The sequence below is a fragment of the Pseudomonas sp. ATCC PTA-122608 genome (genome assembly GCF_001952855.1).
Taxonomy (GTDB): Bacteria; Pseudomonadota; Gammaproteobacteria; order Pseudomonadales; family Pseudomonadaceae; genus Aquipseudomonas.
In genome coordinates this window covers 1-57,025 of the sequence record NZ_LPNO01000019.1, presented here as the reverse complement: position 1 = coordinate 57,025, position 57,025 = coordinate 1, and the positions used below count along the sequence as shown (strand labels likewise).

Genomic DNA, 57,025 nt, shown 5'->3' with positions numbered 1-57,025 from the left:
CATGGCGCACAAATCCCAGGGCCCAAGCCCAATCTGCGTCGCTCAGATCACGATAGGCCCAAGCGCTACGAACTTCCTCCAGCAACTCACCGGGCACAAAGCCGCCGCCCAGCGCCATGCTCACCAGATGCTGCACCAGCACATCCAATGGCTTGTGGGGCGACTGCCGGGCCTCGATACGCCGTTCAGCGATGGCGTCTTGTGCCGCAGCGGCTTCCACCAACTCCAGGCTGTGGGTCGGCACCAGCGTGACCCGCGACGGCCGGCCCGGCGCATGGCCGGAACGCCCGGCGCGCTGCATCAGGCGCGCCACGCCCTTGGCCGAGCCAATCTGCAGCACCCGTTCCACCGGCAGGAAGTCCACCCCCAGGTCCAGGCTCGACGTACACACCACGGCCTTCAGTTGCCCCTCCTTCAGGGCGCGTTCCACCCAATCCCGGGTTTCCCGGGACAGCGAGCCGTGGTGCAAGGCAATCAACCCGGCCCAGTCGGGACGAGCATCGAGCAAGGCCTGGTACCAGATTTCCGATTGTGCCCGTGTATTGGTAAACACCAGGCAACTGCTGCTGGCATCCACCTCGGCCACCACCTGCGGGAGCATTTTCAGGCCGATATGGCCGGCCCATGGGAAACGCTCGATAACCGGGGGCAACAGGGTGTCCACCAGTAACTTCTTGGTCGTCTGACCCTGCACGTTGATCCCGCCGCCTTGTGGGATCAACACCTCCAGCGCGTGGGCCTGATTACCCAGGGTTGCGGAGATGCCCCACACAATCAGCTCTGGATGCCATTGTCGCAGGCGGGCGAGGGCCAGTTGCAGCTGTACGCCGCGTTTGTTGCCGATCAGTTCGTGCCATTCATCCACGACCACCATGCGCAGCTTTGACAGGCTGGTTTGGCTGTCGGCACGGGCCAGCATCAGCGTGAGGCTTTCCGGGGTGGTGATCAGGGTGGTGGGCAGGCGGCGGCTCTGGCGGGCGCGCTCGCTGCTGCTGGTGTCGCCGGTGCGCAGGCCGACGGTCCAGTGGATGTTCAGGGGTTCCAGCGGGGCTTCAAGGGCGCGGGCGGTGTCTGCGGCCAGGGCACGCATTGGGGTGATCCACAGGACTGTCAGCGGTTCGGCTGGGGCTTTGCGTTTGCGGGGAGTGTCTTCGGTGATGGCGAAGCGGTTGAGGGCGGCGAACCACAGTGCGTAGGTTTTCCCGGCGCCGGTGCTGGCGTGGAGCAGTCCTGATTGGCCTTCCTTGACGGCCTTCCATACCTGTTTCTGGAAGGCGAATGGGTTCCAGTTTCTGGCGGTGAACCAGTCTTTGGCGAAATTGCGGGATTTGGCCATGCTAGGGGCTCTGGGGGTGTATTTCAGAGACCTGTGGGGTGGCGGAAAGGTTTAACTGCGATTGCTGCGCCGCGGGATAAAAACACGGATATGTGTACCCGGTTCAACCCGCCTTATAAAAGCGCATCAAGCCCGATAAGCCCGCATGAACAATCCCACAACCTCCTGCACATGCTCCTCGGCCGCCTCAGCGCTCAATTGCCCCCCGCACCCATACAGCAAACAAAAATTCGCCGTGCCCTTGAGCAAGCAAAAAAAGTGCTCCGCAGCGGTGAAAGGTTTGGCAATACGCAGTGCGCCACTCTGGTCGATCTTACCGAGGAGCCGCTCCATCCCCTGCAACATACGCATCGGCCCAGCCTCGAAAAAGATCTGCGACAACTTCGGATCCTGACTCCCGGAAGTCATCATCAACCGATGCAAGTTCACCGACTCCTCGCTATTGATCAACACATGAAACCCGCGAGCGATAGTGAGCAGCACCTTCTCCACCGGCATACCTTCGGGCAACTCGAAATACATCACCGGTAGCTGCTCTTCGCACTTGGCGACCACCGCCGCCGAGAACAGGGTCTCCTTGTCGGTGAAATGGCTGTACACCGTCAGCTTCGACACCCCGGCCTCCACTGCCACGGCATCCATGCTGGTACTGGCATACCCATTACTCAAAAACAGAATCTTCGCCGCATCAAGGATCGCCTGGCGTTTTGCCATGTCCTTGGGGCGCCCGGGGCTATTGGTGTTTACAGGATTGTCAGACATTTTCACTTTATTACTGGACTGGTGAGTTTGGTATTAATAACATACTGGCCAGTATAATTATTCCTAGCTCCATTAGCGAAAGGTCCTTCAGCATGCGCAGCTATTTCCTGCCACTCGCGTTGCCTGCCAGCTTGTTATTCCTGTTGGCTGCCTGTGGCCATGAAGAAGCCGCGCAAACCACCATCCGCCCGGCCATGGTGGTTCAGCCAGAGCCTTCGGCGCAGGCTTCTGACAGCTACCCGGGCGAAGTGCGCGCCCGTTATGAACCCGACCTGGCCTTTCGCATCGGCGGTAAAGTCAGCCGACGACTGGTGGAGGAGGGCGAGCGCGTCAAGGCCAATCAGCCCCTGGCAGAACTCGATCCCCAGGACGTACGCCTGCAACTCGAAGCCACCCGCGCCCAGGTCGCCGCCGCCGAGGCCAACCTGAGCCTGGTGCGCGCCGAGCGTGATCGTTACAAGACCCTGATGGACCGTCAGATGGTCAGCCGTTCCCAGTACGACAATTCCGAAAATCTCTACCGCTCAGGTGAAGCCCGCCTCAAGCAGATCAAGGCCGAATTCGACGTGGCCAATAACCAGGCCGGTTACGCCGTACTGCGCGCGCCCCAGGATGGCGTGGTCGCCAAGCGTGCGGTGGAAGTCGGCCAGGTGGTGTCTGCCGGCCAGACCGTGTTTACCCTGGCCACCGATGGCGAGCGAGAGGTGCTGATCAGCCTGCCGGAGCAAAGCTTCGGGCGCTTCAAGATTGGCCAGCCGGTGTCCGTGGAGTTATGGAGCCAGCCCGACCAGCGCTTCAACGGTCGCATCCGCGAACTGTCGCCCGCCGCCGACCCAAAGTCGCGAACCTTCGCTGCCCGTGTCGCGTTTACCGGCGGCAAGGTGCCTGCTGAACTGGGGCAGAGCGCTCGCGTATTCATACAGGCCGACGGCGTGATTCCTTTGGCGGTGCCACTGTCTGCCCTCAGCGCGGAGAACGGGGCGTCCTACGTCTGGGTGGTACAGCCCGACAACACCCTCAAGCGCACACCGGTGCGCATCGGTGCCTTTGGCGAGAAGACCGTGCCGGTGCTGGAAGGCTTGAGCGCAACAGACTGGGTGATCGCAGCCGGTGTGCATGTACTCCATGAGGGCCAGCAAGTGCGCCCGGTGGATCGCTCCAACCGAGTGGTAAGTCTGGCGGCCAAGGAGTAGTCCCCGATGGGTTTCAATCTTTCCGAATGGGCGTTGCGTAATCGCCAGATCGTACTGTTTCTGATGATCCTGCTGGCGGTGGTTGGCACTCTTTCCTACACCAAGCTGGGACAAAGCGAAGACCCGCCGTTTACCTTCAAGGCCATGGTGATCAAGACCAATTGGCCCGGGGCGACCGCCCAGGAAGTGTCACGCCAGGTCACCGAGCGTATTGAAAAGAAACTGATGGAGACCGGCGACTACGAGCGCATCGTTTCCTTCTCGCGCCCCGGTGAATCCCAAGTCACTTTCATGGCCCGGGACTCGATGCATTCCGCGCAGATCCCGGACCTCTGGTACCAGGTGCGCAAGAAGATCAGCGATATTCGCCAGACCTTGCCGCCGGATATCCAGGGCCCGTTTTTCAACGATGAATTCGGCACGACCTTCGGCAATATCTACGCCCTGACCGGCGACGGCTTCGACTATGCCGTGCTCAAGGACTACGCCGACCGGATTCAGATTCAACTGCAGCGGGTGCCGGATGTCGGTAAGGTCGAACTGTTGGGTTTGCAGGACGAGAAGATCTGGATCGAGCTGTCCAACCTCAAGCTCGCCACCCTCGGCTTGCCGCTGGCCGCCGTTCAGCAGGCGCTGCAAGAGCAGAACGCAGTGTCGACCGCCGGCTTCTTTGAAACCCCGAGCGAGCGTGTGCAGCTAAGGGTTTCCGGCAACTTCAAGACCGTTAAAGAGATTCGCGACTTCCCGATCCGCGTCGGTGATCGCACGTTCCGTATCGGCGACGTGGCCGAGATTCATCGCGGCTTCAACGACCCACCGGCACCGCGCATGCGTTATATGGGCGCCGATGCCATCGGCCTGGCCGTGGCCATGCGCGACGGTGGCGACATCCTGGTACTGGGCAAGGCCCTGGAAAGCGAATTCGCACGCTTGCAGAAGAACCTTCCTGCGGGCATGGAACTGCGCAAGGTGTCGGACCAGCCGGCAGCGGTAAAAACCAGTGTCGGCGAATTCGTCCAAGTGCTGGCGGAAGCCCTGGCGATTGTGTTGTTGGTGAGCTTCTTCTCCTTGGGGGTGCGCACCGGCATGGTGGTCGCCCTGGCGATTCCGCTGGTGTTGGCCATGACCTTTGCCACCATGTATTACCTCGGCATCGGCCTGCACAAAATCTCCCTCGGCGCGTTGGTGCTCGCACTGGGTTTGCTGGTGGACGACGCGATCATCGCCGTGGAAATGATGGCGATCAAAATGGAGCAAGGGTACGACCGCCTTAAGGCCGCGAGTTTCGCCTGGACCAGTACCGCCTTCCCGATGCTCACCGGCACGCTGATCACCGCGGCGGGTTTCCTGCCGATTGCCACCGCACAGTCGAGCACCGGTGAATACACCCGTTCGATCTTCCAGGTAGTGACCATCGCACTGCTGGCTTCGTGGGTCGCCGCCGTGGTGTTCGTGCCATACCTGGGGGAAAAACTCCTGCCGGACCTGGCGAAGATTCATGCGGCCAAGCATGGCACCGACGGGCCGGATCCCTACGGCACGCCGTTCTATCAGCGCGTAAGGCGCCTGGTGGAATGGTGCGTGCGTCGCCGCAAGACGGTGATCGTCCTGACCTTGCTGTTGTTTATCGGTTCGGTGGCGCTGTTTCGCTTTGTGCCCCAGCAGTTCTTCCCGGCTTCCGGGCGACTTGAGTTGATGGTCGACCTGAAACTGGCTGAAGGCGCTTCGCTGAGCAATACGGCTGACCAGGTCAAACGCCTTGAAGCGTTGCTCAAGGAACATGCAGGTATAGAAAATTACGTGGCCTATGTCGGTACAGGTTCGCCACGTTTCTACCTGCCGCTGGACCAGCAACTGCCGGCCGCCAGCTTCGCCCAATTTGTGGTATTGGCCAAAACCATCGAGGAGCGCGAAAGCCTGCGCACTTGGCTGATCGAGACCCTCAACGAACAGTTCCCGGACCTGCGCTCGCGGGTCACGCGTCTTGAAAACGGCCCACCCGTTGGTTACCCCGTACAGTTTCGGGTGACGGGCGAGCACATCGAAGAAGTCCGGGCCCTGGCGCGGAAAGTGGCGGCCAAGGTTCGCGAAAATACCCACGTGGTCAACGTCCACCTGGACTGGGAAGAACCGAGCAAGATCGTCTACCTCAACGTCGACCAGGACCGCGCCCGCGCCCTCGGCGTGAGCACCGCCAACCTGTCGAAATTCCTCCAGAGTTCCCTTACAGGTTCCAGCGTCAGCCAGTACCGCGAAGACAACGAGTTGATCGAAATCCTGCTGCGCGGCACCGTTCATGAGCGTACTGAACTGTCGCTGCTGCCAAGCCTGGCGGTGCCGACCGACAACGGCAAGAGCGTTGCGCTGTCGCAGATCGCGACCCTGGAATACGGCTTTGAAGAAGGCATCATCTGGCACCGCAACCGCCTGCCGACGGTGACCATCCGCGCCGATATCTACGGCAAGGAGCAACCGGCAACCCTGGTGCAGCAGATCCTGCCAACCCTGGAAGGCGTACGCGCCGAACTGCCGGACGGTTACCTGCTGGAAGTTGGCGGCACGGTGGAGGATTCCGCCCGTGGGCAGAACTCGGTCAAGGCTGGCGTGCCGCTGTTTATCGTGGTGGTGTTGACCTTGCTGATGCTGCAACTGCGCAGCTTCTCACGCACTGCGATGGTGTTTCTCACAGCGCCGTTGGGGTTGATCGGGGTGACGCTGTTCCTGCTGGTGTTCCGCCAACCCTTTGGGTTCGTGGCGATGCTGGGGACCATCGCGCTGTCGGGGATGATCATGCGCAACTCGGTGATCCTGGTGGACCAGATTGAACAGGACATCAAGGCCGGCCTCGCTCCCTGGCAGGCAATTATCGAGGCGACGGTGCGACGCTTCCGGCCGATCGTATTGACCGCCCTGGCCGCCGTATTGGCGATGATCCCGCTGTCTCGCAGCGTGTTCTTCGGGCCAATGGCCGTGGCGATCATGGGCGGCTTGATCGTGGCGACGGCGTTGACGCTGTTGTTCCTGCCGGCCCTGTACGCGGCCTGGTTCAGGGTCAGGAAGGATGTGGCGTAAGGCGGGCAGCCTTCATATTCCAACGCGGAGCAGGGAACGTTTTCGGACGTTCCTTCCACTTAGGGACTACCTGATCGCAGGTATTGATTTACCGGTTACGGCGATTGCTGCAGCCGGTAAGTGAAGACGTCTAAATGGATTGAAGGATTGCCCTATGTGTATTAGTTCCATCATGCGTATGTTTGCCCGCCCTCCTAAACCGGAGCCAGAGCCCGAGTGCTCGAAGCCAAAGCCGTGCGAGACAAAGCCGGCAGAGCCCGAATGCCCGCCACCATGGGCTTGCCCTCCGAAAACCTGTTCAACAAGTTCTGAAAACCAGACAGGAACAATTACGTTTGGGATGGTTTCGATGCAGTCGTTTTCCCCCGCAGGCAACGCATAACCACAGAAAAAGGGATCGCCCCGGGCAGAGGGGCGATCCTGTTGGCTTACAAGCTGCCAAACACTTTTTTCGCCAAACTGGTCGCCGCGGCCGCCGGGTTCTTGCGAATGGTCTCTTCCTGCTGCGCAATCATCTTGAACAGCCCGTCCAGCGCCTGCTCGGTCACGTAGCTTTCGACGTTGGCACTCTTGGCATCAATCGCGCCAAAGGTCGCCGCCTTGCCCGCTAGGGCGTTGTACTGCTGGGCCACGCCGACCTTGTCGGTGGCCGCTTTAACGATCGGCAGGAACTTGGCCCGGATCTCGTCACGGCTGCTTTTGTTCAGGTACTGGGTGGCGGAGTCCTGGCCACCGCTGAGGATGCCCTTGGCATCGGTCACGCTCATGTTCTTCACTGCGTTTACCAGGATCGGCTGAGCCTGGGTCACGGCAGATTCGGCCGCCTTGTTCATGCTGGCTTCCAGTTGGTTGACCTGGTCACCCATGCCAAACATCTTCAACTTGTCGGCGACTTTGCCCAGCTTGCCCGGCAGGCCGATTTTCACTTCGGGGTTGTTGCTGAAACCGCCGGGCACGCCCAGTTGTTTCACGGCAATCTGCGCGCCTTGGGTCAGTGCATCCTTGAGGCCGCCGGCAGCGTCCCCTTGGGACAGGCTGCCGAGGGACAAGGCCATGGCGTTGGCGCCGAGCAGCAGGCCGGCGCACAGGGCAGTGAGGCGAAGGGAGTTACGGAGCATGGGCGCTTCCTTATGTTCGATTTTTTAATCAGTGTGCAACCGCATCCACGCGTACGCGCAGCGGTTGTGGATCCTGGCCGTTCAACTGCACGGAGTGCCGTTCGGTGGTAATGAACAGTAGCTTGCCATCCAGTTCGATGCGAGCGCTGACCGAGTAGCTGTGGCCAGGCTTGACTTGGGCGGGGTCGTAGCTCAGGTGGAAGGGCAGTGGCACCTGGCCTTTCACCGGGCCTTTCTGCTCGGCCAGGGTCACGGCCGGGGCGTCCATCAAGGACACGTCTTGCAGGGTCACACTCAAGGTGGCGGCGGGCGGCAGGGCGCTGCGTTGCAGGTAGAACACTTCGCCATCGAGGCTGGCTTTGGTGGGCATGGGGCTCATGGTCTGGCAGGCTCCCAGCAGTGCGGTCAGGCCCAGGAGGATGATTTTTTTCATGGTACAGCTCCTTGTCAGCGGCGCCAGAAACACCCTGGCGCCTCGGTCACTCTAGTGTGTTTCTTCGGGTACGACGGGCTTGTCCGCTGCGTCTTCACTGCGATGCAGGGCCACCTGGCGAATTGACAGGCGAATATCCGCCGGCAACACGCGCTTGGCCGCGCCTTCGGCCAGTTCACCCAGCAGCGGGTGATAGCTCAGCTTGCCGGCCTCGTCGCGGCGCAGTACATCTTGCTCCAGCAACGTCTGGATGAAATGTCGGAAAAGACTCTTGTCGAAGAACTCCGGGGCATTCAGCCCGTGGAGGATCGACAGGCGCTGTGCCATGACGGTGCACAGGTCTTCCAGCTCTTCGGCGCTGATGCTGTTCTGGCCGCTGTTGAGCAGCAGCGAGATAGCCATGTAGAAGCGTTGCAAGGTCTGGGCGATGCTTTTGGACAGCAGCGTCAGCAGTACAAAGTGCCGCGAACTCGGGGCCGGGCGCAGGTACACCTCGTTCTCGAAGCGCAGCAGGCCTTGTTCGACGAAGGCTTCCAGCCACTGGTCGACCACCGCGTCCAGCTCGTCCAGGGTCCAACGGATAAACAACTCCGATTGCAGATACGGGTAGAGCGCGCGGGTGTAGCGCAGGATCTGTTCGCGGCTCATGCGCGAGCTGCTCTGGAAGAAACTCGCCAGCAGCGCCGGCAGGGCAAAGATGTGCAGCACGTTGTTGCGGTAGTACGTCATCAGGACGGCATTTTGCTCGTCCAGATAAAGGATTTTGCCCAGGGCATCGCTCTGTTCCGACAGCAGTTTCATGTCCTTTACATGCTTGATCAGCGCCAGGCCATCCCCCTCGGGCAAGGTGGTGTGGGGCGAGTAGGGCACCTTGCGCAGTAGCGCCAGATACAGATCAAGCTGGCGCGCCATGGCTTGTTCGTCCAGGGCCAGGCGGGTAGTGGACAGCAGCGCCAGCGCCACCAGGTTCACCGGGTTGATCGCCGCCGCTTCGTTCAGGTGTTGCGCCACCCGCTCGCCGAGGCGGTTGGTGGTTTCGTTGAGCCATGCCGGCTTGTAGTTCGGGCCCAGTTCCTGGGAACGCCAGTCGGGCTGCTCGCTGTCGAGGAATTCAGCCAGCTTGATCGGTTCGCCGAAGTTCACCGCGACCTGGCCAAAGCGCTGCTTGAGGGCGCCGACCACTTTGAAAATATCGAAAATCGACTCTTTCTTCTTGCTCGCACCGCGCAGTTCGCCGAGGTAAGTCCGGCCTTCCAATACGCGCTCATAGCCGATGTACACCGGCACAAACACGATGGGCATGCGCGAGGAGCGCAAGAAGCTGCGCAGGGTGATCGCCAGCATCCCGGTCTTCGGTTGCAGCATGCGCCCGGTGCGCGAGCGTCCGCCTTCGACGAAGTACTCCACCGGGAAACCCTTGGTGAACAAGGTGTGCAGGTATTCGTTGAACACCGAGGTGTACAGCGGGTTGCCCTTGAAGGTGCGGCGCATGAAAAACGCCCCGCCACGGCGCAACAGGCTGCCGATCACCGGCATGTTCAGGTTGATCCCGGCGGCGATGTGCGGCGGAGTCAGGCCATTCTTGAACAGCAGGTACGACAGCAGGAGGTAATCGATATGGCTGCGATGGCACGGCACATAGATCACCTCGTAGCCCTGGGCGACTTTTTGCACGCCCTCGACGTTGTTGACCTTGATGCCGTCGTAGATCTTGTTCCAGAACCAGCTCAGCACCACTTCCAGGAAGCGGATGGCGGTGTAGGTGTAGTCCGAGGCAATTTCGTTGCCGTAGCGCAGGGCCTGGGCCTTGGCTTTCTCGGGGGTGATGTTCTCGCGTTCGGCTTCGTCGAGGATCGCCTGGCGCACCAGCGGCATGTTGACCAGGCCTTTCACCAGGTTGCGCCGGTGGGACAGGTCGGGGCCGATCACCGCGGTTTTCAGGTTGCGAAAGTGCACCCGCAGGATGCGTTGGGCCATGCGCACGGTGCGTTCGTGGCCTTTATTGTGCTCGATCAATTCACGCAGGTTGATGGGCGCGGAGAATTGCACTCGGGTCTTGCGGCCCAGGATCAGGATGCTCAGCAGGCGGCGCAGGCGGCCGGTCACGGCCCAGCTGTCGGCGAACAGCAGCTTCCAGGGGCTGGACTCGCTGTCGGGCGACTGGCCCCAGAACACGCTGACTGGAATGATCTGTGCATTCTCTTCGGCGTGTTCGGTGAGCACATCCACCAGGCGGGTCAGGGTCGGCGGTGCGCCACGCTTGTCCTGGCGGCCGAGCCAGTCAGGGTCGGGCGTCAGGTAGAAGAAGGCTGCCGGTTCCATCAACGGGCCGACCGATACCGGCAGTACCGGGCGCGGCAGGCCGGCCTTGGTACATTCGGTATCAACCACCGCCAACTCGGTGAGGGATGGGGATTGCAGGACGTAAAACACCGGACGACTGCGGTCGAGGTTCAGGGTAAGGGACGACTGGTTGATCGTCTCTGAGCGAACCCAGAGGTACAACAGCCGACGCAAGGTGCCAAATACCAGACGGCGAAAGGGAGAGCGGGTCATACGGCTTCTGCTTTGAGTGGGAAAAACCGAGCGGTTGCTCGGTGCGCTAGTGTGCAGTATTAGCCGAAAATCGGCAAAAAAGCGGCGAAGTAATCTTGAGTTGAAGCTTTTTGAGCCTGTCTTATACTCGGCAGTTCAACTGCGACGACTCAACAATAAACGTACTTATAAAAAGCATGTGGGAGCAAAACAGATGGCAACGCGCGAGACCGGCAATGTGAAGTGGTTCAATGACGCCAAGGGTTACGGCTTTATACAGCGGGAAGATGGCAAGGATGTGTTTGTGCACTACCGCGCCATTCGCGGTGACGGGCACCGTTCGTTGTCTGAAGGCCAGCAGGTGGAATACGCCGTCGTGACGGGCGAGAAGGGCTTGCAGGCTGAGGATGTGGTGGGCTTGTAACCCTTCCATGATCGTTCCCACGCTCTGCGTGGGAATGCTTCTTTGGACGCTCCGCGTCTGCTTTTAATCGTGACGCGGAGCGTCACAGGCTGCATTCCCACGCAGAGCGTGGGAACGATCCCTCAGGCTGTTTTCCAGGTGATCTGCTCTTCACCGTCTTCGCTGATACGAATCCAGGTATCCGCGCTTTCTTCACCTTCTTCCTCAACCCAGCTGCCCGGCGCGCAACGCACTTCGACGTTTAGCGCGGCAAAGGCCGCACGGGCGCAGGCGATGTCGTCTTCCCACGGGGTCTGGTCGCTTTCCAGGTACAGGCTGTTCCATTTTCCTACGGCTTTCGGCAGCCAGGTGACCGGCACGCTGCCGGCTGTGCACTTGTAGGTCTGGCCGCGCTGGACCCAATCGGTGCACGGGCCCAGGGCGACGCCCAGCCAGGCGGCGATGGCCTTGTAGTCGACGTCGGCGTCCTTGAGGTAAATCTCGATATCAGGTTGGCGCATGGATGTTCCTCATTGCGGGATTCTGAAAATCCATTCGCGGATTCAGCGCAGGCCTCGAGAGGCCCGCAAAATAATGGGTTATTGAAGCACGAAATAGTCGTAGCGCATCGACACAGTGACCAGCAGCGGTTCGGCGGCCTCGATCACCTGCGCTCGGCGCTCGGCACTGGCGCGCCAGCCGTGGGGTGTCATCGCCAGCAGGTTGGCGCGGTCCTTGGGGTCGGCCAGGCTGAGTTTGAACTCCAGGGTTTCACTGTGTTGCAGGCTCATGCCGTCCGGTACCAGCGCCAGGTGCTTGTCGTCGGTGTACTCGCGCACTTCGTCGTACAAGCGCTCGCGCAGCTCCATCAGGTGGCCGCTGGTGGGGCCGACTTTCATCAAGCCGCCGCCCGGGCTGAGCAGGCGCTTGGCCTCCAGCCAGTCCAGCGGGCTGAAGACACTGGCAAGGAACTGGCAGCTGGCATCCGCCAACGGCACTCGGGCCATACTGGCGATCAACCAGGTCACCGTGGGGTTGCGCTTGCAGGCGCGCTTGACCGCTTCCTTGGAAATATCCAAGGCGTAGCCGTCAGCGCGCAGCAGGGCGTCTGCGATTTGCGCGGTGTAGTAACCCTCGCCACAGCCGATATCCAGCCAGCGCTGGGGTTTGCGTTCCGCGGCCAGTTCGGCAAGGCGCTTGGCCACCGGGGCGTAGTGCCCGGCATTGAGGAAGTCGCGGCGCGCCTCCACCATTGCCAGGTTATCCCCCGGGTCGCGGCTGTTCTTGTGCTGCACCGGCAACAAGTTCAGGTAACCCTGGCGCGCGCGGTCGAAACGGTGCCCGACCGGGCAGGCCACGCCATTGTCCACCTCGTGTAACGGTGCGCTGCAAATGGGGCAAGCGAGCATCAGGCGAGCAACTTGATCAGGGTCTGGTAGTAGATTTCGGTCAGCACATCGAGGTCGCTGGCGAGGATGCGCTCGTTGACCTGATGGATGGTCGCGTTGACCGGGCCCAGTTCCACCACCTGAGTGCCGAGTGTCGCAATGAAGCGACCGTCGGAAGTGCCGCCACTGGTGGACGCCTTGGTCTCGCGGCCGGTGACGGCCTTGATGCTGGCGGAGACGGCATCGAGCAATGCGCCCGGCTCGGTGAGGAACGGCAGGCCCGACAGCACCCACTCCACATGCCAGTCCAGGCCATGCTTGTCGAGAATCGCCGCGACCCGCTGTTGCAGGCCTTCGACGGTGGACTCGGTGGAGAAACGGAAGTTGAACACCGCCGTCAGGTCGCCCGGGATCACGTTGGTGGCGCCGGTGCCCGAATTAAGGTTGGAAATCTGGAAGCTGGTGGGCGGGAAGAAGCTGTTGCCATCGTCCCAATGCTCGGCGGCCAGTTCGGCCAGGGCCGGAGCGGCCAGGTGGATCGGGTTCTTCGCCAGGTGCGGGTAGGCCACGTGGCCTTGCACGCCGCGCACGGTCAGGGTGGCGCCGAGGGAGCCGCGACGACCATTTTTGACCACGTCACCCACCAGGGTGGTGCTCGATGGTTCGCCGACAATGCACCAGTCCAGGCGCTCCTTGCGGGCCGCGAGGCGTTCGATCACAGCCTTGGTGCCGTGGTGCGCCGGGCCCTCTTCATCGCTGGTGATCAGGAAGGCGACGGAACCCTTGTGGTCCGGGTAGTCGGTGACGAAGCGCTCCGAGGCGACCAGCATCGCGGCCAGGCTGCCTTTCATGTCGGCCGCGCCACGGCCGCAGAGCATGCCGTTTTCGTCGATCAACGCGTCGAACGGATCGTTCTGCCAGGCCTTGACCGGACCGGTCGGCACCACGTCGGTGTGGCCGGCGAAGCACAATACCGGGCCCTCGTGTTTGCCGTGGGTGGCCCAGAAGTTATCCACATCCTCGATGCGCATCGGCTCAAGCGCAAAACCGGCGTCGCCCAGGCGCTGCATCATCAGCTTCTGGCAATCGGCATCGATCGGCGTCACCGACGGGCGACGGATCAGGTCGATAGCGAGTTGGAGGGTCGGCGAAAGGTCGGCATGGGCCGTCATGTAAAAACTCCGGAAATCGAGGCGGCGACGTTCTAATTGTAGGAGCGAGCTTGCTCGCGAAGGTCGTTAACGATAACGCGGCCTGTCTGGATGGACGCGTCGATCTCAAGTGCTTCGCGAGCAAGCTCGCTCCTACAGTCATGTGCAAGGCAAAAGGGCCGTTATCTTATAGCAAAACGGCGGCCAGAGGCCGCCGTTTAGTGCATTGCGCAGGATTTTAAGCGGCCGTCACAGGCTCTTCCTTCGGCGCCGGTTTCGGCAGCGACGACAGGAACGCCATGATCAGCGCCGCCACATACGGCAGCGACTGCACCAGCAACATCACCACCCAGAAGCGTATGTCATTGCTCGGCAGGCCCTGCACCAGGTAAATGCCCAGTGCCGCGCCCCACAACAGCAGCATGATGAACATCTCTTCCCGGGCTTCGGAAATCGCGACCCAGAAACCGTGGTTATCGGCGTTCTTCGGTGTACGAAAGAACGGAATGCTGGTGGTGAAGAAGCCGTACAGCACCGCCTTGGCGATGGTGTGGGACAACGCCAACCCGGCCAGTGCCGCGCAGAACGCATCTTTCAGGTTCACACCCACCGCACGACGGTAGAGGAAGATAATCTTGCCGACCTTGAACACGAACAACGCCAACGGCGGGATCGCGAAAATCAGCAGCGGCGGGTCAACCCGCGTCGGCACGATAATCATCGCCGCCGACCACAGCAGGGCGCCCACGGTGAAGAAGATGTTCATGCCGTCTGCCACCCACGGCAACCAGCCCGCGAGAAAGTGGTAGCGCTGGCCACGGGTCAGCTCGGTGTCCTTGCCGCGCAGGAGGCTCGCGGTGTGACGCTTGATGATCTGAATCGCTCCGTAGGCCCAGCGGAAACGCTGCTTCTTGAAGTCGATAAAGGTATCGGGCATCAGGCCCTTGCCGTAGCTGTCGTGGTAGTACGCCGCCGACAGGCCTTTCTCGAATACCCGCAGGCCCAGCTCGGCATCTTCGCAGATGCACCAGTCGGCCCAGCCCAGTTCTTCAAGCACCGAACGCCGGGTCATGGTCATGGTGCCGTGCTGGATGATCGCGTCACGGTCGTTGCGGGTGACCATGCCGATATGGAAGAAGCCTTTGTATTCGGCGTAGCAGAGCTTCTTGAAGGTGCTTTCGTTCTGGTCGCGATAATCCTGTGGCGACTGCACCACCGCGATTTTCGGGTCGGCGAAGTGCGGCACCATGTGCTTGAGCCAGTTTGGCGACACGCAGTAATCGGAGTCGATCACCGCGATCACTTCGGCATCCTTGGCGGTATGCGGGATCAGGTAGTTCAGCGCGCCGCCCTTGAAACCGGCCAGGGGCGAGACGTGGAAGAACTTGAAGCGCGGGCCCAGGGTTTCGCAGTAGTCGCGCACTGGCTCCCACACGGCCGGGTCCTTAGTGTTGTTGTCGATGATCAGGACTTCGTAGTCCGGATAGTCGAGGGCGGCCAGGGCGTCGAGGGTCTGTTTGACCATCTCCGGCGGCTCGTTGTAGCACGGCACGTGGATCGAGACTTTCGGGCGGTAGTCCGAATCCCCTTCAACCGGCAGGAATTCACGCCGGCGTTTGTGGGTCCAGACCGCTTCCGCCAGTTCATGGGCCTCGGTCAGCAGCACGATGAATACGCCCAGGGCGCCGAGGGCCAGGAGGATGCCCACGGTAACGCTGAACCAGGTGCTGTATTGCTGGCTGTAGTCGTAACCGATCCACACCAGCACCGAACCGCACAGGAACGCGATGAAGGTCAGGAAGGTCCGGCCTCGCTGGCGCAGGGCCGAGCCGTCGATCATCAGCAGCGTCAGGGACAGCAGCGCAAGCACCACCGAACCGATGGCCAGCACCCGCCATTGCGGGATCGCTACCACCGGCCCTTCAAAGTTGAATTTCTGCTGGCGTGCGGCGTTGAACACGCCCCAGTAGGCGCCCGCCGAGCCTTCATCGCTGACTTTCCACGGCTGGTCGAAAGCCTCGATCACGAAGTAGTTGTAGCCCTGGCGATTGAGCTTGTTCACCAGTGTGCGCAGGTAAATTGCCTGGTCGGCCGGGGACGTTTCATTGCCACCACGCATGCGGCCGTTACTCGGCCAGCCAACCTCCGACAGCAGCAGCGGCTTTTTCGGGAACAATTTCTTCAGGTCCCGGGCGCGGTCGAGTACGTACTGGCCGGCCTTGTCCATCGGAATGAATTCCCAGAACGGCAGGATGTGCGCGGCGATCAGGTCGACGTGCTTGGCCAGTTGCGGGTTCTTTTCCCAGATGTGCCATTGCTCGGAAGTCGTCACCGGTACTTTCACGGCGGCGCGCACCCGGTCCAGCAGCACGATCAGCGCCTCCGGGGTGATTTCTTCACGGAACAGCGCTTCGTTACCCACCACCACCCGCACGACGCTGCGGGAGTTGTTGGCGATTTCGATGGCACGCTGGATCTCGCGCTCGTTGCGCTCGAGGTCCGGGCTGATCCAGATACCCAGGGTCACCCGCAGGCCGAACTCTTCCGCCAGCTTGGGGATATCCCCCAGGGTGCCGTCGACCGAGTAGGTACGGATGTTGTCCGTCAGCTTGCTCATGATCGCAAGGTCCTGACGCATTTGATCGTCAGTCGGATACTGGTCTTTCTGTGGGAACTGGCCTTGCTGGAACGGCGAGTAGGAAAAACCGGAGATCTGTTCAGGCCAGTTAGGGGCAGTGACCGGGCGGTTGATCAGCGCCCAGAAGCCGGTGAACAGCGCGGCAATTGCCAGCACTACCACCAGGTTGAGTCCAAATTTACGCGATGACATGGCTATTTCGGGTTCCAAAGGGTGTGGAACGAAAAGAGGTGTCGGCCTGCGCCGAACGGCGCGCATCCTACACCGGCCTTTCACTGACCGTACAGCAAGCCGAGAAAAACCGGACATTGGGCAGCGAAAGTTCACCTAAGTTCTTTACTTGTAGCTGGATGCGTCGAACTTGTCGCGGCAACGCCCTATAATGCGCGCCGGTTTTTGGGGTAATGGTCATGAGTACAGAAGATCCGCGGTTTGCCGGCGTCGCCCGCTTGTATGGCATTGAAGGCCTGGAACGCTTGAAGGCGGCCCACGTGGCCATCGTCGGCGTGGGCGGTGTGGGCTCGTGGGCGGCGGAAGCCATCGCCCGTTGCGGGGTGAGCGAAATTTCGCTGTTTGACCTGGATGATGTGTGCGTCAGCAACAGCAACCGTCAGTTGCATGCGCTGGACAGCACGGTGGGCAAGGCCAAGGTCGAGGTCATGGCTGAGCGCCTGAAGGGCATCAACCCGGACTGCACCGTGCATGCGGTGGCGGATTTCGTCACCCGCGAGACCATGGCCGAGTACATCACGCCGAACATTGATTGCGTGATCGACTGCATCGACAGCGTCAACGCCAAGGCCGCGCTGATCGCCTGGTGCAAGCGGCGCAAGATCCAGATCATCACCACTGGCGGCGCGGGTGGGCAGATTGATCCGACGCTGATTCAGGTGTGTGATTTGAACCGTACGTTCAATGACCCGCTGGCGTCGAAAGTGCGCTCCACCCTGCGCCGCGACTATGGCTTCTCTCGCACCGTGACCCGCCATTACAGTGTGCCCTGCGTGTTTTCCACCGAACAACTGCGTTATCCAAAGCCGGACGGCAGCATCTGTTTGCAGAAGAGTTTTGTCGGAGATGGCGTGAAACTGGACTGCGCCGGCGGGTTTGGCGCGGTGATGATGGTCACCGCGACTTTTGGCATGGTGGCGGCGACCAAGGCGGTGGACAAGATTGTGGCCGGGGTGCGCCGGCCTGCTGACAGAGTTCAGGCAACACCGATCTCTGCACCCTGAAAAGATCAAAATGTGGGAGCGGGCTTGCTCGCGAAAGCGGTGTATCAGTCGACCTATCTGGTGACTGACACTCCGCCTTCGCGAGCAAGCCCGCTCCCACATTTAGTTTTGTGTGAGGCTTAACTTCCGCATGCGCTGAAGCACTGCATTCAGACCATTGCTGCGTGACGGTGATAGCTGCCGCGACAGACCCAGTTGATTGAACCAGTCGGGCAAGTCGACCGCCTGCAACTCAGCGGCAGACAAACCGTTAACCCGTGCCAGCAACAACGCCACCAGCCCGCGTATCAGGCGCGCATCGCTGCTGGCGGCAAACTGCCAGTGGCCATCCTGCAAGCGCCCCACCAGCCACACCAGGCTCTCACAGCCCTGCACCAGGTTGGCGTCGACCTTGTCTTCATCCGGCAAGGCGGGAAGACGCTCGCCCCATTGCATCAGCAGGCGGGCCCGTTGTTCCCAACTGCCGACGGCCTGGAATGCTTCCAGCGCGATAACGGCCTCCGGCGGCAAACTCATCGCAGCATATCCAGGGCTTGATCCAGCGCTTCAAAAAAGCGTTCCAGGTCATCGGAATCGTTGTACAGCGCCAGCGACACCCGAATCGCCCCCGACAATCCCATCTGCTTGAGCAGCGGCATCGCACAATGATGGCCGGCGCGTACGGCAATCCCTTGTTCAGTCAGCAAGTGGGCGAGGTCGGCGTTGTGTACGCCTTCCACCACAAAACTGGCCAGGGCCACTTGCGGCGAACCCAGCAGGCGCACGCCGTTGCGGGCTTGCAGGCCGCGCAACAGGTAGTCGTGCAAAGCGGCTTCGTGGGCCGTCACGGCTTGTTGATCCAGGGAACTCAGGTAATCCAGGGTTGCGCCCAGGCCGATCACGCTGGCGATCGGCGGTGTTCCGGCTTCGAAACCAAGGGGCGCGGGGCGGAAGCTGGCGCTTTGATAGTCGGCCAGTTGCACCATCTCGCCTCCAAACTGCCAATGGCGCAGGTGATGCAGGGCTTCGGTGCGACCGTAAAGCACGCCGACGCCATCCGGACCGTAGAGCTTGTGGCTGGAAAACACGTAGAAGTCACAGCCCAGGGCCTGCATGTCATGGCGACCATGAACGACGCCCTGGGCGCCATCGACCACCGTCAGTGCGTCGTGGGCCTTGGCCAGGGCCAGCAATTGCGGCAACGGCTGCCAGGCGCCAAGCACGTTGGACAGTTGGCTCACCGCCAGCAGGCGGGTGCGCGGGCCGATCATTCGGGCGGCGGCTTGCAGGTCGATCAAGCCGTCATCGTTAAGCGGCAGTACCACCAACTCCAGCCCGCGACGTTTGGCCAATTGTTGCCACGGCAGCAGGTTGGCGTGGTGCTCCAGGGCGCTGATGACAATTTCGTCGCCCGGGTTGAATAGGTGCTCAAGGCCATAGGCCAGGAGGTTCAGCGCCGACGTCGCGCCGTGGGTGAAGATGATTTGCCCGTTGTCACCGACGTTCAGCCACTGCGCCACTTTACTGCGACTGTCCTCGAACGCCTGGGTCGCATGGGCGCCCGGCAAATGCTGGGCACGGTGCACATTGGCTGCGCCATTGGCGTAGTAATGGCTGATGGCGTCCAACAAGGCTTGAGGTTTTTGCGTGGTGGCGGCGTTGTCCAGATAGGTCTGGTCTTGCCGTAGCAGGGTGGCGATGGCCGGGAAATCGGCGCGCCAGGGAGAGGGCACAAGCATGGTGATCAAGGCTCGTATAAACGGCCCACACCGGCAAGGTGTGGGCCGTCAGTGGCATCGAGTCGCTGCTTAGTTGTGAGCGTGCAGCGCTGCGTTCAGTTCGATGGCCGATTTGTGGGTTTTGCACTCCACGGCACCGGTCTCGGAGTTGCGGCGGAACAACAGGTCCGGCTGGCCGGCCAGCTCACGGGCCTTGACCACTTTGACCAGCTGGTTTGCTTCATCCAGCAGTGCAACCTTGGTACCGGCGGTGACGTACAGGCCCGATTCCACGGTGTTGCGGTCGCCCAACGGGATACCGATACCGGCGTTGGCGCCGATCAGGCAGCCTTCGCCGACCTTGATCACAATGTTGCCGCCGCCCGACAGGGTGCCCATGGTGGAGCAACCGCCGCCCAGGTCCGAACCCTTGCCGACGAATACGCCAGCCGACACACGGCCTTCGATCATGCCCGGGCCTTCGGTACCGGCGTTGAAGTTGACGAAACCTTCGTGCATCACGGTAGTGCCTTCGCCCACGTAGGCGCCCAGGCGGATGCGCGCGGCATCAGCAATGCGCACGCCGCTCGGCACTACGTAGTCGGTCATTTTCGGGAACTTGTCCACCGAGAACACTTCCAGCAGGTCGCCACGCAGGCGCGCTTCCAGTTGACGCTCGGCCAGCTCGGCGATGTCGATCGCGCCCTGGCTGGTCCAGGCCACGTTCGGCAGTTGCGGGAACACACCGGCCAGGCTCAGGCCGTGTGGCTTGACCAAGCGATGGGACAGCAGGTGCAGCTTGAGGTAAGCCTCAGGGGTGGACGTCAGTGCGGCGTCTTCGGCCAGCAGGGTGGCGACCAGTGGCGTGTGGCTTTCAGCCAGGCGGCTCAACAGAGCGGCTTGGGCAGCGTCGACGCCTTTGAGCGCGTCAGCCAGTTGCAGGGCCTGGGTGACGGTGAAAGTGATCGCCTGGTTGCCTTCGGTGTAACCGAGGATCGGCGCGATGGCAGCGATGACTTCAGCCGATGGATTGAGCAGCGGTTGTGCGTAAAACACTTCCAGCCAAGCACCTTGGCGGTTCTGAGTGCCGACGCCGAAGCCCAGGCTGAACAGGGAGTTGGACATGCTGTTACCTCTACAAAAATGGTGTGGGCAGGCCTACTTGAGGGCCGCCGAATAGCTATCTGGCTTGAAGCCAATCAGGGTTTTGTCACCGAGATCAAGCACAGGTCGCTTGATCATCGAGGGTAGCGCGAGCATCAATTCAATGGCTTTCGCTTGGTCGAGATCGGCTTTGCGTTCGTCTTCGAGTTTGCGAAAGGTGGTGCCCGCACGGTTCAAAACCACCTGCCAACCGTGCTCATTGCACCATTGGGCCAAGTGTTCGCGGTCGATACCGGCCGTTTTGTAGTCATGAAACTCATACTTGATAGCGTGTTCATCGAGCCAGGTGCGCGCCTTTTTCATGGTGTCGCAGGCTTTGATGCCGAAAAGGTGCAGCGTTTTGCTTGAATCGGTCAAGGAATTGCCCCCCTTTGGGCTGACGCAAATGAAAGGTCACGGATTATGCCATGGCCAGCGGCTTTCGGCGCCGCTCGTCAACATTACGTTTTGCTCGCGTGCGACTTTTGTGCAAAGGCCATCGCGCAGCATAGGCGGCTAATATGGCACTTCAACGGCGAGTTGTTGCCTGATGTGTGTTGTTGCAAGTTGATTGTCTGGGAATCCCGCGTTATGCAAACCGCCTACACCGTACTTATCCTGCTGATGCTGGTCAGCGTTTCGCGCCTTGTCGGGCGCATCATCCCACTGCCGTTGCCACTGGTGCAGATCGCCGCCGGTGCCTTGCTGGCCTGGCCGACCCTGGGGCTGCATGTGGCCCTGGACCCTGAGTTGTTTCTGTTCCTGTTTCTGCCGCCGCTGCTGTTCTCGGACGGCTGGCGCATGCCCAAGAGAGAATTGTGGCGCCTGCGCGGGCCGATCCTGACGCTGGCGGTGGGCCTGGTGCTGTTCACCGTGGTCGGTGCCGGGTACTTCATTCATTGGTTGTTGCCGAGTATTCCACTGCCGGTGGCTTTCGCCCTGGCGGCCGTGTTGTCGCCAACGGATGCCGTGGCGGTGTCGGCCATTTCCCAGAATCGCTTGCCGACGCCTTTGATGCATATGCTTCAGGGCGAGGCGCTGATGAATGATGCTTCGGGCCTGGTGACCTTCAAGTTTGCCCTGGTGGCGGCGGTAACCGGGGTGTTCTCCCTGGCCAATGCCAGCCTGACATTTGTGCTGGTAGCCGTCGGTGGCCTGGCCATCGGCGTAGCGTTGAGCTGGCTGGTGGGCCGCCTGCGGTCCTGGATGATTGCCCGGGGCTGGGACGACCCGGCGACGCACGTGGTGTTCATGTTGCTGCTGCCGTTCGCTGCCTACGTGCTGGCTGAACGCCTTGGCGCATCGGGGATCTTGTCGGCGGTGGCCGCAGGGATGATGCAAAGCTGGCTCGACCTGCTGCCGCGCCAGACCAGCACCCGCTTGCTTAATCGCAGTGTCTGGTCGCTGCTGGAGTTTGCCTTCAACGGTCTGATCTTCCTGCTGTTGGGCCTGCAATTGCCGGACATTATCAAGGCGGTGGTCAGCCATGAGCCGACGCTGTGGCCGACGTTGCTGTATCGCTGCCTGGACGTTATCGCGATTTTCCTGGTGCTGGTGGTGTTGCGGTTTATCTGGGTGCAAAGCATCTGGCGCCTGTCGGGATTGCTGCGCCGCCTGCGTGGGAAAAGTGAGCTGACGCTGGTACCAACGGCCCGTTCCTGCTGGCTGTTGACCGTGGGTGGGGTGCGTGGTGCGGTGACCCTGGCGGGTGTGATGTCGGTGCCGTTGCTGCTGGCTCCCGGTGAAGCGTTTCCGGAGCGCGACCTGCTGATCTTCATCGCCGCCGGTGTGATCCTGCTGTCGCTCGTCGCGGCCTGCATCGCTTTGCCGCTGCTGTTGCGCGGCATCGAGAAGAGCCCGGATGAGAAACGCCACAATGAAGTGCGCGAGGCCTGGAAGAAGACCGCCGTGGCGGCTATCCATGCACTCGAAACCGAAGAACCCGCTGAAGCTGCACCTCTGGATGCCGCTCAGGCAGCCTTGGCCACCGAGCTCAAGGCGCGGTTGATGTCGGAGTATCGTCATCAATTGGAGGTGTTCAATGATTCGGCCGAAGCCCAGGCGCTGGCGTTTCAGATGGACCAACTGGAGCGCAAGTTGCGGCTCAAGGCCCTGCGGGCGCAGCGCCTGGAGCTGTATAGCCTGAGTCGTCACCACCAGATTGGTGATGACGTGCTACGGGAGGTGTTGGCGGATCTGGATATGAGCGAGGCGAACCTGGGTCACGTCAAATAACACCGCGGTGCTTACTTGTGGCGAGGGAGCTTGCGCCCGCTGGGTGACGAAGTCGCCCCAACGCTGGCGACTTCATTCATGCAGGGAAACAGCGTCAGCCGGTTTACGACTGCTGCGCAGCCGAGCGGGAGCAAGCTCCCTCGCCACATTCAGAGCAATTATTTATTGCGAGTGATGAAGTCGCGAATCCGCTCGGCTGCTTCCACACACTCGGCCAGCGGCGCAACCAGTGCCAGGCGCACACGCCCGGCGCCTGGGTTGACCCCGTCCACTTCCCGCGACAGGTACGAACCCGGTACCACGGTCACGTGTTCTTCCACGAACAAGTCCCGGCAGAACGCCGCATCGTCGCCACTCACGTTCGGCCACAGGTAGAACCCGCCGTCCGGGTTTTGCACGTCCAGCACCGGCTTCAGGATCGCCAGCACGGCATCAAACTTCTGCCGGTACAGATCACGGTTGGCCTGCACGTGGGCTTCGTCCTGCCAGGCGGCGATGCTCGCCAGTTGGGTTTGCACCGGCATCGCGCAGCCGTGGTAGGTGCGGTACAGCAGGAAACCCTTGAGGATTTCGGCATCCCCGGCCACAAAGCCCGAACGCAGGCCCGGCAGGTTGGAGCGCTTGGACAGGCTGTGGAACACCACGCAACGCTTGAAGTCCTGGCGACCCAGTTCGACGCAGGCACTGAGCAGGCCCGGCGGCGGGGTTTGTTCGTCGAAGTACAACTCGCTGTAGCACTCGTCGGCGGCGATCACGAAGTCGTATTCGTCGGCCAGGGCGATCAGTTTTTTCAGGGTGTCGACGGGAATCAGTGCGCCGGTCGGGTTGCCTGGCGAGCACAGGAACAGGATCTGGCAGCGTTTCCAGATGTCTGGCGACACGGCGTCGAAATCCGGGTTGAAGCCGCTTTCATCCAGGCACGGCAGGTAATGCGGCTTGGCCCCGGCGAGGAACGCAGCGCCTTCGTAGATCTGATAGAACGGGTTTGGGCTGACCACCAGCGCGTCGTCGCCACGGTTGACCACGGTCTGGGTGAAGGCGAACAGCGCTTCACGGGTGCCGTTCACCGGCAGGATATTGCGCGCCGGGTCGAGCCAGCCCTTGGGCACGCTGAAACGACGTTCGCACCAGGCGCCAATGGCTTCGCGCAGGGCGGGAATGCCCAGGGTGGTCGGGTACACCGCCATCTGGTCGAGGTTGTTGGCCAGCGCGTCGGCGACGAACTGCGGAGATTTATGCTTCGGCTCACCGATGGAGAGGGCGATCGGGCGTTTGTCCGGGTTCGGCGTGACGCTGCCCAGCAGGACGCGCAATTTCTCGAACGGGTAGGGCTGCAACTGGTTCAGGGCATTGTTCATCGATAAATCTCGTTCAATTCATTGGAAGCTGAAAATGGCGGTCGGTCAGATGCTCAAGCGTGACATCTCGACGCCGGTCTCCTGGTTGACGCTCAACTGCTGGACGATGGCTTCCTGCAAGCGTCGGCACAGTTCAGGGTCGGAAAGCGGCTGGTTGTCGGCATCGGTAATAAAGAACACGTCTTCCACCCGTTCGCCCAGGGTCGCAATCTTGGCGTTCTGCAACGACAGGTCGAACTCCAGGAAGATCGTGCCGATCCGCGCCAACAGGCCCGGGCGGTCCGGTGCGCTGAGTTCCAGCACCGTTACCGGGCGCTGGGCGTCGTTGTGGATAGTGACTTCGGGGGCGAACGCAAAGTGCTTGAGCTGGCGCGGTACCCGGCGTTGGATGATGGTCGGGTAGTCGTCAGGGTTGCGCAGCGCGTCGGTGAGGCCTTTGCGGATCTTTTTCACCCGCTCCGGGTTGTCGCCGATGGACTCGCCTTCCGTGTCGAGCACGATGTAGGTGTCGAGGGTGAACTGGCTGCTGGAGGTGATCACCCGGGCGTCGTGAATGTTCAGGTTGAGCTGGTCCATCGCGGCCACGGTCACGGCGAAGAAGTCGTGTTGGTCGGGTGCGTAGATGAAGATCTGCGTGCCGCCCTCGAACTCGCGCTGGGTGGTTTCCTTGATCAGCACCAGCGGCCCGCCATCGGCCGGCTGCTGCAGGATCGCGTCGCTGTGCCAGGCCACGTCGCCGGCGGTGTGGCGCAGGAAGTAGTCGTCTCCCAGCTGCGACCAGAGTTGCTCGACGTCGTCCGGGTCGTTGCCGCCACGCACCAGAATATCCAGGGCCGCGCTTTGGGTGCGGCGGATCTGCTCTTCGCGGTCTACCGGGTTCTCCAGGCCGCGACGCAGCGCGCGCTTGGTCTCGGTGTAGAGCTGGCGCAACAGGCTGGCGCGCCAGGAATTCCACAGCGTCGGGTTGGTGGCATTAATGTCGGAGACGGTGAGCACGTAGAGGTAGTCGAGGCGGATTTCGTCGCCGACGGCCAGGGCGAAGTCATGGATCACCTGCGGGTCGGACAAGTCCTTGCGCTGGGCGGTGGTGGACATCACCAGGTGGTTTTGCACCAGCCATACAATCAGGCGGCTGTCCCACAGCGGCAACTGGTGGCGCTGGCAGAACGCCTCGGCGTCCACGGCACCAATTTCCGAGTGGTCGCCGTGACGGCCCTTACCGATGTCGTGGTACAGGCCGGCAAGGTAGATCAGCTCAGGCTTGGGCAGCCGCGCCATGAGCTTGCTGGCCAGCGGGAATTTCTCTGACACCTGGGTGTACTGCAGCTTACGCAGGTGCTTGATCAGGTTCAGGGTGTGGGCGTCCACCGTATAGATGTGGAACAGGTCGTGCTGCATCTGCCCGACGATAAAGCCGAACTCCGGCAGGTAACGCCCGAGGATCCCGTAGCGGTTCATGCGCCGCAGGTTGCGGTGGATGCCGATCTTGCACTTGAACAGCTCGATAAACAGGCTGGTGTTGCGAATGTCGTTACGGAAGTCGTCGTCAATCAGGTGACGGTTTTCCCGCAGCAAGCGAATGGTGTCGGCGCGTACGCCTTTGATTTCCGGCTGCTGGGCCATCAACACAAAGATTTCCAGCATGGCGAACGGCGTACGTTTGAACACGTTGTCGTTGCGAGCCTCGATGTAGCCATCGTGCAACTGGAAGCGCGAGTTGATCGGCTGCGGCGGTGCTTCGTCTTCCGGGGCCAGGATCACTTCTTCGAAATGCTGAATGATCAGGTCGCTGAGCTGGGCAATGCTCATCACCACCCGGTAGTACTGCTGCATGAAGCTTTCGATGCTGGTCTTTGCGTCTTCGCCTTCAAACCCCAGCAAGGTGGCGATAGAGCGTTGGTGATCGAACAGCAGGCGGTCTTCGGAGCGGCCGGCCAGCATGTGCAACGCGTAGCGCACTTTCCAGAGAAATTCCTGGGAGGAGGCCAGCAGGGCGTTTTCGCTCTCCACCAGGAAGCCTTCCCCGGCCAGGGCACGCAGGTTCAGGGTGCCGTACTGGCGCCTCGCGACCCACAAAATCGTCTGGATATCCCGCAGCCCGCCCGGGGAGCCTTTGACGTTGGGTTCCAGGTTGTATTCGGTGTCGTTGTATTTGTGGTGCCGGGCTTTCTGTTCAGCACGCTTGGCCAGGAAGAAATCCTTGCTCGGCCACATGCGCGCGGTGCTGGTGACTTCCAGCATGCGCTGGCGCAGGCGCTCGGGGCCAGCGATGGTGCGGCTTTCCATCAGGTTGGTGATCACCGTCAGGTCGGCGCGGGCTTCCTGGGCGCATTCGTCCACTGAACGTACGCTTTGGCCGACCTCGAGGCCGATGTCCCACAACAGGGTCAGAAAACGCTCGATGGAATCGCGAAAAATCTCGTGATCGGCGCTGTCCAGCAAAATCAGTAGGTCGATGTCGGAGTAGGGGTGCAGTTCGCCACGGCCGTAGCCGCCGACTGCCACCAGGGCGATATCGGCGTCTTCACTCCAACTGAACTGTTCCCAGGCCTTTTGCAGCAGGTTGTCGACGAACCAGGCGCGGTCCTCGATCAGCCGGCGGATGTCCCGGCCCGTGCGGAAGCGCTCGTCGAGCACCTCGCGGGCCTGACGAATGGCCTTCTTGAAGGCGGCGATGGGGCTGGCCTTCAGCGCCAGTTCCGCCTGGAACTGGCCACGGTCGAAGAGTTCGGGATCCACCTGGGGCATTGATCGGTTTTCCTTTCTATCTATGGGTCACAGCGTTGCTATTAGAAAACCGGTGCAAACATTACGCCGAAACGCGAGGAATCGTGTCGTCGGCACGCAGGGTGAAGATCTCGTAGCCAGTGTCGGTGACCAGCAGGGTGTGTTCCCATTGGGCCGAGAGCTTGCGGTCCTTGGTGATGGCGGTCCAGCCGTCGCCCAGTACCTTGGTGTCGGCCTTGCCCTGGTTGATCATCGGCTCGATGGTGAAGGTCATGCCTGCCTTCAGCTCCATGCCGGTGCCGGCTCGGCCGTAGTGCAGGATCTGCGGCTCTTCGTGGAACACTTTGCCGATGCCGTGGCCGCAGAATTCACGCACCACCGAGAAGCCGTTCTTTTCAGCGTGCTTCTGGATGATTTCACCGATGTCGCCCAGGCGGCAGCCAGGCTTGACGATCTCGATGGCCTTGTACATGCATTCCTGGGTCACTTGCGACAGGCGCTCGGCCCAGACCGGCACGGAGCCGACGTGGAACATGCGGCTGGTGTCGCCGTGGTAGCCGTCCTTGATGACGGTGACGTCGATGTTCAGGGTGTCACCGTCTTTCAGCGGCTTGTCGCCGGGAATCCCGTGGCACACCACGTGGTTGATCGAGGTGCAGATCGACTTGGGGAAACCCTTGTAGTTCAGCGGCGCAGGGATGGCCTTTTGCACGTCGACGATATAGTCGTGGCAAATGCGGTCCAGCGCTTCGGTGGTGACGCCGGGCTTGACGTGTTCGGCAATCATTTCCAGCACGTCGGCAGCCAGTTTGCCGGCAACGCGCATGCCAGCGATGTCTTCGGCGGTTTTGAGGGTGACGGTCATACAGGCTCTCTCTAGCGCGACGCGCTGAAATCAATACGGTTTACGGGTGTGCGACAAAAGGTTGCAGAATTCGCACAAGCCCAAAAAACGCGATTCTAGCAGACGCGGGGGTGAAACCATGAGCGTCTGGCGATCGCTTCTGTCTATAAGGATGGGGGCATTCTGGCTCTATTCAAAGGCTTAGGCAAAAGCGACTGACGGCAAATGTGATTGCGGGTTTCGTTTTTGCAAGCTCTGTGGTATAAAATGCGCCGCTTTCCGGGGATACCCCGCAAAGCTTAAATCCACACACGTGTCGACACGATGACCTGGGTGCCGGAGGCGAATGCCGCTGGTTGGTCATTGGGATACGTGGAGGCCAAACCCGACTTATTAAGGAACTATCATGTCCCAAGTCAACATGCGCGATATGCTGAAGGCCGGTGTGCACTTCGGTCACCAGACCCGTTACTGGAACCCGAAAATGGGTAAATACATTTTCGGCGCGCGTAACAAGATCCACATTATCAACCTTGAAAAAACCCTGCCAATGTTCAACGAAGCTCTGACTTTCGTAGAGCGCCTGGCCCAGGGCAAAAACAAGATTCTGTTCGTCGGCACCAAGCGTTCCGCTGGCAAGATCGTTGCTGAAGAAGCAGCACGTTGCGGTTCGCCGTACGTCGATCACCGCTGGTTGGGCGGCATGCTGACCAACTTCAAAACCATCCGTGCTTCCATCAAGCGTCTGCGTGACCTTGAAGTGCAAGCCGAAGACGGTACTTTCGCCAAGCTGACCAAGAAAGAGGCGCTGATGCGTACTCGCGACCTGGAAAAGCTCGATCGTTCCCTGGGTGGTATCAAGGACATGGGCGGTCTGCCTGACGCACTGTTCGTTATCGACGTTGATCACGAGCGCATCGCGATCACCGAAGCCAACAAGCTGGGCATCCCGGTTATCGGCGTAGTCGATACCAACAGCAGCCCGGATGGCGTTGACTACATCATCCCAGGCAACGATGACGCAATCCGCGCTATCCAGCTGTACATGGGTTCGATGGCTGACGCTGTAATCCGTGGCCGCAACCACGTTGCTGGCGGCACCGAGCAGTTCGTTGAAGAAGCTCCGGTAGCAGCAGCTGAGTAACTGACGCCTTGGCGTTGACTCAGTAAGCAAAAAGGGGGCTTGGCCCCCTTTTTGCCACCTCGAAAACCATTTGTCGGCAGCGCAGCTACAACATCTGTAACGTGCAGCGGCCTACAAGGGTGATTCGGGAAGAATTGATCGCCCGTTCAATCGGGTGGAATGGTTGAAAACCTATCCAAGAGGATTTTGAAAATGGCAGAGATTACTGCAGCGTTGGTTAAAGAACTGCGTGAGCGTACCGGCGAAGGCATGATGGATTGCAAAAAGGCCTTGACCAAGGCCGGCGGCGACATCGAAAAAGCCATTGATGACATGCGTGCTTCGGGCGCCATCAAGGCAGCCAAGAAAGCAGGCAACGTAGCTGCTGAAGGCGCTATCGCTCTTAAAGAAGACGGTAAAACCGCCGTTCTGCTGGAAGTGAACTCGCAGACCGACTTCCTGGCTCTGCAGGACGACTTCAAGGCATTTGTTGCTGCAAGCGTTGAAAAAGCGTTCGCTGACAAGCTGACTGACGTCGCTCCGCTGATCGAAGCTCAAGAAGCTGCTCGCCTGGTACTGGTCGGCAAAGTTGGCGAAAACGTCAACATCCGTCGCCTGACTCGCGTTGAAGGTGATGTTGTCGGTGGTTACCTGCACGGTAACAAGATCGGCGTTGTGGTTGCCCTTAAAGGCGGCAACGTTGAGCTGGCCAAAGACATCGCTATGCACGTAGCGGCCAGCAACCCTGAATTCCTGCTGCCATCGGAAGTGTCCGCTGAAGCAATCGAACGCGAAAAAGCCGTGTTCCTGAGCCTCAACGCTGACAAAATCGCCGGCAAGCCGGAAAACATCGTTGAAAACATGATCAAAGGCCGCATCAGCAAGTTCCTGGCTGAGGCTTCCCTGGTTGAGCAGGCGTTCGTCAAGAACCCTGAAATCAAGGTTGGCGAACTGGCCAAGAAAGCCGGTGCTGAAATCGTTTCCTTCACTTACTACAAAGTAGGCGACGGTATCGAGAAGCCGGTCGACAACTTCGCTGAAGAAGTTGCTGCCCAGCTGGCTGCCGCCAAGCAGTAAGACAGTTTTCAACTGTCGCCCAAAAGAGGCTGCCCGCTTACGCGCGCAGCCTCTTTTCAAATGGGGTGATCGATTTTTATTGGTTTCCCTTTGGAACTGGCTTACAAAGCCGTGTTCCGATGGCGCTGTGACAGCGTCAAGCTAGAGTGAACGCAGGCCGTAAACGGCTTGCCAAGAATTTTCAAAAAATACGCCGCAGGAGAGATTCGCAATGGCTCAGCAGGGCAGTGGTCATCAGGCTCGCTATAAACGCATTCTACTCAAGCTTAGCGGCGAGGCCCTGATGGGCTCGGAAGAGTTTGGGATCGATCCCAAAGTGCTCGATCGCATGGCGCTGGAAGTCGGCCAACTGGTCGGTATCGGTGTTCAGGTTGGTCTGGTGATCGGCGGCGGCAACCTGTTCCGCGGTGCGGCACTGAGCGCTGCTGGCATGGATCGGGTGACAGGCGACCACATGGGCATGCTGGCCACTGTGATGAACGCCCTGGCGATGCGTGACGCCCTTGAGCGCGCCAACATCACCGCCATCGTCATGTCGGCTATTTCCATGGTTGGCGTAACGGATCACTATGATCGTCGCAAAGCCATGCGTCACCTGGATGCCAAAGAGGTAGTGATTTTTGCTGCCGGTACCGGCAACCCGTTCTTTACCACCGATTCGGCAGCTTGCCTGCGTGGTATCGAGATCAACGCGGACGTGGTGCTCAAAGCCACCAAGGTTGACGGTGTTTACACCGCAGACCCATTCAAAGACCCGCATGCCGAGAAGTTCGATCATCTGACTTATGATGAAGTGCTGGATCGCAAGCTGGGCGTGATGGACCTGACGGCAATCTGCTTGTGCCGCGACCACAAGATGCCGCTGCGCGTATTTAACATGAACAAGCCCGGCGCCCTGCTGAACATCGTACACGGCGGCGCGGAAGGGACTCTGATCGAGGAAATCGAACAATGATCAACGAAATCAAAAAAGACGCTCAAGAGCGCATGCAGAAATCCCTGGACTCTCTGAACCATGCATTTGGCCAGATTCGTACCGGCAAGGCTCACCCAAGCATTCTGGGCAGCGTGATGGTGCCGTACTACGGCGCTGATACCTCCATCACCCAAGTGGCCAACATCACTGTAAAAGATTCGCGCACCCTGCAAGTCGTAGCCTTTGAGCGCAACATGCTCGGCGCCGTCGACAAAGCCATCCAGAGCGCCGGCCTGAACCTCAATCCGACCAACCTGGGCGAATTGTTGTTGATCTCCATGCCAGCCCTGACCGAAGAAACCCGCAAGGGCTTCACCAAGCAGGCGCGCAGCGCAGCTGAAGATGCACGTGTTGCCGTGCGCAACATTCGTCGTGATGCCTTGGGTGACCTGAAGAAGCTGGTCAAGGACAAGGAAATCAGTGAAGACGAAGAGCGCCGTGCCGTCGCCGATATCGATAAGCTGACTAAAGATGCCGAGGCCCAGATCACCAAGGCCACGGAAGATAAAGAAAAGGACCTGATGGCCGTATAAGGGGTCAGGACGCCTTCATGGAAAAGACCAAGCAGACTGTGCCCTCCGTGGTGCCGCGCCATGTCGCGATCATCATGGACGGGAATAATCGCTGGGCGAAGAAGCGCTTTATGCCTGGCGTTGCCGGGCATAAGGCGGGTGTCGATGCGGTGCGTGCCGTGATCGAGGTGTGCGCCGAGGCCAAGGTCGAAGTATTGACCTTGTTCGCGTTCTCCAGTGAAAACTGGCAGCGCCCGGCCGAGGAAGTCAGTGCCTTGATGGACCTGTTCTTCAAGGCCCTGCGTCGTGAGGCCAAGCGCCTGAACGAGAACAACATCAGCCTGCGCATCATCGGTGACCGTTCGCGGTTCCATCCGGAGCTGCAAGCGGCGATGCGCGAAGCCGAGGCGATCACTGCCGGCAGCAACCGTTTTGTGCTGCAGATCGCAGCCAACTACGGCGGCCAGTGGGATATTGCCCAGGCAGCGCAGCGTCTTGCGCGGGAAGTGCAAGCCGGTCATTTGCGCCCCGAAGACATCACCCCCGAACTGTTGCAAACCTGTCTGGTAACCGGCGACCTGCCGCTGCCGGACCTGTGCATTCGTACCGGTGGCGACCATCGCATCAGCAACTTCCTGTTGTGGCAGTTGGCCTATACCGAACTGTACTTCTCCGACCTGTTCTGGCCGGACTTCAAACACGATGCCATGCGCAATGCGCTGGCCGATTTCGCTTCCCGTCAGCGTCGCTTCGGTAAAACGAGCGAGCAGATCGAAGCTGGAGCCCGGGTTTAATGCTTAAACAACGAATCATCACGGCGCTGATCCTGCTGCCTATTGCCCTGTGCGGGTTTTTCCTGCTTGAAGGTGCAAATTTCGCGCTGTTCATTGGCCTGGTGGTGACACTGGGTGCCTGGGAATGGGCGCGGCTCGCCGGTTTCGCGGCGCAGTTGCCGCGTGTGGTGTACGCCGCTGTCGTGGCACTGTTGATGTTCCTGATGTACATCCTGCCGGACGTGGCGCCTTGGGTGCTGGGTGCGGCGGTGCTGTGGTGGGCGTTGGCGACCTATCTGGTGCTGACCTATCCTGGCACCAGCAGCCATTGGTCGAGTGTCGCCTGCAAGCTGGTGATCGGTCTTTTGATCCTGCTGCCCGCTTGGCAAGGGCTGGTCTATATCAAGCACATGCAGCTGGGCAACTGGCTGATCATGGCGGTGATGGTGCTGGTGTGGGGTGCTGATATCGGTGCTTATTTCTCCGGTCGTGCCTTCGGCAAGCGCAAGCTGGCGCCGGCTGTCAGCCCGGGTAAAAGCTGGGAAGGCGTGTATGGCGGCCTGGCCCTGACCCTGGTGATTACCCTGGTGGTCGGTGTAGTGCGTGGCTGGACCGTCAAGGAAATGCTTCTGTCCCTGGTGGGGGCGGCCGTGGTCGTGTTCATCTCGGTGGTCGGTGACCTGACTGAAAGCATGTTCAAGCGCCAGGCCGGGATCAAGGACAGCAGTAACCTGCTGCCGGGTCACGGTGGCGTGCTGGACCGCATCGACAGCCTGACGGCCGCGATCCCGATCTTTGCTGTACTGCTGTGGATGGCTGCCTCGTGAGCCGCCTGCAACAGGTGACCGTGCTGGGCGCTACCGGCTCGGTGGGGCTAAGCACTTTGGATGTGATTGCCCGTCATCCCGAGCGTTATCAAGTATTCGCATTGACCGGCTTCAGTCGCCTGAGCGAACTGCTGGCGCTGTGTGTGCGACACGCGCCGCAATACGCCGTCGTACCCGAAGCGGCGGCCGCACGTGGTTTGCAGGATGACCTGCGCGCTGCGGGCCTGGCGACTCAGGTATTGGTGGGGGAGGAGGGGTTGTGCCAGGTTTCGGCTGACCCCGATGTCGACACCGTCGTCGCGGCGATTGTCGGTGCTGCCGGCTTGCGTCCGACCTTGGCGGCCGTTGATGCAGGAAAGAAGATTCTGCTGGCCAATAAAGAAGCCCTGGTAATGTCCGGTGCGCTCTTTATGCAGGCGGTGCGCAAAAGCGGCGCCGTGCTGTTGCCGCTGGACAGCGAACACAACGCGATTTTCCAGTGCATGCCCGGTGATTTCGCCCGTGGGTTGAGCCAGGTGGGTGTGCGCCGGATTCTGCTGACGGCCTCCGGCGGCCCGTTCCGACAGACGCCGCTGGCCGATCTGGAGCATGTTTCTCCTGATCAGGCGTGTGCTCATCCGAACTGGTCCATGGGTCGCAAGATCTCGGTGGACTCAGCGAGCATGATGAACAAAGGCCTGGAGCTGATCGAGGCCTGCTGGCTGTTCGATGCCCGGCCGGATCAGGTCGAGGTGGTGATCCACCCGCAAAGTGTGATTCATTCCCTGGTGGATTACGTGGATGGCTCGGTATTGGCCCAGCTGGGCAATCCGGACATGCGCACGCCGATCGCCAATGCGCTGGCGTGGCCGGAGCGGATTGATTCGGGTGTTGCGCCGTTGGATCTGTTTGCCATTGCCCGTCTGGACTTCGAAGCGCCCGACGAGCAACGCTTCCCTTGCCTGCGTCTTGCGCGGCAAGCTGCCGAGGCAGGTAACAGTGCCCCGGCGATGCTGAATGCGGTCAATGAAGTGGCTGTGGCGGCGTTTCTTGACCGACGCATCCGCTTTCCGCAGATCGCGAGTATCATCGAGGACGTTTTAAACCTTGAGCCCGTTGTCGCCGTGAATGACCTGGGCGCAGTGTTCGAGGCAGATACAAAGGCTCGGGCCTTGACCGAGCAGTGGTTGAGCCGCAATACGCGTTAGTCTTTGGGCGTTTTCGAGCCTTCAGGCACTGGATTGAAATGCGGAGAAATTAGATGAGTGCGCTTTACATGATTGTCGGCACCCTGGTTGCTCTGGGTGTGCTGGTTACCTTCCACGAGTTCGGCCATTTCTGGGTCGCGCGTCGTTGCGGCGTCAAGGTACTGCGCTTTTCCGTAGGCTTCGGCATGCCCTTGGTGCGTTGGCATGATCGTCGCGGCACCGAGTTTGTGATTGCGGCCATTCCGTTGGGCGGCTACGTCAAGATGCTCGATGAGCGCGAAGGCGAAGTGCCAGCTGATCAGTTGGACCAATCCTTTAATCGCAAGACCGTTCGTCAGCGTATCGCCATTGTTGCAGCAGGCCCGATAGCCAACTTTCTATTGGCCATGGTGTTCTTCTGGGTCCTGGCCATGCTGGGCAGCCAGCAGGTGCGGCCGGTCATTGGTGCGGTCGAGGCGGACAGCATGGCAGCCAAGGCTGGCCTGACCGCCGGGCAAGAAATTGTCGCAGTTGATGGCGAACCAACCACCGGTTGGGGCGCGGTCAATTTGCAGTTGGTGCGTCGCCTGGGTGAAAGCGGCATCGTGAAGTTGGTGGTGCGCGAGCAGGACTCCACCACGGAAACTGCGCGAGAGCTGACCCTGGACCACTGGCTGAAGGGCTCCGATGAGCCTGATCCGATCAAGTCCCTGGGTATCCGTCCGTGGCGTCCGGCCTTGCCGCCGGTGCTGGCAGAGCTGGATCCGAAAGGGCCGGCCCAGGCCGCAGGTCTGAAAACCGGTGATCGCCTGTTGGCCCTTGATGGCCAGGCGCTGGGTGACTGGCAGCAAGTGGTGGATCTGGTGCGTGTTCGGCCTGATACCAAAATTGTGCTGAAAGTTGAGCGCGATGGTGCTCAAATCGACGTCCCTGTAACCCTGGCGGTTCGCGGGGAAGCCAAGGCGGCCGGGGGTTACCTGGGTGCCGGTGTTAAGGGTGTCGAGTGGCCACCGTCGATGGTGCGAGAGATCAGTTTCGGGCCGTTGGCGGCAATTGGCGAGGGTGCGAGACGCACCTGGACCATGAGTGTGCTGACCCTCGATTCCCTCAAGAAAATGTTGTTCGGCGAGCTCTCGGTAAAAAACTTGAGTGGACCGATAACCATTGCTAAAGTGGCGGGCGCTTCTGCCCAGTCGGGCGTTGTAGATTTYCTGAATTTCCTGGCTTATCTGAGTATTAGCCTTGGGGTTCTGAATTTGTTGCCCATTCCAGTATTGGATGGGGGGCATCTGTTGTTTTATCTGGTCGAGTGGGCGCGTGGTCGCCCCTTGTCGGATCGGGTGCAGGGTTGGGGGATACAGATCGGTATCAGTTTGGTGGTCGGGGTGATGTTGTTAGCTCTGGTCAACGATCTGGGACGTCTGTAACGCTTCGCTGAATTGCGAATCTGCCGCATTTTGCGGCAGTTTGTTTATTGCCAGTTGGAATAAGAAAGGACTTCATGAAACGTCTGCTGCTAACTGCGGTTCTCACCGTATTGATGATCGCCGAAGTTCACGCCGAGTCCTTCACCATCTCCGATATTCGCGTCAACGGCCTCCAGCGGGTTTCCGCGGGTAGCGTCTTTGGTGCCTTGCCGTTGAACGTCGGGGAACAGGCTGATGACCGTCGCCTGGTGGAATCCACTCGTGCGCTGTTCAAAACCGGGTTCTTTCAAGATATCCAACTGGGTCGCGAAGGTAACGTCCTCGTCATCACCGTCGTCGAGCGGCCTTCTGTCGCCAGTATCGAGATCGAAGGAAACAAGGCGATCTCCACTGAAGACCTGATGAAAGGCCTCAAGCAATCGGGCCTTGCCGAAGGCGAGATCTTCCAGCGTGCCACCCTCGAAGGCGTGCGTAACGAGCTGCAACGCCAGTACGTTGCCCAGGGCCGTTACTCGGCTACCGTCGAGACTGAAGTGGTGCCGCAGCCGCGTAACCGCGTCGGCCTGAAGGTCAACATCAACGAAGGCACCGTGGCGGCGATCCAGCACATCAACGTGGTGGGTAACACCAAGTTCTCTGATGACGACATGGTTGACCTGTTCGAACTCAAGACCACCAACTGGTTGTCGTTCTTCAAGAACGATGACAAGTACGCTCGCGAAAAACTGTCCGGTGACCTGGAGCGCCTGCGTTCCTACTACCTGGACCGTGGCTATATCAATATGGATATCGCTTCGACCCAGGTGTCCATCACCCCGGACAAGAAGCACGTCTATATCACGGTCAACGTCAACGAAGGCGAGAAGTACAAGGTTCGTGACGTCAAGCTCAGCGGTGACTTGAAAGTGCCTGAAGACCAGGTCAAGTCCCTGTTACTGGTGCAGAAAGACCAGGTGTTCTCGCGCAAGCTGATGACCACCACGTCCGAACTGATCACCCGTCGCCTGGGTAACGAAGGCTATACCTTCGCCAACGTCAACGGCGTACCGACCCCGCACGACGAAGACCACACGGTAGACATCACCTTCGTTGTAGACCCGGGCAAGCGTGCCTACGTGAACCGCATCAACTTCCGTGGCAACACCAAGTCTGCTGACGAAGTGCTGCGTCGCGAAATGCGTCAGATGGAAGGTGGCTGGGCGTCGACTTACCTGATCGACCAGTCCAAGGTTCGACTTGAGCGCCTGGGCTTCTTTAAAGAAGTCAACGTTGAAACCCCGGCTGTACCGGGCGTGGATGACCAGGTTGACGTGAACTACGCCGTAGAAGAACAAGCCTCCGGTTCGATTACCGCCAGTGTCGGTTTCGCCCAGAGTGCCGGTCTGATCCTCGGTGGTTCGATTACCCAGAACAACTTCCTCGGTACCGGTAACAAGGTTTCCATCGGGCTGACCCGAAGCGAATACCAGAGCCGCTATAACTTCGGTTATGTCGACCCCTACTGGACTGCTGACGGTGTGAGCCTGGGCTACAACGCCTTCTACCGCACAACCGACTACAAAGACCTCGACGTTGATGTTGCAAGCTATGCAATCGACAGCCTGGGTGTTGGCGCCAACATTGGTTACCCGATCAGTGAGACCTCGCGTCTGACCTTCGGCCTGACCGCGCAACAGGACAAGATCAAGACTGGTGTGTACACCGTGGATGAGATCTTCAACTTCGTGCGTAAAGAAGGCGACCAGTTCCTGAACTTCAAGGCTTCGGCCGGCTGGTCGGAATCGACCCTGAACAAAGGTGTACTGGCGACCCGTGGCCATTCCCAGAGCCTGACTCTGGAAGCCACCACGCCGGGCAGCGACCTGTCGTTCTTCAAACTCGACTACCGTGGCCAGTTGTTCCAGCCATTGAGCGAAAACTACACCATGCGCCTGCACACCGAACTGGGTTATGGCGATGGTTACGGTTCGACCAGCGGCTTGCCGTTCTATGAGAACTACTATGCGGGTGGTTTCAACTCGGTACGTGGTTTCAAAGACAGCACCTTGGGCCCTCGTGGTACCCCAAGTCGTGGTGCGGATGTAACGGGTAACAAAGGTACCGTGGCTGACTCGGACAACGACCCGCTGCCATTCGGTGGTAACGTGCTGATCCAGGGTGGTGCGGAAATCCTGTTCCCGCTGCCATTCGTGAAAGATCAACGTTCCCTGCGTACGTCGGTCTTCTGGGATGTGGGTAACGTGTTCGACTCCAAGTGCGAACAGGTCACCAACCCGAATGGCTCGAAGTCCAACACGCAATGCAACGACGTAAGTCTGAGCAACCTGGCAAGCTCTGTAGGTGTGGGCGTGACCTGGGTGACGGCGCTGGGCCCATTGAGCTTTGCTCTGGCCATGCCGATCAAGAAACCGGATAACGCTGAAACCCAGATTTTCCAATTCTCCCTCGGCCAGACGTTCTAAGCGTCTGACCCAAGATAACGACAACGGATTTGTAGGAGTGCATCGTGCGTAAGTTGACTCAATTGGTTCTCCTGGCGACTGTCCTGGTAGCGACCCCGGCCTTTGCCGAAATGAAGATTGCTGTTCTGAACTATCAGATGGCTCTGCTGGAATCCGATGCGGCCAAGAGATACGCCGTGGATGCCGAGAAGAAATTCGGTCCGCAGCTGACCAAGCTGAAGACGCTGGAAAGCAGCGCCAAGGGTATCCAGGATCGTCTGGTAGCCGGTGGCGACAAGATGCAGCAAGGCGAGCGCGAGCGTCTGGAGCTTGAATTCAAGCAAAAGGCCCGTGACTACCAGTTCCAGTCCAAGGAGCTGAACGAAGCCAAGGCTGTTGCCGACCGCGAAATGCTCAAGCAACTCAAGCCGAAACTCGACAGCGCTGTGGAAGAAGTCATCAAGAAAGGTGCCTTTGACCTGGTATTCGAACGCGGTGCAGTCATCGACGTTAAACCTCAGTACGACATCACCCGTCAGGTGATCGAGCGCATGAATCAGCTGAAGTAAGCCATGACTGCGACTATCAAACTCGGCCAATTGGCCGAGTTCCTGGGGGCCACCTTACGTGGCTCTCCGGAGAAGGAAATTACTGGGCTAGCCACCTTGCAGGAGGCTGGCCCAGCTCAGTTGAGCTTCCTTGCAAACCCCCAATACCGTAAATACCTGGGCGAAAGCCGTGCCGCAGCCGTGTTGCTGAAGGCCGCTGACGCCGAAGAGTTTGCCGGGGATGCGCTGGTTGTTGCCGACCCGTACCTGGCGTATGCCCGGGCATCGCACCTGTTCGATCCAAAACCCAAGGCTGCCGCGGGAATCCATCCTTCGGCGGTAATCGCGGATGACGCGCAGGTTGACCCTGCCGCGAGCATTGGTGCTTTTGTGGTGATCGAAAGCGGCGCACGTATCGGCGCGGGTGTAACGATAGGCGCCCAGTGCTTTATCGGCGCCCGCAGTGAGATTGGTGCCGGTGGTTGGCTGGCTCCTCGCGTGACCCTGTACCACGACGTGCGTATCGGTGAGCGTGTAGTGATTCAGTCAGGTGCTGTGATCGGCGGCGAGGGCTTCGGCTTCGCCAACGCGAAAGGTATTTGGCACAAGATTGCCCAAGTGGGCGGCGTGTTGATCGGTGATGACGTGGAAATTGGCGTCAATACTGCTGTTGATCGCGGCGCCTTGGCCGATACCGTCATTGGTAACGGTGTGAAACTGGATAACCAGATTCAGATTGCCCACAACGTGCAGATTGGCGATCACACCGCCATGGCGGCGTGCGTGGGGATTTCCGGCAGCACCAAGATTGGCAAGCATTGCATGCTCGCCGGCGGTGTAGGCCTGGTGGGCCATATCGAAGTGTGCGACAACGTATTCATCACCGGCATGACCATGGTGACCCATTCGATTACCGAACCTGGGTCCTATTCATCCGGTACGGCCATGCAGCCTGCGGCCGAATGGCGCAAGAGCGCGGCGCGTCTGAGGCAGCTCGACGATATCGCTCGGCGCCTGAAACATCTGGAAAAGCGTGTTGGGGACGTGACCCCTGGCGGTAATGCTTCATCAGATGGCTGATACCATTTCCATATCAAGTGTGCACAGCCGCTAGACTGCCTCCTTGATTTGCTAGAGGGGCGTGCCTTAGTCCGCACGCTCCCAATCTTTATTACAGGCTTCCCCCCGAAATGATGGACATCAACGAGATTCGCGAATACCTGCCTCACCGTTACCCGTTCCTGCTGGTGGACCGAGTAACGGACCTCAATGTTGAGGAAAAGCGCATTCGTGCCTACAAGAATGTCAGCATCAACGAACCGTTCTTCAATGGTCACTTCCCTGCGCATCCCATCATGCCAGGCGTTTTGATCATCGAAGCGATGGCCCAGGCTGCCGGTATCCTTGGTTTCAAAATGCTCGACCTGAAGCCTGCCGATGGCACGCTCTACTATTTCGTGGGCTCCGACAAACTGCGCTTCCGCAACCCGGTGACCCCGGGTGACCAGTTGATCCTGGAAGCCAAGTTCATCAGCTGCAAGCGCCAGATCTGGAAGTTCGAATGCCAGGCGTCGGTCGACGGCAAGCCGGTGTGCTCGGCTGAAATCATCTGTGCGGAACGCAAACTATGAGTTTGATTGACCCTCGCGCAATCATCGATCCGACGGCCGTACTGGCCGCCGACGTTGAGGTCGGCCCTTGGTCGATCGTCGGCGCAGGTGTGGAAATCGGCGAGGGGACAGTCATCGGGCCGCATGTAATCCTCAAAGGCCCGACGCGGATTGGCAAACACAATCGCATCTATCAGTTTTCATCGATAGGCGAAGACACTCCGGACATGAAGTACAAGGGGGAAGAGACGCGCCTGGTAATCGGAGATCACAACATCATCCGTGAAGGCGTGACCATTCACCGTGGTACCGTTCAGGACCGCGCAGAGACCACCCTGGGTGATCACAACCTGGTGATGGCCTACGCGCACATCGGCCATGACAGCGTCATCGGCAACCACTGCATTCTGGTCAACAACACTGCGTTGGCTGGCCACGTGCATGTGGACGATTGGGCGATCCTGTCCGGCTTCACCCTGGTGCATCAGTACTGCCATATCGGCGCCCACAGCTTTTCCGGCATGGGTACCGCCATCGGCAAGGACGTTCCGGCGTTCGTCACGGTATTCGGCAACCCGGCCGAAGCCCGCAGCATGAACTTCGAAGGCATGCGCCGTCGGGGTTTCAGCGAAGACGCGATCCATGCCCTGCGCCGCGCCTATAAGGTGGTTTACCGCCAGGGGCTGACGGTCGACCAGGCTTTGACCGAACTGACGGAACCCGCAACATTGTTTCCGGAAGTCGCAATATTCCGTGACTCGATCCAGTCGTCGACTCGCGGCATCACTCGCTGATCATGGCCAAGCTGCGTATAGCGTTGGTGGCCGGAGAAGCTTCCGGCGATATTCTCGGTGCAGGCCTGATGCGGGCCCTCAAGCTCCAGCATCCGGCGGTTGAATTCATTGGTGTCGGCGGTCCGCTGATGCAGGCTGAAGGCCTCACGTCCTACTTTCCCATGGAGCGCTTGTCGGTCATGGGGCTGGTGGAAGTGCTGGGTCGGTTGCGTGAGCTGCTGGCTCGCCGCAAAAAGCTGATTCAGTCCCTGATCGAAGAAAAGCCCGACGTCTTTATCGGAATCGACGCTCCGGACTTCACCCTCAATATCGAACTCAAGTTGCGTCAGGCCGGGATCAAGACCGTGCATTACGTCAGCCCGTCCGTATGGGCGTGGCGGCAAAAGCGCGTGCTGAAGATTCGCGAAGGCTGCGACCTGATGCTGACCCTGCTGCCGTTCGAGGCCAGGTTCTACGAGGAGAAGGGCGTGCCGGTGCGGTTTGTTGGCCACACCCTGGCCGATACCATCCCGCTCCAGGCTGACCGTGCTGCGGCGCGTGCCGAACTGGGCTTGCCCGACGGACCCTTGGTCGCCCTGATGCCGGGTAGCCGTGGTGGCGAAGTCGGTCGTCTCGGCGCACTGTTTTTTGATGCTGCCGAACGCCTGCAAGCGCTGAAGCCGGGCGTGCGCTTCGTATTGCCGTGCGCCAGCCCTCAGCGTCGCGCGCAAGTTGAAGAATTGCTGGTAGGCCGCAACTTGCCGTTGACCTTGCTCGACGGCGGCTCGCACCTGGCGCTGGCTGCATGCGATGCGGTGCTGATCGCCTCCGGCACCGCGACCCTGGAGGCCTTGCTCTACAAGCGCCCTATGGTCGTGGCCTATCGCCTCGCGCCGCTGACCTACTGGATTCTCAAGCGTATGGTCAAAAGCCCTTACATTTCCCTGCCCAATTTGCTGGCCCAGCGACTGCTGGTGCCCGAATTGCTGCAGGACGACGCGACGCCTGAAGCCTTGGCGCACACCATGCTCCCGTTGATCGATGGCGGCGAAGAACAAACCCGTGGTTTCGACGAAATCCATCGTACCCTGCGCCGTGATGCGTCGAACCAGGCGGCAGATGCTGTGCTGACCTTGATCGGCCATAAACAGGAAACCCTATGAAGACGCAAATGGGCCTGGATTTCAGCCTGGTCGCCGATGCTCTTGATCTGGTGGCCGGCGTCGACGAAGTCGGTCGTGGCCCGCTGTGCGGCGCAGTCGTCACCGCCGCGGTGATTCTCGACCCGAACCGTCCGATCCTCGGTCTCAACGATTCGAAGAAACTCACCGAAGCCCGTCGTGAAAAACTCTACGACGAGATCTGTGAGAAAGCCCTGAGCTGGCATATCGCCCGGGCTGAAGTCGAAGAAATCGACGAGCTGAATATTTTGCACGCCACCATGTTGGCCATGCAGCGCGCCATCGAAGGCCTGCACATCACGCCGAAAATGGCGATGATCGACGGCAACCGCTGCCCGAAGCTGACAATGCCGGCGGAAGCAGTGGTCAAGGGCGACAGCAAGGTGCCGGCGATTGCCGCTGCCTCGATCCTGGCCAAGGTTAGCCGTGACCGTGAAATGGCGGCTTTCGAATTGATCTACCCCGGCTACGGCATCGGTGGACACAAAGGCTATCCGACGCCCGTTCATCTGGAAGCTTTGGCTCGCCTGGGCCCAACCCCGATCCACCGCCGCTCGTTCGCCCCGGTTCGCCAGGCTTACGAGGCCCGGGAAAGCTTGATCGAGGTTTAGCAGCAAGGCTGATGTTTTTGCCAAGGCCCGGTACAATCCGGGCCTTGTTGTCTCCACGTTTTTAGACAGGATCACTATGCCGGCTTCATTCGTTCACCTGCGCCTGCACACTGAATACTCCCTGGTCGACGGCCTGGTACGGATCAAACCCCTGGTCAAAACCCTGGTGGGCATGAACATGCCTGCCGTGGCGGTGACCGACCAGAACAACATGTGCTCCCTGGTCAAGTTCTACAAGGCCGCCATGGGCGCCGGCATCAAGCCGATCTGCGGCGCCGACCTGTGGCTGTCGAACAAAGACCCGGATAACCCACTGAGCCGGATCAGCCTGTTGGCGATGAACGGCGTCGGTTATCGCAACCTCACCGAACTGATTTCCCGTGGTTTTATCGACGGCCAGCGCAACGGCTCGATCATCATCGAGCGCGAGTGGGTGGCCGAGGCCAGCGAAGGGCTGATCATGCTCTCGGCGGCCAAAGAGGGTGAAATCGGTATCGCATTGTTGGGCGGCAATCCTCAGGAGGCGGAAGTGCTCGCCCGTGAGTGGATGGACGTGTTCCCCAACCGTTTCTACCTGGAAATCCAGCGCACCAACCGCCCCAACGATGAAGAGCAGTTGCACGCCGCCGTGGCCCTGGCTGAAAAGCTCGGTGCGCCGCTGGTCGCGACCAACGATGTGCGCTTTATCAAGAAAGAAGACTTCGAGGCCCACGAAACCCGCGTATGCATCGGTGAAGGCCGGGCGCTGGACGATCCGCGCCGTTCGAAAAACTACAGCGAAGAGCAGTACCTCAAAAGCGCCGATGAAATGGCCGAGCTGTTCAGCGACCTGCCCGAGGCCCTGGAAAACTCTGTCGAAATCGCCAAGCGCTGCAATATTGAGGTGAAGCTGGGCAAGCACTTCCTGCCCAACTTCCCGATTCCCGATGGCATGACCATCGATGAATATTTCCGCAAGGTGTCGTTCGACGGCCTGGAAGACCGTTTGAGTGTCCTGCTGCCCAAGGACACCACTGAAGATTACGAAGCCAAGCGCCAGGTGTACGTCGACCGGCTGAATTTCGAGCTGGATATCATTATCCAGATGGGGTTCCCCGGTTACTTCCTGATCGTAATGGACTTTATCCAGTGGGCCAAAAGCAACGGCGTGCCGGTAGGCCCTGGCCGTGGATCGGGTGCCGGGTCCCTGGTGGCCTATGTGCAGAAGATCACCGACCTCGACCCGCTGGAATATGACCTGCTGTTCGAACGCTTCCTTAACCCGGAACGGGTATCGATGCCCGACTTTGACGTCGACTTCTGCATGGATGGTCGCGACCGGGTTATCGAATACGTGGCCGAGAAATACGGCCGCAATGCGGTAAGCCAGATCATCACCTTCGGTTCCATGGCGGCGAAAGCGGTAATCCGCGACGTGGCCCGTGTGCAAGGCAAGTCCTACGGCCTGGCGGACCGCCTGTCGAAGATGATTCCGTTTGAAGTCGGCATGACCCTGGAAAAAGCCTACGAGCAGGAAGAAATCCTGCGGGACTTCATCAAGGTCGATGAAGAAGCGGCCGAAATCTGGGACATGGCGCGCAAGCTCGAAGGTGTAGTGCGTAACGTCGGTAAACACGCCGGTGGTGTAGTCATCGCGCCCACCAAGCTGACCGACTTTTCGCCGATCTATTGCGACGAAGAAGGCGACGGCCTGGTAACCCAGTTCGACAAGGATGACGTGGAGGCGGCCGGCCTGGTGAAGTTCGACTTCCTCGGCCTGCGTACCCTGACGATCATCGACTGGGCGCTGAAGACTATCAACCGCGAGCGGGCGAAGATCGACGAGCCGCCGCTGGACATCGCCTTTATCCCGCTGGACGACAAACCGACGTACCAGTTGCTGCAAAAGGCCGAAACCACGGCCGTCTTCCAGCTTGAATCCCGTGGCATGAAAGAGCTGATCAAAAAGCTCAAGCCCGACTGCCTGGAAGACTTGATCGCACTGGTGGCCCTGTTCCGTCCGGGCCCGCTGCAATCGGGCATGGTGGACGACTTCATCAACCGTAAGCACGGGCGTGCCGAACTGGCTTACCCGCACTCCGACTACCAGTACGAAGGCCTCAAGCCGGTACTGGCACCGACATACGGCATCATTCTGTATCAAGAACAGGTGATGCAGATTGCCCAGGTTATGGCCGGCTACACCCTCGGCGGTGCGGACATGCTGCGTCGAGCCATGGGTAAGAAAAAGCCCGAGGAAATGGCCAAGCAGCGTGGCGGTTTCATTGAAGGTTGCGCCACCAACAACATCGACGCCGACCTAGCCGGTAACATCTTCGACCTGGTAGAAAAGTTCGCCGGTTACGGCTTCAACAAGTCTCACTCCGCCGCTTACGGACTGGTGTCGTACCAGACGGCCTGGCTGAAAGCTCATTACCCGGCTCCGTTCATGGCCGCGGTACTGTCTGCGGATATGCACAACACCGACAAGGTCGTGACCTTGATCGAAGAAGTGCGCACCATGAAGCTGCGCCTCGACGCGCCGGACGTGAACACTTCCGAGTTCAAGTTCACGGTGAACGATGACGGCCGCATCATCTATGGTCTCGGCGCGATCAAGGGCGTGGGCGAAGGCCCGGTGGAGGCGATTACCGAAGCGCGCCAGGACGGGCCGTTCAAGGACCTGTTCGACTTCTGCGCCCGGGTCGACCTCAAGCGCATCAACAAACGTACCCTTGACGGTTTGATCCGCAGCGGCGCCCTGGATCGCCTGGGCCCGTATTTCCATGATGAGCCGAAGGCTTACCAGGCCAACATCGATCGCAACCGTGCAGTGTTGCTGACCGCCATGGAAGAAGCGATCAAGGCCGCCGAGCAGACCGCGCGCACCCACGACAGCGGCCACGCCGACTTGTTTGGCGGGCTGTTCGTCGAAGCAGACGCCGACGTCTACGCCAACCACCGCAAAGCCAAGGACCTGACCCTCAAGGAACGCCTCAAGGGTGAGAAAGACACCCTGGGCCTGTACCTCACCGGTCACCCGATTGACGAATACGAAGGTGAAATCCGGCGTTTCGCCCGTCAGCGCATCATCGACCTGAAGCCGGCGCGGGATACCCAGACCGTTGCGGGCATGATCATCGCCCTGCGGGTGATGAAGAATAAGAAGGGCGACAAGATGGGCTTCATCACCCTCGACGACCGCTCGGGCCGGATTGAAGCGTCGCTGTTTGCCGATGCCTTCCATTCCGCCCAGTCACTGTTGCAGACTGACGCGATGGTGGTGGTGGAAGGGGAGGTCAGCAACGACGACTTCTCCGGTGGCCTGCGCCTGCGGATCAAGCGCGTGATGAGCATGGAAGATGCCCGCACCAACCTGGCCGAAAGCCTGCGCCTGAAAGTGCGCACCGAGGCGCTTAAAGGTGATCAGCTACGCTGGTTGGGTGACTTGCTCAAGCGGCATCGCGGCGCGTGCCCGGTGACCATGGAGTACACCGGCAACGATGCCAAGGCCATGCTGCAGTTCGGCGAGACCTGGAGAATCGACCCGGCGGATGGCTTGATTCAAGCATTGCGTGACCAGTTCGGGCGTGACAACGTCTTCCTCCAATACCGTTGACGGTCAGGCAGTACAAAAAAGCCTGATCTCGACCGAACATTTAATCTCGACCTAACCGCGCCTCTCCCTTAAGGTAGGGCGCGAATAGACCACCGGCTGGCCAGGCACTCCTTGGCCGTCGACCCAAGACGGACGCTTATGAACCCGAATTTTCTTGATTTCGAACAGCCGATCGCTGACCTGCAAGCCAAGATCGAAGAGCTGCGCCTGGTCGGCAATGACAATTCGCTGAATATCGGCGATGAAATCGCTCGCCTGCAAGACAAGAGCAGCACGCTTACCGAAGACATCTTCGGCAAGCTGACCAGCTGGCAGATCGCGCGCCTGGCCCGCCACCCGCGCCGTCCGTACACCCTGGACTACATCGAGCACATCTTCACCGAGTTCGACGAACTGCACGGCGACCGTCACTTCTCCGACGACGCTGCCATCGTGGGCGGTATCGCTCGCCTGGACGACCAGCCAGTGATGGTGATCGGTCACCAGAAAGGCCGTGAAGTGCGCGAGAAAGTCCGTCGCAACTTCGGCATGCCGCGCCCGGAAGGCTACCGCAAGGCTTGCCGTCTGATGGAAATGGCCGAGCGCTTCAAGATGCCGATCCTGACCTTCATCGACACCCCGGGCGCCTACCCGGGTATCGACGCTGAAGAGCGCAACCAGAGCGAAGCAATTGCCTGGAACCTGCGTGTGATGGCTCGCCTGAAGACCCCGATCATCGCTACCGTGATCGGCGAAGGCGGTTCCGGCGGTGCGCTGGCCATTGGCGTCTGCGATCAACTGAACATGCTGCAATATTCGACCTACGCGGTGATCTCGCCGGAAGGTTGCGCCTCGATCTTGTGGAAAACCGCCGAGAAAGCGCCGGATGCCGCTGAAGCCATGGGCATCACTGCTGATCGCCTGAAAGGCCTGGGTATCGTGGACAAAGTGATCGCCGAGCCATTGGGCGGCGCCCACCGTGACCCGGCTGCCGCTGCCGCGACCATTCGTGCTGAACTCAGCGCGCAACTGGCGATGCTCAAGAAGTTCGACAACGAGGCGCTGCTGGCCCGTCGTTACGAGCGTCTGATGAGCTACGGTCTCTAAGCCGACGCAGTACTAAATGTGGGAGCGGGCAAGCCCGCTCCCACATTTAATCGATTTTGCCTGGACGACTGAATTACGGCTGCTGGCGCGTCGCCGCCAACACGATCTCACGAATGCACACATGCTGCGGCTGCTGGTAGGCATAGGCAATCGCCGAAGCCACGTCATTCGCACTCAATACCGTACCGCCCATGTCCTGTTTCCACGCCTGGTAGCCGGTCTTGATCGCTTCATCGGTGGTGTGGCTCAGCAGTTCGGTTTCCACCGCCCCCGGCGCGATGGTGATCACGCGCACATTGTGCGGCGACATTTCTTCCCGCAGATTTTCCGAAATCCCATGCACGGCAAACTTGGTGCCTACATAGGCGACATGGTTAGGGAAGGTCTTGCGCCCGGCCACCGAGCTGACGTTGATGATCGTGCCGCCCTTGCGCTCGACCATGCTGGCAGCCACTGCATGAATACCGTTCAGCAAGCCTTTCACGTTGACGTCGAGCATCTGCTCCCACTGTGCCGGGTCCTGTTCGCTGACGCTGCCCAGCAGCATCACACCGGCATTGTTGATCAGTGCATCGGCCGGGCCGAATTGCGCTTCGGCTTCTTTCACCGCTGCCACCAGTGCAGCGCGGTCGGTGATGTCGACACCGCGACTCAAGGTGTTCGGCAACTCCAGCGCATTTAGCCGGTCGATGCGGCGGGCCAACAGCAACAGCGGGTGGCCGGCGGCCGACAGCAAGCGCGCAGACGCTTCGCCAATGCCCGAACTGGCGCCGGTGATGATGATCAATGGCTTGCTCATGCTTGAACTCCTGAAATAAGAAAAACAAATAACTAAACGTGGGTCGCAGTATATTTAGCCCTTGAGTGACTGAAAAATGCCTTATTCCTCTGTCTGTCATCGGTATTAACTATGGATGTGCGTCATCTCAAAGCGTTTCTCGCGGTGTTCGAAGAGCGCAATATCACTGCCGCCGCCCAGCGCCTGTTCGTCAGCCAGCCGACGCTGTCGGTGACCATCAAGCAACTGGAAGAAGAGTTGGGCGTGGCGTTGTTTCTGCGCCAGCCTCGCGGGGTTGAGGTCAGTGACGAGGCGCGTGTGCTGTACCCGCAAGCGCGGCGCATGGTGGCCGAGGCCGATGCGTTGAGCCGGTTGTTTCGCGGACGCGAAAACCGCATCGCCCTGGAACTGGGGGTGGAAGGCGATATTGCCGACAGCCAGATCGAAACTTTCCTGCGCATGGCGCACCAAGGCTTACCCGGCTTGCTGCTGACCTTGCAGGAAGGCTGTGAAGGAGAAGGGCGCCTGGCTGTGGAGGAAATGTGCTGCGAGGACGAATTGTTCCTGCCGCTTTGGGAGGAGTCCTACGTGATGGCGCTGCCGGTGGCACACCCGATGGCGGCAGGTGGAAAAGAACAGGCGTGGGCGCCGATTGAAGACTGGATCACTTGCCCGCAGCATGACTCGCACCAGCGCCTGATGGCCTTGTACGGTCGTTCACCTCAGGCGGTGGCCGGGCACGCCGGTTCGTTGACCCAGGCCTTGCACATGGTGGCCGCCGGGGTGGGCGTGGCGATGTTGCCGCAGTCGCTGGCGGCGGAGCGGGCCGGGGTGGTGATTCGTCCCTGGCACCTGCCGGCACCGACGCGCCGGGTGGGGTTGTGCTTTGCCGCCCAGGCGCTGGAGTTGCCGGCGTTGCGGGCGCTGCATGAGTATTTCCAGAACAACCGCCCGCCACAGATAGAAGCAGCCTGAGCCGTTACTCCAGCATCTTGCCCAGCAACCAACTGCCTGCCGGGCCGGGCGGATGCTGGCGTGACCACAACGCATCCACCGCCACCGAGCGCGGCCAGCTCCGGGCCTTGATTTCACACAGGTGGCCGCCGCCAAAGCGCTCCACCAACCAGCGCGGCAGCGGTGCCCAGCCAAAGCCCAGTTGCGCCATTTCCATCAGCATCAGGTAACTGGGCGCCGACCACACACGCCCCAGGCCCCGGGTTTCATTCGGGTTGATGATGCTCGCCAGGCGCAGTTCGCGGTGTTGCTCCAGGGTTTGCTGATCGATGTCCTTAAGGTTCGCCAGCGGATGTTTGGGCGCTACAAACAGCGCGATTTCCGTGCGCTCTTCCACGGCGGTACTGGTGAGGTCCGGCGGGTATACGTCCTGCTTCTCGATAAACGCAATCTGCGCCCGGCCGCTTTGCACCAGGGCGATCAAGTCCTCGCATTCGGCGATCAGGCATTCCAGCTCCAGGTCCGGATAGCGCTGTTCGAAGGCGCTGAGGGCGGTTTCGAAACGGTCCGACTGGTACGTATCGGACATGGCGATACTCAGCTTCGGCTCCAACCCCTGGGACAACTGACTGGCCGCCAACTCCAGGCGGCTGCTGGCTTCCAGCACCTGCTCGGCGCGTTGCAACAGCACATGCCCGGCCGGGGTCAGCGTGGGCTTGCGGCTGCTGCGATCAAACAGCACCACGTCCAAGTCAATCTCCAGGCTCGCCACCGCCGCGCTGACGGTGGACTGGCTCTTGCCCAGCTTGCGCGCCGCCGCTGAAAACGAACCCTGGGTCGCCGCCTGCACAAACGCCTGAAGCACTTCATGGGAAGCCATGACTATCGCCTTGTTCGATGGTTATTGGTTATGAAGTATCGATTCAAAGGGTAATGATGGCAACCATCGTCACTCACGGAGAACGGGTCATGACACCCACCAAGTCGATTACTGAACGCGTTTGGCAGGCCATTGGTTTTGAAGGCCTGGCTTTGTTGATCTGTACGCCGCTGCTGGCGTGGATCATGGATAAACCGGCGCTGGAGATGGGCATGGTGACCTTGGCCATCAGCCTTATGGCACTGGCCTGGAACGTGATTTTCAACGGCCTGTTCGACCGTCTCAAGGCGCGCCTGCAACTGTCCGGCGGGGTGTGGACCCGCGTGCTGCACGCGTTGATGTTTGAAGGCGGCCTGGTGGCGATCTGCGTACCGTTGATTGCCTGGTGGCTGAACATCAGCCTGATGCAGGCGTTTATCCTCGACATCGGCGTGCTGCTGTTTTTCCTGCCGTACACCTATGTGTATCACTGGGCGTACGACGCGTTGCGGGAAAGGATTATTTGTAGGAGCGAGCTTGCTCGCGATGGACGTTAACGAAAACGCCGGGTTTCAGGAGTAACACGGTGCACTTTAGTTTTTCGCGAGCAAGCTCGCTCCTACAGACGCCACAAACTCCAGGAACGCCCGCACCTTGGCCGCCGGCAAATGCCGCGACGGGTAGAAGGCATACAACGGGAAGCGCTCATCGGGCCAGTCGGGAAACAGCTCGATCAACGCGCCCGATTCGAGCGCTGGCGCAAGCCCGAGGTCGAGCATCTGCGCAACTGCATGGCCGTGTTCGCAAACGCTGTACAAGGTCCCGGCATCGTTGACCACCAGCCGTCCGCTGGTGGCGACATTGATCTGTTCGCCGGGCCGGTGGAATTCCCAGCCAAACGGCCGGCCGGTCTGGGAGTCGCGAAAGTCGATGCAGACGTGCTGGCCGTCTTCCAAGTCCAATGGATGGTTGGGGCGGCCGTGGCGCTCAAGATAAGTCGGCGACGCCAACGTGAGCACCCGCACTTCCAGCAACTTGCGGGCGATCAACGAGGACGATTGCGGAATCCCAAAACGGATGGCCAGGTCAAAGCCATCCGCCACCAGGTCCCCGAGTTGATCCCGCGTGTGCAGGTCTAACTGCAACTGCGGGTACTGGCTCATGAATTCACCGAGCACCGGCCCCAGCACCAGCCGCGAGAAGTACGGGTCGATGTTCACCCGCAACCGCCCACGTACGGTCAGGGCGCTGTCTGCCGCCGAGCTGGCGGCTTCTTCCAGGCCGGCCAGCAGCGGGGCGATTTCCTGGTAGAAACGCCGGCCTTCGTCGGTCAATTGCACCGAGCGAGTGGTGCGGTCGAACAGGCGAATCCCCAAGCGTTTTTCCAGCCGCGAAATGGCCCGGCTGACTCCCGAAGGCGTCATCTCCAGGCTGTCGGCGGCGCGGGCAAAACTGCCGCTATCGACCACGGCGGCCAGTACGCCCATGCCGCCGGCCAATCCTGGATCAAAACTCATGGGTGATTGCCTGTCAGTTATCCGAAAGCATTGATGCTAGCGGAGAATCTGAGCGCGTTACAGAAACATCCCGCCCGACGCCTCGACGCGCTGCCCGGTGATCCAGTTGCTGCCATCGGCCAGCAGGGTGGAAATCGCCCCGCCAATGTCATCCGGCAAGCCGGCGCGACCGAGTGCGGTGTTGTTGGCGACCATCGCGTTCACGTCCGGATTGTCGCGCACCGCGCCGCCGCTGAAGTCGGTGGCAATCGCGCCGGGGGCCAGGGTGTTGACGGTAATCCCGCGTGCACCCAGCTCCTTGGCCTGGTAGCGGGTCAGCACTTCCACCGCGCCTTTCATCGAAGCGTAGGCCGAGTAACCCGGCAGGCTGAAGCGCGCCAGTCCGCTGGAGATATTGATGATGCGGCCACCATCGCTGATCAGTGGCAGCAGTTTCTGGGTCAGGAAAAACGGGCCCTTGAAGTGGATCGCCACCAGTTGGTCAAACTGCGCTTCGGTGGTTTCGGCAAAGCTGGCGTGGGCGCCAATCCCGGCGTTGTTGATCAGGAAGTTGAAGTGCGCCTGGCCGAACACTTCTTTCAACACCGAGCCAACCTGGGCGGTGAATGCATCGAAGGTGGAGCTCTGGCTGACGTCCAGTTGCAGCATCGCCGCTTTGCCGCCCAGCGCCTCGACTTGGGCGACCACGGCCTGGGCTTCGTCCGCCGCGCTGTGGTAGGTGCCGATGATGTCGACGCCTTGCGCTGCCAGGTGCAGCGCGGCGCTTTTGCCCAGGCCACGGCTGGCGCCGGTGATCAGTGCGATTTTACGGGTCATGGTGGAGTCCTCGGAGCAGGTGAGTGTTCGTGGGACTGAGTGTATTTGTCCGGCCATAACGTGATAAACAGAGCTATGCCGGAATCACTGGCCGGATAAGGCGAACAATCCCATGAACAAACTTGAGTTGTTGCGCACCTTCGTGCGCGTCACCGAACTGTCGAGTTTCACCCAGGCGGGCGAGAGCCTGGGCTTGCCGCGCTCGACCGTGTCCGAGCATGTGCAGGCCCTGGAAGAGTTGCTCGGTGCGCGCCTGTTGCAGCGCACCACGCGCAAGGTTCAGGCGACCCAGGATGGCCGCGTGCTGTACGAACGCAGCAAGGATCTGCTGTCGCACATGGAGGAGCTGGAAGGCTTGTTTCGTCAGGATGAGGCGCAGCTCGCGGGGCGGATTCGCGTGGACATGCCCAACGTCATGGCCCGGGAACTGATCCTGCCGCGCCTGCCGGAATTCATGGACCTGCACCCGCTGATCGAGCTGGAAATCAGCAGCACTGACCGTCAGGTCGACCTGCTGGCCGAAGGTTTCGACTGCGTATTGCGGATTGGCGCGCAGCCGGACCAGTCGGTAGTGGCGCGGTTGCTGGGCAGCATGACGATGATCAATTGCGCCAGCGCGACTTACCTTCAACGTTACGGCGTACCCCAGACGCTCGCCGATTTGGCCCACCATCAACTGGTGCATTACGTACGCCCGCTGGGCTCGCGTTCGCCCGGGTTTGAATACGTACAGGGCAACAAGGTGCACCGGGTTCCCATGGCCGGGCGGGTTACCGTTAACAGCACGGATGCGTATCGGGCAGCGTGCATCGGCGGGTTCGGCCTGACTCAGGTGCCTGTCCTGGGCATTGTCGATCTATTGGCCAGCGGCGAGTTGGTGGCGGTGCTGCCGGACTATCCGGCACCCGCGCTGGACGTGTCCCTGTTGTACGCCGGCCAACGGCATTTGCCGCTGCGGGTGCGGGTGTTCATGGATTGGCTGGCGGCGATCCTGCAATCCCGGCTTTAACGCCGGGCCGACAACTGCTGCGGCGCCAGGAATGCATCGTGGAAGTAATCCCGAAACGCCTGCATCGCCGGGGTGAAGTCGCGCTCGCGGTGCCAGGCCAGGCCGACACTCATGGGCGTGACCTTGTCGGTGACGCTCACGGTTTCGATGCGCTTGCCTTCCAGTGACCACGGGCGATGCACCAGGTCCGACAGAATCGCCACGCCGCTGCCATTGGCAACCATGCTGCGTACCGCCTCCACTGAACTGGTGCGCAGCCGCACCTTGGGCGTTTGCCCGGCCTGTTCCCAGTAGCGCATCGCGCTTTGTTCGGCTTCGTCGACGGTGAGGAATATGTACGGTTCCCTGGCCACGTCCGCGAGGCTCACGGCCGGGCGTTCGCACAACGGGTGATGACTGGGCAGCCACAGGCGGCGTTCGGAGTTGAAGAGGATTTCCGAGACGATATCCGGGTGGGTGAGGTTGGCGGTGAGCACCACGGCCATGTCGAACTGGCCGTTGAGCAGGCCATGTTCGATGGCCTGGCGTTCCTGTTCGAAGACCTCGATGGTCACGTCCGGGTGCCAGTGTTCCATGCGCTGCAAGTGGTGCGGCAGGAAGTAACCGAGCACGGTGTAGCTGGCGGCCACCCGCAGTACGCCGCTGGCGCGGTAGTCCGGTAACGGGCTGTTCAGGGCATCGTCGACGCTGCGCACAATCACGTAGGCGCGGTTGAGAAAATGCCGCCCGGCGTCGGTCAGGCTCATGCCCTGGGCCGAGCGCACGAATAGCTGCGCGCCGAGCATCGCTTCCAGCTCCTTGATCGCGGTGGTCACTGCGGATTGGGAGATGTTGAGGTGAATCGCCGCCTGGGAGATCTGGCCGATTTCGGCGGTGGCGACGAAGTAGCGGATTTGGCGCAGGGTCAGGGACATTGGTTTCTCCGCTCGTTCCCACGCTCTGCGTGGGGAACGCATCCTGTGACGCTCCGCGTCACGATTTTAAAAGCGGACGCAGAGCGTCCAGGGTGGCATTCCCACACGGAGCGTGGGAACGATCAGTATCAGGTATCTGATTTTCAGAAGATGACCCATCTGATAATAGATCTTCCCAAGGGGTCAAGCGGCAGCCTAATTTCCATGGCATGAACTTCAACGGAGCGACCCCGATGCAGGCAGTGGATTTCAATTCGGACATGGGCGAAGGCTTCGGTCCCTGGACCATCGGCGATGGCGTCGACAGTGAACTGATGGCCTATATCAGCTCGGCCAACATCGCCACCGGCTTTCATGCCGGCGACCCGGGCACCATGCGCCGTACCGTCGAGCGCGCCAAGCAGCTGGGTGTGGCAATTGGCGCGCACCCGGGCTTTCGTGACCTGGTGGGTTTCGGCCGGCGCCATATCAACGCGCCGGCCCAGGAACTGGTGGACGACATGCTCTATCAGCTCGGCGCCCTGCGGGAAATCGCCCGGGCCCAGGGCCTGACGCTGCAACACATCAAGCCCCACGGTGCGTTGTACATGCACCTGGCGCGGGACGAAGAAGCGGCGCGGCTGTTGGTGGAAAACCTGCAACGCCTGGAGCCCACGCTGTTGCTGTACTGCATGCCCAACTCGGTGATCTGGCGGATTGCCAAGGAACTGGGCCAGCCGGTGGTGCGGGAGTTTTATGCCGACCGTGAGTACGATCTCACCGGCTCCATCGTGTTTACCCGCAATGTGCGGGCGCTGGATCCGGCGACGGTTGCGGCGCGTGTCCTGCGTGCCTGCCAGACCGGCCTGGTGCGCACGGTTGAAGGCGAAGACCTGTTTATCGAATTCGATTCCATCTGCCTGCACAGCGACACCCCCGGCGCCCTTGAGCTGGTGGAAGCGACGCGTGAAGCGCTGGACCAGGCGGGGATTGAAGTGCGCACACCTCGTTGACCGACACCGGTGCCCAGACACCGGGTCCTGCTGATTTTTTGCCTGCCTTTCTACAATGATTCCAAGAGGAACAGACATGGCCGAATCTTCCCCGATCCGCTACAGCTTTGGCGGTGATGAACACCTGTTTGCCGAGGTCAGCGAGAGCATGTCCCTGGAGGCTTTCTTCAAGGGCATGGCCGTCACCCGCGCGGTGGAACGCCTGGCCCTGGACGGTGTGCTGGACGTCTGCCTGGCGAATGCCTCGTTCCAGATTCGCTTCGACCCGGACCGCATCGCGCCCCACGTGCTGCTGGACGCGGTGCAAAGCGCTGAAGCCCAAGCCGTGGCCGAACGCACCTTGCACACCCGCATCATCGAAATCCCGGTTCTGTACAACGACCCCTGGACCCATGAAACCCTGATGCGTTTTCGCGACCGTCATCAAGACCCGACCGGCACCGACCTGGAATACGCCGCGCGGATCAACGGCCTGGCGGATGTCGAGGCGTTTATCGCGGCCCATAGCGGTGCGCCATGGTTTGTCTCGATGGTGGGGTTTGTGGCGGGCTTGCCGTTCATGTTCCAGATGGTCGAGCGCGAGCGGCAGTTGCAGGTGCCCAAGTATTTGCGTCCACGCACCGACACGCCGAAATTGACCCTCGGCCACGGCGGCTGCTTCGGCTGTATTTATTCGGTACGCGGCGCCGGCGGTTACCAGATGTTCGGCGTCACCCCGGCGCCGATCCACGACCCGCAACAGCAGTTGGCGTACCTCAAGGAACACATGGTGTTCTTCCGCCCCGGCGACATCGTGCAGTTCAAACCCATGGACCGCGATGCCTATGACCTGGCGGTGGCTGAAGTGGAGGCCGGGCGGTTCGACCTGCGCATCCGTCCGGTGGAGTTTTCCCTCGACGCCTTTCTCGCCGACCCCATTGGCTATCCGAAAACCCTGCAGGAGGCGCTGGCATGATCAAGGTACTCAAACCCGGCCTCGCCACCTCGGTGCAGGACCTGGGCCGCGAAGGTTATTACCACCTCGGCATCCCGCCGTCCGGCGCGCTGGACCAATACGCGTTGAGCGCGGCCAACCATCTGGTGGGCAACCCGGCCGGTGCCGCCGGGCTGGAATGCACGTTGATCGGGCCGGAACTGGAATTTCAGCAGGACGCGCTGGTAGCGCTGTGCGGTGCGCTGATGTCACCGCGCCTGGACGGTGTGGTGGTGCATCAGGACACCGCGTTTGAAGTGTGTGCCGGGCAGGTGCTGCGCTTTGAATTTCCCAAGGCCGGCGCACGGACTTACCTCGCGGTGGCCGGTGGTATCGACGTGCCGCTGGTATTGGGCAGCCGGTCCACTTACACCTTGGGTGCGTTGGGCGGGTTTCACGGGCGGCGGCTGGTGGAGGGTGATGAATTGCCTGTGGGCGAGGCCAGCGGCAAAGGCCGGTCGGGGAATAGTTTGCCCATGGCGTTGCGCCAATCGGTGGGCGGAGACGTGACGCTGCGGGTGGTGCCGGGGCTGTATTACGAGCGACTGACGCCCGGCGCCAAAATCAGCTTTTTTGCTGAGCCCTGGACGGTCGGTTCGGAGGCTGATCGCATCGGCTATCGCTTCAAGGGCGGTAGCGCGTTGAGCTTTCAGCCACGGGAGCAGCCGTTTGGCGCCGGTTCTGATCCGTCGAACATCGTCGACAGTTGCTACCCCATCGGCTCGATCCAGGTGCCGGCCGGGCTGGAGCCCATCGTGCTGCATCGGGATGCGGTGTCGGGTGGAGGTTACGCGATGATTGGCACGGTGATCAGTGCCGACCTGGATCTGATCGGGCAGATGCAACCGAACCAGCGCGCGGGGTTTGTGGCGGTGACGCTGGAGGAGGCGCTGGAGGCGCGGCGGGTGTACAAGAAGCGGCTGAAGGTGATGGGTGGGTTGTTTAGCACCTGAACTCACCACTGAACCCAATGTGGGAGCGGGCTTGAACTGGTCCAGTAATTTCGGACATTCTTTTCGGTTCTCACGCTGCTAGCTTTTCCGCCGCTATCGGTGAGTGATAACCGTTGTAGCTGTGGCGCCTTACGCTGTTGTATCGCGCCACATATCGGTTGATATCTACCTGGGCCTCGTACTCAGAGCTATAACCTCCCTCAGGCACCCATTCGGACTTCAAGCTGCCAAAAAAACGTTCCATCGGGGCGTTGTCCCAGCAC

50 protein-coding genes (1 of these 50 cut by a window edge) are annotated in these 57,025 nt (G+C 60.4%); 28 read left to right on the top strand and 22 right to left on the bottom strand.

Features of this window, described 5'->3' with window-relative positions:
• Together AU074_RS17665 and AU074_RS17660 are read right to left on the bottom strand one after the other, a co-directional pair.
• Positions 1-1,336, bottom strand: partial view of a ligase-associated DNA damage response DEXH box helicase gene (locus AU074_RS17665; RefSeq protein WP_076015809.1) — the 5' portion only. 1,142 nt of this gene lie to the left of the window's left edge; the window shows 1,336 of its 2,478 coding nt (coding positions 1-1,336); its start codon is at positions 1,334-1,336; its stop codon lies beyond the left edge, outside the window.
• A gap of 126 nt (positions 1,337-1,462) precedes the next feature.
• Positions 1,463-2,098, bottom strand: a complete 636-nt coding sequence (locus AU074_RS17660) for a TetR/AcrR family transcriptional regulator (protein ID WP_076015808.1) — start codon at positions 2,096-2,098, stop codon at positions 1,463-1,465.
• 92 nt (positions 2,099-2,190) lie between these two features.
• Between AU074_RS17660 and AU074_RS17655 the strand changes: the two genes are divergently transcribed.
• Both AU074_RS17655 and AU074_RS17650 read left to right on the top strand, forming a co-directional pair.
• Positions 2,191-3,291: an efflux RND transporter periplasmic adaptor subunit gene (locus tag AU074_RS17655; RefSeq protein ID WP_076015807.1), complete on the top strand. Its 1,101-nt coding sequence runs from the start codon at positions 2,191-2,193 to the stop codon at positions 3,289-3,291.
• Positions 3,292-3,297: 6 nt separating this feature from the next.
• Positions 3,298-6,363, top strand: coding sequence for an efflux RND transporter permease subunit (locus tag AU074_RS17650; RefSeq protein WP_076015806.1), 3,066 nt, complete (start codon positions 3,298-3,300; stop codon positions 6,361-6,363).
• Between the two features lie 428 nt (positions 6,364-6,791).
• Here the strand turns inward: AU074_RS17650 and AU074_RS17645 are convergent, their stop codons facing one another.
• The 3 genes from AU074_RS17645 to plsB are packed head-to-tail and all read right to left on the bottom strand — an operon-like array spanning position 6,792 to position 10,470.
• Positions 6,792-7,481, bottom strand: coding sequence for a DUF4197 domain-containing protein (locus AU074_RS17645; protein WP_076015805.1), 690 nt, complete (start codon positions 7,479-7,481; stop codon positions 6,792-6,794).
• Between the two features lie 28 nt (positions 7,482-7,509).
• Positions 7,510-7,914, bottom strand: a complete 405-nt coding sequence (locus AU074_RS17640; RefSeq protein ID WP_076015804.1) for a YbaY family lipoprotein — start codon at positions 7,912-7,914, stop codon at positions 7,510-7,512.
• Positions 7,915-7,965: 51 nt separating this feature from the next.
• The gene (gene plsB, locus AU074_RS17635; protein WP_076015803.1) at positions 7,966-10,470 is read right to left on the bottom strand and encodes a glycerol-3-phosphate 1-O-acyltransferase PlsB; all 2,505 of its coding nucleotides are present in this window, start codon (positions 10,468-10,470) and stop codon (positions 7,966-7,968) included.
• A 193-nt stretch (positions 10,471-10,663) separates the two neighbouring features.
• Between plsB and AU074_RS17630 the strand changes: the two genes are divergently transcribed.
• Positions 10,664-10,873 (top strand): cold-shock protein, encoded by a 210-nt coding sequence (locus AU074_RS17630; RefSeq protein WP_076015802.1) that lies wholly within the window; start codon positions 10,664-10,666, stop codon positions 10,871-10,873.
• Between the two features lie 122 nt (positions 10,874-10,995).
• On the opposite strand, the gene AU074_RS17625 is transcribed toward AU074_RS17630, so the two are convergent.
• From AU074_RS17625 to AU074_RS17610, 4 genes are all read right to left on the bottom strand, one after another.
• Positions 10,996-11,373 carry a hypothetical protein gene (locus AU074_RS17625; protein WP_076015801.1) on the bottom strand — a complete coding sequence of 126 codons (378 nt, stop codon included), beginning with the start codon at positions 11,371-11,373 and terminating at the stop codon, positions 10,996-10,998.
• A 78-nt stretch (positions 11,374-11,451) separates the two neighbouring features.
• A complete protein-coding gene (locus AU074_RS17620) occupies positions 11,452-12,261 on the bottom strand; it encodes a putative RNA methyltransferase (RefSeq protein WP_076015800.1) in 810 nt (269 codons plus the stop codon).
• Positions 12,261-13,412, bottom strand: coding sequence for a succinyl-diaminopimelate desuccinylase (gene dapE / locus AU074_RS17615; protein WP_076015799.1), 1,152 nt, complete (start codon positions 13,410-13,412; stop codon positions 12,261-12,263). Before dapE ends, AU074_RS17620 begins: the two co-directional genes overlap by 1 nt.
• 217 nt (positions 13,413-13,629) lie before the next feature.
• Positions 13,630-16,221, bottom strand: a complete 2,592-nt coding sequence (locus AU074_RS17610; RefSeq protein WP_076015798.1) for a glycosyltransferase — start codon at positions 16,219-16,221, stop codon at positions 13,630-13,632.
• 218 nt (positions 16,222-16,439) lie between these two features.
• On the opposite strand from AU074_RS17610, the gene tcdA reads away from it, so the two are divergent.
• On the top strand, positions 16,440-17,264 hold the full coding sequence (gene tcdA, locus AU074_RS17605; protein WP_371916631.1) for a tRNA cyclic N6-threonylcarbamoyladenosine(37) synthase TcdA: 825 nt from the start codon (positions 16,440-16,442) through the stop codon (positions 17,262-17,264).
• A 102-nt stretch (positions 17,265-17,366) separates the two neighbouring features.
• Here tcdA and AU074_RS17600 read toward each other — a convergent pair whose 3' ends face one another.
• From AU074_RS17600 to AU074_RS17585, 4 genes are all read right to left on the bottom strand, one after another.
• Entirely contained in the window at positions 17,367-17,780 is a 414-nt protein-coding gene (locus tag AU074_RS17600) for a SufE family protein (protein ID WP_076015796.1), read from the bottom strand.
• On the bottom strand, positions 17,777-18,982 hold the full coding sequence (locus AU074_RS17595; RefSeq protein ID WP_076015795.1) for an aminotransferase class V-fold PLP-dependent enzyme: 1,206 nt from the start codon (positions 18,980-18,982) through the stop codon (positions 17,777-17,779). Before AU074_RS17595 ends, AU074_RS17600 begins: the two co-directional genes overlap by 4 nt.
• Positions 18,983-19,051: 69 nt before the next feature.
• Complete coding sequence (gene dapD / locus AU074_RS17590; protein WP_076015794.1) at positions 19,052-20,086, bottom strand: 2,3,4,5-tetrahydropyridine-2,6-dicarboxylate N-succinyltransferase; 1,035 nt, start codon at positions 20,084-20,086, stop codon at positions 19,052-19,054.
• Positions 20,087-20,119: 33 nt separating this feature from the next.
• Positions 20,120-20,482 carry an ArsC family reductase gene (locus tag AU074_RS17585; protein ID WP_076015793.1) on the bottom strand — a complete coding sequence of 121 codons (363 nt, stop codon included), beginning with the start codon at positions 20,480-20,482 and terminating at the stop codon, positions 20,120-20,122.
• Between the two features lie 213 nt (positions 20,483-20,695).
• Here AU074_RS17585 and AU074_RS17580 point away from each other — a divergent pair, with 213 nt between their 5' ends.
• Entirely contained in the window at positions 20,696-22,339 is a 1,644-nt protein-coding gene (locus AU074_RS17580) for a Na+/H+ antiporter (protein ID WP_076015792.1), read from the top strand.
• A gap of 158 nt (positions 22,340-22,497) precedes the next feature.
• Here AU074_RS17580 and dapC read toward each other — a convergent pair whose 3' ends face one another.
• From dapC to map, 3 genes are all read right to left on the bottom strand, one after another.
• Positions 22,498-23,697 carry a succinyldiaminopimelate transaminase gene (gene dapC / locus AU074_RS17575; RefSeq protein WP_076015791.1) on the bottom strand — a complete coding sequence of 400 codons (1,200 nt, stop codon included), beginning with the start codon at positions 23,695-23,697 and terminating at the stop codon, positions 22,498-22,500.
• Positions 23,698-23,742: 45 nt separating this feature from the next.
• Positions 23,743-26,445: a [protein-PII] uridylyltransferase gene (locus tag AU074_RS17570; protein ID WP_076015790.1), complete on the bottom strand. Its 2,703-nt coding sequence runs from the start codon at positions 26,443-26,445 to the stop codon at positions 23,743-23,745.
• A 61-nt stretch (positions 26,446-26,506) separates the two neighbouring features.
• Positions 26,507-27,289 (bottom strand): type I methionyl aminopeptidase, encoded by a 783-nt coding sequence (gene map / locus AU074_RS17565; RefSeq protein ID WP_076015789.1) that lies wholly within the window; start codon positions 27,287-27,289, stop codon positions 26,507-26,509.
• Between the two features lie 385 nt (positions 27,290-27,674).
• On the opposite strand from map, the gene rpsB reads away from it, so the two are divergent.
• The 17 genes from rpsB (at position 27,675) to AU074_RS17480 (ending at position 46,997) form a co-directional block, all read left to right on the top strand.
• The gene (rpsB, locus tag AU074_RS17560; RefSeq protein ID WP_048719953.1) at positions 27,675-28,412 is read left to right on the top strand and encodes a 30S ribosomal protein S2; all 738 of its coding nucleotides are present in this window, start codon (positions 27,675-27,677) and stop codon (positions 28,410-28,412) included.
• Positions 28,413-28,604: 192 nt separating this feature from the next.
• Positions 28,605-29,468, top strand: coding sequence for a translation elongation factor Ts (gene tsf / locus AU074_RS17555; protein WP_076015788.1), 864 nt, complete (start codon positions 28,605-28,607; stop codon positions 29,466-29,468).
• 211 nt (positions 29,469-29,679) lie between these two features.
• Positions 29,680-30,423 carry a UMP kinase gene (gene pyrH / locus AU074_RS17550; protein ID WP_003219327.1) on the top strand — a complete coding sequence of 248 codons (744 nt, stop codon included), beginning with the start codon at positions 29,680-29,682 and terminating at the stop codon, positions 30,421-30,423.
• Positions 30,420-30,977: a ribosome recycling factor gene (frr, locus tag AU074_RS17545; RefSeq protein WP_010176756.1), complete on the top strand. Its 558-nt coding sequence runs from the start codon at positions 30,420-30,422 to the stop codon at positions 30,975-30,977. Before pyrH ends, frr begins: the two co-directional genes overlap by 4 nt.
• A gap of 17 nt (positions 30,978-30,994) precedes the next feature.
• Positions 30,995-31,750, top strand: a complete 756-nt coding sequence (gene uppS, locus AU074_RS17540; RefSeq protein ID WP_003219323.1) for a polyprenyl diphosphate synthase — start codon at positions 30,995-30,997, stop codon at positions 31,748-31,750.
• Positions 31,750-32,556 carry a phosphatidate cytidylyltransferase gene (locus AU074_RS17535; protein ID WP_076015787.1) on the top strand — a complete coding sequence of 269 codons (807 nt, stop codon included), beginning with the start codon at positions 31,750-31,752 and terminating at the stop codon, positions 32,554-32,556. The genes uppS and AU074_RS17535 overlap by 1 nt, the downstream gene beginning before the upstream one ends.
• Positions 32,553-33,743 (top strand): 1-deoxy-D-xylulose-5-phosphate reductoisomerase, encoded by a 1,191-nt coding sequence (gene ispC / locus AU074_RS17530; RefSeq protein ID WP_076015786.1) that lies wholly within the window; start codon positions 32,553-32,555, stop codon positions 33,741-33,743. The genes AU074_RS17535 and ispC overlap by 4 nt, the downstream gene beginning before the upstream one ends.
• A 53-nt stretch (positions 33,744-33,796) precedes the next feature.
• A complete protein-coding gene (rseP, locus tag AU074_RS17525) occupies positions 33,797-35,149 on the top strand; it encodes a sigma E protease regulator RseP (RefSeq protein ID WP_076015785.1) in 1,353 nt (450 codons plus the stop codon).
• A 74-nt stretch (positions 35,150-35,223) separates the two neighbouring features.
• Complete coding sequence (gene bamA / locus AU074_RS17520; protein ID WP_076015784.1) at positions 35,224-37,611, top strand: outer membrane protein assembly factor BamA; 2,388 nt, start codon at positions 35,224-35,226, stop codon at positions 37,609-37,611.
• Between the two features lie 44 nt (positions 37,612-37,655).
• Positions 37,656-38,159, top strand: coding sequence for an OmpH family outer membrane protein (locus AU074_RS17515; protein ID WP_033902788.1), 504 nt, complete (start codon positions 37,656-37,658; stop codon positions 38,157-38,159).
• A gap of 3 nt (positions 38,160-38,162) precedes the next feature.
• Positions 38,163-39,218 (top strand): UDP-3-O-(3-hydroxymyristoyl)glucosamine N-acyltransferase, encoded by a 1,056-nt coding sequence (lpxD, locus tag AU074_RS17510; protein ID WP_076015783.1) that lies wholly within the window; start codon positions 38,163-38,165, stop codon positions 39,216-39,218.
• Between the two features lie 110 nt (positions 39,219-39,328).
• A complete protein-coding gene (fabZ, locus tag AU074_RS17505) occupies positions 39,329-39,769 on the top strand; it encodes a 3-hydroxyacyl-ACP dehydratase FabZ (RefSeq protein ID WP_003219309.1) in 441 nt (146 codons plus the stop codon).
• Positions 39,766-40,542, top strand: a complete 777-nt coding sequence (gene lpxA, locus AU074_RS17500; protein ID WP_076015782.1) for an acyl-ACP--UDP-N-acetylglucosamine O-acyltransferase — start codon at positions 39,766-39,768, stop codon at positions 40,540-40,542. Before fabZ ends, lpxA begins: the two co-directional genes overlap by 4 nt.
• 2 nt (positions 40,543-40,544) lie before the next feature.
• Positions 40,545-41,684: a lipid-A-disaccharide synthase gene (lpxB, locus tag AU074_RS17495; RefSeq protein WP_076015781.1), complete on the top strand. Its 1,140-nt coding sequence runs from the start codon at positions 40,545-40,547 to the stop codon at positions 41,682-41,684.
• Positions 41,681-42,313, top strand: a complete 633-nt coding sequence (rnhB, locus tag AU074_RS17490; protein ID WP_017479407.1) for a ribonuclease HII — start codon at positions 41,681-41,683, stop codon at positions 42,311-42,313. Before lpxB ends, rnhB begins: the two co-directional genes overlap by 4 nt.
• Positions 42,314-42,389: 76 nt before the next feature.
• On the top strand, positions 42,390-45,911 hold the full coding sequence (gene dnaE / locus AU074_RS17485) for a DNA polymerase III subunit alpha (RefSeq protein WP_076015780.1): 3,522 nt from the start codon (positions 42,390-42,392) through the stop codon (positions 45,909-45,911).
• Positions 45,912-46,049: 138 nt separating this feature from the next.
• Positions 46,050-46,997, top strand: a complete 948-nt coding sequence (locus AU074_RS17480) for an acetyl-CoA carboxylase carboxyltransferase subunit alpha (RefSeq protein WP_076015779.1) — start codon at positions 46,050-46,052, stop codon at positions 46,995-46,997.
• Between the two features lie 73 nt (positions 46,998-47,070).
• Here AU074_RS17480 and AU074_RS17475 read toward each other — a convergent pair whose 3' ends face one another.
• Complete coding sequence (locus AU074_RS17475) at positions 47,071-47,796, bottom strand: SDR family oxidoreductase (RefSeq protein ID WP_076015778.1); 726 nt, start codon at positions 47,794-47,796, stop codon at positions 47,071-47,073.
• Between the two features lie 111 nt (positions 47,797-47,907).
• On the opposite strand from AU074_RS17475, the gene AU074_RS17470 reads away from it, so the two are divergent.
• Positions 47,908-48,750, top strand: a complete 843-nt coding sequence (locus tag AU074_RS17470; protein WP_076015777.1) for a LysR family transcriptional regulator — start codon at positions 47,908-47,910, stop codon at positions 48,748-48,750.
• Positions 48,751-48,754: 4 nt separating this feature from the next.
• On the opposite strand, the gene AU074_RS17465 is transcribed toward AU074_RS17470, so the two are convergent.
• Positions 48,755-49,609 carry a LysR family transcriptional regulator gene (locus AU074_RS17465; RefSeq protein ID WP_076015776.1) on the bottom strand — a complete coding sequence of 285 codons (855 nt, stop codon included), beginning with the start codon at positions 49,607-49,609 and terminating at the stop codon, positions 48,755-48,757.
• Between the two features lie 89 nt (positions 49,610-49,698).
• Between AU074_RS17465 and AU074_RS17460 the strand changes: the two genes are divergently transcribed.
• Positions 49,699-50,145 (top strand): multidrug/biocide efflux PACE transporter, encoded by a 447-nt coding sequence (locus tag AU074_RS17460; protein WP_076015775.1) that lies wholly within the window; start codon positions 49,699-49,701, stop codon positions 50,143-50,145.
• A 36-nt stretch (positions 50,146-50,181) separates the two neighbouring features.
• Here AU074_RS17460 and AU074_RS17455 read toward each other — a convergent pair whose 3' ends face one another.
• Both AU074_RS17455 and AU074_RS17450 read right to left on the bottom strand, forming a co-directional pair.
• Positions 50,182-51,105, bottom strand: a complete 924-nt coding sequence (locus AU074_RS17455; RefSeq protein ID WP_076015774.1) for a LysR family transcriptional regulator — start codon at positions 51,103-51,105, stop codon at positions 50,182-50,184.
• A gap of 57 nt (positions 51,106-51,162) precedes the next feature.
• A complete protein-coding gene (locus AU074_RS17450) occupies positions 51,163-51,921 on the bottom strand; it encodes an SDR family NAD(P)-dependent oxidoreductase (RefSeq protein ID WP_076015773.1) in 759 nt (252 codons plus the stop codon).
• 112 nt (positions 51,922-52,033) lie between these two features.
• Here AU074_RS17450 and AU074_RS17445 point away from each other — a divergent pair, with 112 nt between their 5' ends.
• Positions 52,034-52,930: a LysR family transcriptional regulator gene (locus AU074_RS17445; protein ID WP_076015772.1), complete on the top strand. Its 897-nt coding sequence runs from the start codon at positions 52,034-52,036 to the stop codon at positions 52,928-52,930.
• Here the strand turns inward: AU074_RS17445 and AU074_RS17440 are convergent.
• Positions 52,927-53,844, bottom strand: a complete 918-nt coding sequence (locus tag AU074_RS17440; RefSeq protein ID WP_017475938.1) for a LysR family transcriptional regulator — start codon at positions 53,842-53,844, stop codon at positions 52,927-52,929. The genes AU074_RS17445 and AU074_RS17440 overlap by 4 nt on opposite strands.
• Before the next feature lie 233 nt (positions 53,845-54,077).
• Here AU074_RS17440 and AU074_RS17435 point away from each other — a divergent pair, with 233 nt between their 5' ends.
• From AU074_RS17435 to AU074_RS17425, 3 genes are all read left to right on the top strand, one after another.
• Positions 54,078-54,836, top strand: coding sequence for a 5-oxoprolinase subunit PxpA (locus AU074_RS17435; protein WP_063027778.1), 759 nt, complete (start codon positions 54,078-54,080; stop codon positions 54,834-54,836).
• A gap of 76 nt (positions 54,837-54,912) precedes the next feature.
• Entirely contained in the window at positions 54,913-55,791 is an 879-nt protein-coding gene (locus AU074_RS17430) for an allophanate hydrolase subunit 1 (RefSeq protein WP_076015771.1), read from the top strand.
• Complete coding sequence (locus tag AU074_RS17425; RefSeq protein WP_076015770.1) at positions 55,788-56,762, top strand: biotin-dependent carboxyltransferase family protein; 975 nt, start codon at positions 55,788-55,790, stop codon at positions 56,760-56,762. Before AU074_RS17430 ends, AU074_RS17425 begins: the two co-directional genes overlap by 4 nt.
• Positions 56,763-56,832: 70 nt before the next feature.
• On the opposite strand, the gene AU074_RS17420 is transcribed toward AU074_RS17425, so the two are convergent.
• A partial coding sequence (locus tag AU074_RS17420) for an integrase core domain-containing protein (RefSeq protein ID WP_143503588.1) occupies positions 56,833-57,025 on the bottom strand: 193 nt, incomplete at its 5' end.

What these genes read in the sequence shown, in the direction of transcription:
- AU074_RS17435 (WP_063027778.1), top strand. Translation starts at nt 54,078, where the DNA reads ATGCAGGCAGTGGATTTCAATTCGGACATGGGCGAAGGCTTCGGTCCC.
- rnhB (WP_017479407.1), top strand. Translation starts at nt 41,681, where the DNA reads ATGAAGACGCAAATGGGCCTGGATTTCAGCCTGGTCGCCGATGCTCTT.
- fabZ (WP_003219309.1), top strand. Translation starts at nt 39,329, where the DNA reads ATGATGGACATCAACGAGATTCGCGAATACCTGCCTCACCGTTACCCG.
- AU074_RS17650 (WP_076015806.1), top strand. Translation starts at nt 3,298, where the DNA reads ATGGGTTTCAATCTTTCCGAATGGGCGTTGCGTAATCGCCAGATCGTA.
- AU074_RS17570 (WP_076015790.1), bottom strand. Translation starts at nt 26,445, where the DNA reads ATGCCCCAGGTGGATCCCGAACTCTTCGACCGTGGCCAGTTCCAGGCG.
- pyrH (WP_003219327.1), top strand. Translation starts at nt 29,680, where the DNA reads ATGGCTCAGCAGGGCAGTGGTCATCAGGCTCGCTATAAACGCATTCTA.
- AU074_RS17450 (WP_076015773.1), bottom strand. Translation starts at nt 51,921, where the DNA reads ATGACCCGTAAAATCGCACTGATCACCGGCGCCAGCCGTGGCCTGGGC.
- map (WP_076015789.1), bottom strand. Translation starts at nt 27,289, where the DNA reads ATGACCGTCACCCTCAAAACCGCCGAAGACATCGCTGGCATGCGCGTT.
- AU074_RS17445 (WP_076015772.1), top strand. Translation starts at nt 52,034, where the DNA reads ATGAACAAACTTGAGTTGTTGCGCACCTTCGTGCGCGTCACCGAACTG.
- AU074_RS17460 (WP_076015775.1), top strand. Translation starts at nt 49,699, where the DNA reads ATGACACCCACCAAGTCGATTACTGAACGCGTTTGGCAGGCCATTGGT.
- AU074_RS17640 (WP_076015804.1), bottom strand. Translation starts at nt 7,914, where the DNA reads ATGAAAAAAATCATCCTCCTGGGCCTGACCGCACTGCTGGGAGCCTGC.
- AU074_RS17600 (WP_076015796.1), bottom strand. Translation starts at nt 17,780, where the DNA reads ATGAGTTTGCCGCCGGAGGCCGTTATCGCGCTGGAAGCATTCCAGGCC.
- AU074_RS17455 (WP_076015774.1), bottom strand. Translation starts at nt 51,105, where the DNA reads ATGAGTTTTGATCCAGGATTGGCCGGCGGCATGGGCGTACTGGCCGCC.
- lpxB (WP_076015781.1), top strand. Translation starts at nt 40,545, where the DNA reads ATGGCCAAGCTGCGTATAGCGTTGGTGGCCGGAGAAGCTTCCGGCGAT.
- bamA (WP_076015784.1), top strand. Translation starts at nt 35,224, where the DNA reads ATGAAACGTCTGCTGCTAACTGCGGTTCTCACCGTATTGATGATCGCC.
- lpxD (WP_076015783.1), top strand. Translation starts at nt 38,163, where the DNA reads ATGACTGCGACTATCAAACTCGGCCAATTGGCCGAGTTCCTGGGGGCC.
- plsB (WP_076015803.1), bottom strand. Translation starts at nt 10,470, where the DNA reads ATGACCCGCTCTCCCTTTCGCCGTCTGGTATTTGGCACCTTGCGTCGG.
- tsf (WP_076015788.1), top strand. Translation starts at nt 28,605, where the DNA reads ATGGCAGAGATTACTGCAGCGTTGGTTAAAGAACTGCGTGAGCGTACC.
- AU074_RS17440 (WP_017475938.1), bottom strand. Translation starts at nt 53,844, where the DNA reads ATGTCCCTGACCCTGCGCCAAATCCGCTACTTCGTCGCCACCGCCGAA.
- dapC (WP_076015791.1), bottom strand. Translation starts at nt 23,697, where the DNA reads ATGAACAATGCCCTGAACCAGTTGCAGCCCTACCCGTTCGAGAAATTG.
- AU074_RS17620 (WP_076015800.1), bottom strand. Translation starts at nt 12,261, where the DNA reads ATGCTCGCTTGCCCCATTTGCAGCGCACCGTTACACGAGGTGGACAAT.
- AU074_RS17475 (WP_076015778.1), bottom strand. Translation starts at nt 47,796, where the DNA reads ATGAGCAAGCCATTGATCATCATCACCGGCGCCAGTTCGGGCATTGGC.
- AU074_RS17660 (WP_076015808.1), bottom strand. Translation starts at nt 2,098, where the DNA reads ATGTCTGACAATCCTGTAAACACCAATAGCCCCGGGCGCCCCAAGGAC.
- AU074_RS17645 (WP_076015805.1), bottom strand. Translation starts at nt 7,481, where the DNA reads ATGCTCCGTAACTCCCTTCGCCTCACTGCCCTGTGCGCCGGCCTGCTG.
- frr (WP_010176756.1), top strand. Translation starts at nt 30,420, where the DNA reads ATGATCAACGAAATCAAAAAAGACGCTCAAGAGCGCATGCAGAAATCC.
- AU074_RS17610 (WP_076015798.1), bottom strand. Translation starts at nt 16,221, where the DNA reads ATGTCATCGCGTAAATTTGGACTCAACCTGGTGGTAGTGCTGGCAATT.
- AU074_RS17535 (WP_076015787.1), top strand. Translation starts at nt 31,750, where the DNA reads ATGCTTAAACAACGAATCATCACGGCGCTGATCCTGCTGCCTATTGCC.
- uppS (WP_003219323.1), top strand. Translation starts at nt 30,995, where the DNA reads ATGGAAAAGACCAAGCAGACTGTGCCCTCCGTGGTGCCGCGCCATGTC.
- AU074_RS17480 (WP_076015779.1), top strand. Translation starts at nt 46,050, where the DNA reads ATGAACCCGAATTTTCTTGATTTCGAACAGCCGATCGCTGACCTGCAA.
- AU074_RS17655 (WP_076015807.1), top strand. Translation starts at nt 2,191, where the DNA reads ATGCGCAGCTATTTCCTGCCACTCGCGTTGCCTGCCAGCTTGTTATTC.
- rpsB (WP_048719953.1), top strand. Translation starts at nt 27,675, where the DNA reads ATGTCCCAAGTCAACATGCGCGATATGCTGAAGGCCGGTGTGCACTTC.
- AU074_RS17470 (WP_076015777.1), top strand. Translation starts at nt 47,908, where the DNA reads ATGGATGTGCGTCATCTCAAAGCGTTTCTCGCGGTGTTCGAAGAGCGC.
- AU074_RS17580 (WP_076015792.1), top strand. Translation starts at nt 20,696, where the DNA reads ATGCAAACCGCCTACACCGTACTTATCCTGCTGATGCTGGTCAGCGTT.
- AU074_RS17630 (WP_076015802.1), top strand. Translation starts at nt 10,664, where the DNA reads ATGGCAACGCGCGAGACCGGCAATGTGAAGTGGTTCAATGACGCCAAG.
- AU074_RS17625 (WP_076015801.1), bottom strand. Translation starts at nt 11,373, where the DNA reads ATGCGCCAACCTGATATCGAGATTTACCTCAAGGACGCCGACGTCGAC.
- AU074_RS17425 (WP_076015770.1), top strand. Translation starts at nt 55,788, where the DNA reads ATGATCAAGGTACTCAAACCCGGCCTCGCCACCTCGGTGCAGGACCTG.
- dapD (WP_076015794.1), bottom strand. Translation starts at nt 20,086, where the DNA reads ATGTCCAACTCCCTGTTCAGCCTGGGCTTCGGCGTCGGCACTCAGAAC.
- AU074_RS17430 (WP_076015771.1), top strand. Translation starts at nt 54,913, where the DNA reads ATGGCCGAATCTTCCCCGATCCGCTACAGCTTTGGCGGTGATGAACAC.
- dapE (WP_076015799.1), bottom strand. Translation starts at nt 13,412, where the DNA reads ATGACGGCCCATGCCGACCTTTCGCCGACCCTCCAACTCGCTATCGAC.
- AU074_RS17595 (WP_076015795.1), bottom strand. Translation starts at nt 18,982, where the DNA reads ATGCTTGTGCCCTCTCCCTGGCGCGCCGATTTCCCGGCCATCGCCACC.
- lpxA (WP_076015782.1), top strand. Translation starts at nt 39,766, where the DNA reads ATGAGTTTGATTGACCCTCGCGCAATCATCGATCCGACGGCCGTACTG.
- dnaE (WP_076015780.1), top strand. Translation starts at nt 42,390, where the DNA reads ATGCCGGCTTCATTCGTTCACCTGCGCCTGCACACTGAATACTCCCTG.
- tcdA (WP_371916631.1), top strand. Translation starts at nt 16,440, where the DNA reads ATGAGTACAGAAGATCCGCGGTTTGCCGGCGTCGCCCGCTTGTATGGC.
- AU074_RS17465 (WP_076015776.1), bottom strand. Translation starts at nt 49,609, where the DNA reads ATGGCTTCCCATGAAGTGCTTCAGGCGTTTGTGCAGGCGGCGACCCAG.